Source organism: Sphingomonas sp. 28-62-20 (genome assembly GCF_002281505.1).
This window is the reverse complement of record NZ_NCGH01000007.1, coordinates 225,999-283,293: the sequence shown is the minus strand read 5'-3', so window position 1 is coordinate 283,293 and position 57,295 is coordinate 225,999. Positions and strand designations below refer to the sequence as shown.

General features: G+C 62.8%; 50 protein-coding genes and 1 tRNA gene. 25 read left to right on the top strand and 26 right to left on the bottom strand.

Going from position 1 to position 57,295, the window contains the following annotated elements:
* On the top strand, positions 1 to 905 hold a 905-nt coding region (locus tag B7Y43_RS07940), incomplete at its 5' end, for a cold-shock protein (RefSeq protein WP_374131086.1).
* 232 nt (positions 906 to 1,137) lie between these two features.
* Here the strand turns inward: B7Y43_RS07940 and B7Y43_RS07935 are convergent.
* Positions 1,138 to 2,154: a YeiH family protein gene (locus B7Y43_RS07935; RefSeq protein ID WP_374131085.1), complete on the bottom strand. Its 1,017-nt coding sequence runs from the start codon at positions 2,152 to 2,154 to the stop codon at positions 1,138 to 1,140.
* Positions 2,155 to 2,300: 146 nt separating this feature from the next.
* Between B7Y43_RS07935 and B7Y43_RS07930 the strand changes: the two genes are divergently transcribed.
* The 3 genes from B7Y43_RS07930 to B7Y43_RS07920 all read left to right on the top strand — a co-directional run bounded on the left by B7Y43_RS07930 (position 2,301) and on the right by B7Y43_RS07920 (position 5,285).
* Complete coding sequence (locus B7Y43_RS07930; protein ID WP_374131100.1) at positions 2,301 to 3,542, top strand: MFS transporter; 1,242 nt, start codon at positions 2,301 to 2,303, stop codon at positions 3,540 to 3,542.
* 75 nt (positions 3,543 to 3,617) lie between these two features.
* On the top strand, positions 3,618 to 4,199 hold the full coding sequence (locus B7Y43_RS07925) for a TetR/AcrR family transcriptional regulator (RefSeq protein WP_374131084.1): 582 nt from the start codon (positions 3,618 to 3,620) through the stop codon (positions 4,197 to 4,199).
* Positions 4,200 to 4,202: 3 nt separating this feature from the next.
* Complete coding sequence (locus B7Y43_RS07920) at positions 4,203 to 5,285, top strand: NAD(P)H-binding protein (RefSeq protein ID WP_374131083.1); 1,083 nt, start codon at positions 4,203 to 4,205, stop codon at positions 5,283 to 5,285.
* A gap of 50 nt (positions 5,286 to 5,335) precedes the next feature.
* On the opposite strand, the gene B7Y43_RS07915 is transcribed toward B7Y43_RS07920, so the two are convergent.
* Together B7Y43_RS07915 and B7Y43_RS07910 are read right to left on the bottom strand one after the other, a co-directional pair.
* The gene (locus B7Y43_RS07915) at positions 5,336 to 7,723 is read right to left on the bottom strand and encodes a TonB-dependent receptor (RefSeq protein ID WP_374131082.1); all 2,388 of its coding nucleotides are present in this window, start codon (positions 7,721 to 7,723) and stop codon (positions 5,336 to 5,338) included.
* A 109-nt stretch (positions 7,724 to 7,832) separates the two neighbouring features.
* Positions 7,833 to 8,921 (bottom strand): Gfo/Idh/MocA family protein, encoded by a 1,089-nt coding sequence (locus tag B7Y43_RS07910; protein ID WP_374131081.1) that lies wholly within the window; start codon positions 8,919 to 8,921, stop codon positions 7,833 to 7,835.
* 26 nt (positions 8,922 to 8,947) lie between these two features.
* Between B7Y43_RS07910 and B7Y43_RS07905 the strand changes: the two genes are divergently transcribed.
* From B7Y43_RS07905 to B7Y43_RS07885, 5 genes are read left to right on the top strand one after another with little or no spacing between them, the layout of a single operon-like run.
* Positions 8,948 to 9,856, top strand: a complete 909-nt coding sequence (locus tag B7Y43_RS07905) for an aldo/keto reductase family oxidoreductase (RefSeq protein ID WP_374131080.1) — start codon at positions 8,948 to 8,950, stop codon at positions 9,854 to 9,856.
* Positions 9,853 to 10,917 (top strand): LLM class flavin-dependent oxidoreductase, encoded by a 1,065-nt coding sequence (locus B7Y43_RS07900; RefSeq protein ID WP_374131079.1) that lies wholly within the window; start codon positions 9,853 to 9,855, stop codon positions 10,915 to 10,917. The genes B7Y43_RS07905 and B7Y43_RS07900 overlap by 4 nt, the downstream gene beginning before the upstream one ends.
* Before the next feature lie 13 nt (positions 10,918 to 10,930).
* Positions 10,931 to 11,524, top strand: coding sequence for an NADPH-dependent FMN reductase (locus tag B7Y43_RS07895; RefSeq protein WP_374131078.1), 594 nt, complete (start codon positions 10,931 to 10,933; stop codon positions 11,522 to 11,524).
* Positions 11,517 to 12,689, top strand: coding sequence for a molybdopterin-dependent oxidoreductase (locus B7Y43_RS07890; RefSeq protein ID WP_374131077.1), 1,173 nt, complete (start codon positions 11,517 to 11,519; stop codon positions 12,687 to 12,689). The genes B7Y43_RS07895 and B7Y43_RS07890 overlap by 8 nt, the downstream gene beginning before the upstream one ends.
* Positions 12,686 to 13,027, top strand: coding sequence for a cytochrome C nitrite reductase (locus tag B7Y43_RS07885; protein WP_374131076.1), 342 nt, complete (start codon positions 12,686 to 12,688; stop codon positions 13,025 to 13,027). Before B7Y43_RS07890 ends, B7Y43_RS07885 begins: the two co-directional genes overlap by 4 nt.
* 41 nt (positions 13,028 to 13,068) lie before the next feature.
* Here the strand turns inward: B7Y43_RS07885 and B7Y43_RS07880 are convergent.
* Positions 13,069 to 13,142, bottom strand: a tRNA-Gln gene (locus B7Y43_RS07880).
* Between the two features lie 146 nt (positions 13,143 to 13,288).
* On the opposite strand from B7Y43_RS07880, the gene B7Y43_RS07875 reads away from it, so the two are divergent.
* A complete protein-coding gene (locus B7Y43_RS07875; RefSeq protein WP_374131075.1) occupies positions 13,289 to 14,332 on the top strand; it encodes a Ppx/GppA phosphatase family protein in 1,044 nt (347 codons plus the stop codon).
* Positions 14,329 to 15,009, top strand: a complete 681-nt coding sequence (locus B7Y43_RS07870; RefSeq protein ID WP_374131074.1) for an RlmE family RNA methyltransferase — start codon at positions 14,329 to 14,331, stop codon at positions 15,007 to 15,009. Before B7Y43_RS07875 ends, B7Y43_RS07870 begins: the two co-directional genes overlap by 4 nt.
* 74 nt (positions 15,010 to 15,083) lie before the next feature.
* On the opposite strand, the gene rpoZ is transcribed toward B7Y43_RS07870, so the two are convergent.
* Positions 15,084 to 15,428 (bottom strand): DNA-directed RNA polymerase subunit omega, encoded by a 345-nt coding sequence (rpoZ, locus tag B7Y43_RS07865; protein WP_374131073.1) that lies wholly within the window; start codon positions 15,426 to 15,428, stop codon positions 15,084 to 15,086.
* Positions 15,429 to 15,538: 110 nt separating this feature from the next.
* Between rpoZ and B7Y43_RS07860 the strand changes: the two genes are divergently transcribed.
* The 4 genes from B7Y43_RS07860 to B7Y43_RS07845 all read left to right on the top strand — a co-directional run bounded on the left by B7Y43_RS07860 (position 15,539) and on the right by B7Y43_RS07845 (position 19,520).
* Positions 15,539 to 16,717, top strand: coding sequence for a phosphatidylserine/phosphatidylglycerophosphate/cardiolipin synthase family protein (locus B7Y43_RS07860; protein WP_374131072.1), 1,179 nt, complete (start codon positions 15,539 to 15,541; stop codon positions 16,715 to 16,717).
* Positions 16,718 to 16,763: 46 nt separating this feature from the next.
* Positions 16,764 to 17,084, top strand: coding sequence for an antibiotic biosynthesis monooxygenase (locus tag B7Y43_RS07855; RefSeq protein WP_374131071.1), 321 nt, complete (start codon positions 16,764 to 16,766; stop codon positions 17,082 to 17,084).
* An 8-nt stretch (positions 17,085 to 17,092) separates the two neighbouring features.
* Entirely contained in the window at positions 17,093 to 18,391 is a 1,299-nt protein-coding gene (locus B7Y43_RS07850; protein ID WP_374131070.1) for an MFS transporter, read from the top strand.
* Positions 18,392 to 18,629: 238 nt separating this feature from the next.
* A complete protein-coding gene (locus tag B7Y43_RS07845) occupies positions 18,630 to 19,520 on the top strand; it encodes a LysR substrate-binding domain-containing protein (RefSeq protein ID WP_374131069.1) in 891 nt (296 codons plus the stop codon).
* Positions 19,521 to 19,557: 37 nt separating this feature from the next.
* Here B7Y43_RS07845 and B7Y43_RS07840 read toward each other — a convergent pair whose 3' ends face one another.
* Positions 19,558 to 20,013 (bottom strand): peptidylprolyl isomerase, encoded by a 456-nt coding sequence (locus tag B7Y43_RS07840; protein WP_374131068.1) that lies wholly within the window; start codon positions 20,011 to 20,013, stop codon positions 19,558 to 19,560.
* A 137-nt stretch (positions 20,014 to 20,150) separates the two neighbouring features.
* On the opposite strand from B7Y43_RS07840, the gene mgtE reads away from it, so the two are divergent.
* Positions 20,151 to 21,551 (top strand): magnesium transporter, encoded by a 1,401-nt coding sequence (mgtE, locus tag B7Y43_RS07835; protein WP_374131067.1) that lies wholly within the window; start codon positions 20,151 to 20,153, stop codon positions 21,549 to 21,551.
* Positions 21,552 to 21,590: 39 nt separating this feature from the next.
* A complete protein-coding gene (locus B7Y43_RS07830; protein WP_374131066.1) occupies positions 21,591 to 22,007 on the top strand; it encodes a DUF1489 family protein in 417 nt (138 codons plus the stop codon).
* Here the strand turns inward: B7Y43_RS07830 and B7Y43_RS07825 are convergent.
* The 6 genes from B7Y43_RS07825 to B7Y43_RS07800 form a co-directional block, all read right to left on the bottom strand.
* Positions 21,999 to 22,694, bottom strand: coding sequence for a head GIN domain-containing protein (locus B7Y43_RS07825; protein ID WP_374131065.1), 696 nt, complete (start codon positions 22,692 to 22,694; stop codon positions 21,999 to 22,001). The two genes, B7Y43_RS07830 and B7Y43_RS07825, sit on opposite strands and share 9 nt — an antisense overlap.
* A 50-nt stretch (positions 22,695 to 22,744) precedes the next feature.
* Positions 22,745 to 23,485: a head GIN domain-containing protein gene (locus B7Y43_RS07820; protein ID WP_374131064.1), complete on the bottom strand. Its 741-nt coding sequence runs from the start codon at positions 23,483 to 23,485 to the stop codon at positions 22,745 to 22,747.
* 122 nt (positions 23,486 to 23,607) lie between these two features.
* Positions 23,608 to 24,141 carry a CarD family transcriptional regulator gene (locus B7Y43_RS07815; protein WP_374127233.1) on the bottom strand — a complete coding sequence of 178 codons (534 nt, stop codon included), beginning with the start codon at positions 24,139 to 24,141 and terminating at the stop codon, positions 23,608 to 23,610.
* 367 nt (positions 24,142 to 24,508) lie between these two features.
* The gene (gene fdxA / locus B7Y43_RS07810) at positions 24,509 to 24,847 is read right to left on the bottom strand and encodes a ferredoxin family protein (RefSeq protein ID WP_374131063.1); all 339 of its coding nucleotides are present in this window, start codon (positions 24,845 to 24,847) and stop codon (positions 24,509 to 24,511) included.
* 68 nt (positions 24,848 to 24,915) lie between these two features.
* A complete protein-coding gene (locus B7Y43_RS07805) occupies positions 24,916 to 25,221 on the bottom strand; it encodes a S4 domain-containing protein (RefSeq protein ID WP_374131062.1) in 306 nt (101 codons plus the stop codon).
* A gap of 6 nt (positions 25,222 to 25,227) precedes the next feature.
* Complete coding sequence (locus B7Y43_RS07800; RefSeq protein WP_374131061.1) at positions 25,228 to 27,732, bottom strand: helicase-related protein; 2,505 nt, start codon at positions 27,730 to 27,732, stop codon at positions 25,228 to 25,230.
* Positions 27,733 to 27,979: 247 nt separating this feature from the next.
* Between B7Y43_RS07800 and B7Y43_RS07795 the strand changes: the two genes are divergently transcribed.
* Complete coding sequence (locus B7Y43_RS07795) at positions 27,980 to 29,470, top strand: M23 family metallopeptidase (RefSeq protein WP_374131060.1); 1,491 nt, start codon at positions 27,980 to 27,982, stop codon at positions 29,468 to 29,470.
* A gap of 54 nt (positions 29,471 to 29,524) precedes the next feature.
* On the opposite strand, the gene B7Y43_RS07790 is transcribed toward B7Y43_RS07795, so the two are convergent.
* The 5 genes from B7Y43_RS07790 to B7Y43_RS07770 all read right to left on the bottom strand — a co-directional run bounded on the left by B7Y43_RS07790 (position 29,525) and on the right by B7Y43_RS07770 (position 35,478).
* Positions 29,525 to 31,198, bottom strand: a complete 1,674-nt coding sequence (locus tag B7Y43_RS07790; RefSeq protein WP_374131059.1) for an ATP-binding protein — start codon at positions 31,196 to 31,198, stop codon at positions 29,525 to 29,527.
* Positions 31,199 to 31,290: 92 nt separating this feature from the next.
* Positions 31,291 to 32,046, bottom strand: a complete 756-nt coding sequence (locus B7Y43_RS07785) for a TIGR02186 family protein (protein WP_374131058.1) — start codon at positions 32,044 to 32,046, stop codon at positions 31,291 to 31,293.
* Positions 32,043 to 32,957 (bottom strand): sulfite exporter TauE/SafE family protein, encoded by a 915-nt coding sequence (locus B7Y43_RS07780; protein ID WP_374131057.1) that lies wholly within the window; start codon positions 32,955 to 32,957, stop codon positions 32,043 to 32,045. The genes B7Y43_RS07785 and B7Y43_RS07780 overlap by 4 nt, the downstream gene beginning before the upstream one ends.
* Positions 32,958 to 33,013: 56 nt before the next feature.
* Positions 33,014 to 34,081, bottom strand: a complete 1,068-nt coding sequence (locus B7Y43_RS07775; protein WP_374131056.1) for a hypothetical protein — start codon at positions 34,079 to 34,081, stop codon at positions 33,014 to 33,016.
* A complete protein-coding gene (locus tag B7Y43_RS07770) occupies positions 34,078 to 35,478 on the bottom strand; it encodes a glycosyl transferase family protein (RefSeq protein ID WP_374131099.1) in 1,401 nt (466 codons plus the stop codon). Before B7Y43_RS07770 ends, B7Y43_RS07775 begins: the two co-directional genes overlap by 4 nt.
* A 148-nt stretch (positions 35,479 to 35,626) precedes the next feature.
* Between B7Y43_RS07770 and B7Y43_RS07765 the strand changes: the two genes are divergently transcribed.
* On the top strand, positions 35,627 to 41,380 hold the full coding sequence (locus B7Y43_RS07765) for an alpha-2-macroglobulin (RefSeq protein WP_374131055.1): 5,754 nt from the start codon (positions 35,627 to 35,629) through the stop codon (positions 41,378 to 41,380).
* A gap of 44 nt (positions 41,381 to 41,424) precedes the next feature.
* Positions 41,425 to 43,590 carry a penicillin-binding protein 1C gene (pbpC, locus tag B7Y43_RS07760; protein WP_374131098.1) on the top strand — a complete coding sequence of 722 codons (2,166 nt, stop codon included), beginning with the start codon at positions 41,425 to 41,427 and terminating at the stop codon, positions 43,588 to 43,590.
* A gap of 78 nt (positions 43,591 to 43,668) precedes the next feature.
* Here pbpC and B7Y43_RS07755 read toward each other — a convergent pair whose 3' ends face one another.
* Together B7Y43_RS07755 and B7Y43_RS07750 are read right to left on the bottom strand one after the other, a co-directional pair.
* Positions 43,669 to 44,121, bottom strand: a complete 453-nt coding sequence (locus tag B7Y43_RS07755) for an RcnB family protein (RefSeq protein ID WP_374131054.1) — start codon at positions 44,119 to 44,121, stop codon at positions 43,669 to 43,671.
* 152 nt (positions 44,122 to 44,273) lie between these two features.
* A complete protein-coding gene (locus B7Y43_RS07750) occupies positions 44,274 to 44,783 on the bottom strand; it encodes an outer membrane protein assembly factor BamE (RefSeq protein WP_374131053.1) in 510 nt (169 codons plus the stop codon).
* A 64-nt stretch (positions 44,784 to 44,847) separates the two neighbouring features.
* Between B7Y43_RS07750 and B7Y43_RS07745 the strand changes: the two genes are divergently transcribed.
* Positions 44,848 to 45,405 carry a ubiquinol-cytochrome C chaperone family protein gene (locus B7Y43_RS07745; protein ID WP_374131052.1) on the top strand — a complete coding sequence of 186 codons (558 nt, stop codon included), beginning with the start codon at positions 44,848 to 44,850 and terminating at the stop codon, positions 45,403 to 45,405.
* Positions 45,402 to 45,953, top strand: a complete 552-nt coding sequence (locus tag B7Y43_RS07740; protein ID WP_374131051.1) for a DUF177 domain-containing protein — start codon at positions 45,402 to 45,404, stop codon at positions 45,951 to 45,953. Before B7Y43_RS07745 ends, B7Y43_RS07740 begins: the two co-directional genes overlap by 4 nt.
* Here B7Y43_RS07740 and B7Y43_RS07735 read toward each other — a convergent pair.
* The 4 genes from B7Y43_RS07735 to B7Y43_RS07720 all read right to left on the bottom strand — a co-directional run bounded on the left by B7Y43_RS07735 (position 45,950) and on the right by B7Y43_RS07720 (position 50,084).
* Positions 45,950 to 46,495: a histidine phosphatase family protein gene (locus B7Y43_RS07735; RefSeq protein ID WP_374131050.1), complete on the bottom strand. Its 546-nt coding sequence runs from the start codon at positions 46,493 to 46,495 to the stop codon at positions 45,950 to 45,952. The two genes, B7Y43_RS07740 and B7Y43_RS07735, sit on opposite strands and share 4 nt — an antisense overlap.
* Before the next feature lie 12 nt (positions 46,496 to 46,507).
* Positions 46,508 to 49,207 (bottom strand): ATP-dependent DNA helicase, encoded by a 2,700-nt coding sequence (locus tag B7Y43_RS07730; RefSeq protein ID WP_374131097.1) that lies wholly within the window; start codon positions 49,205 to 49,207, stop codon positions 46,508 to 46,510.
* A gap of 62 nt (positions 49,208 to 49,269) precedes the next feature.
* Positions 49,270 to 49,758 (bottom strand): SRPBCC domain-containing protein, encoded by a 489-nt coding sequence (locus B7Y43_RS07725; RefSeq protein ID WP_374131049.1) that lies wholly within the window; start codon positions 49,756 to 49,758, stop codon positions 49,270 to 49,272.
* Positions 49,759 to 49,763: 5 nt separating this feature from the next.
* Positions 49,764 to 50,084: a helix-turn-helix transcriptional regulator gene (locus B7Y43_RS07720; protein ID WP_374131048.1), complete on the bottom strand. Its 321-nt coding sequence runs from the start codon at positions 50,082 to 50,084 to the stop codon at positions 49,764 to 49,766.
* A gap of 197 nt (positions 50,085 to 50,281) precedes the next feature.
* Between B7Y43_RS07720 and B7Y43_RS07715 the strand changes: the two genes are divergently transcribed.
* Together B7Y43_RS07715 and B7Y43_RS07710 are read left to right on the top strand one after the other, a co-directional pair.
* Positions 50,282 to 50,749: a GNAT family N-acetyltransferase gene (locus tag B7Y43_RS07715; protein ID WP_374131047.1), complete on the top strand. Its 468-nt coding sequence runs from the start codon at positions 50,282 to 50,284 to the stop codon at positions 50,747 to 50,749.
* Positions 50,750 to 51,017: 268 nt separating this feature from the next.
* Positions 51,018 to 52,589 carry a lysine--tRNA ligase gene (locus B7Y43_RS07710; RefSeq protein WP_374131046.1) on the top strand — a complete coding sequence of 524 codons (1,572 nt, stop codon included), beginning with the start codon at positions 51,018 to 51,020 and terminating at the stop codon, positions 52,587 to 52,589.
* On the opposite strand, the gene B7Y43_RS07705 is transcribed toward B7Y43_RS07710, so the two are convergent.
* Positions 52,590 to 53,885, bottom strand: coding sequence for a sodium:proton antiporter (locus B7Y43_RS07705; protein WP_374131045.1), 1,296 nt, complete (start codon positions 53,883 to 53,885; stop codon positions 52,590 to 52,592).
* A gap of 171 nt (positions 53,886 to 54,056) precedes the next feature.
* On the opposite strand from B7Y43_RS07705, the gene B7Y43_RS07700 reads away from it, so the two are divergent.
* Positions 54,057 to 55,061, top strand: a complete 1,005-nt coding sequence (locus B7Y43_RS07700) for a histone deacetylase family protein (RefSeq protein ID WP_374131044.1) — start codon at positions 54,057 to 54,059, stop codon at positions 55,059 to 55,061.
* An 8-nt stretch (positions 55,062 to 55,069) separates the two neighbouring features.
* Here the strand turns inward: B7Y43_RS07700 and B7Y43_RS07695 are convergent, their stop codons facing one another.
* Both B7Y43_RS07695 and B7Y43_RS07690 read right to left on the bottom strand, forming a co-directional pair.
* Positions 55,070 to 56,314, bottom strand: a complete 1,245-nt coding sequence (locus B7Y43_RS07695; protein ID WP_374131043.1) for a dipeptidase — start codon at positions 56,312 to 56,314, stop codon at positions 55,070 to 55,072.
* 1 nt (position 56,315) lies between these two features.
* Positions 56,316 to 57,269, bottom strand: coding sequence for a carbon-nitrogen hydrolase family protein (locus B7Y43_RS07690; RefSeq protein WP_374131042.1), 954 nt, complete (start codon positions 57,267 to 57,269; stop codon positions 56,316 to 56,318).
* Positions 57,270 to 57,295 lie beyond the last annotated feature (26 nt).

Below are 57,295 nucleotides of genomic sequence, written 5' to 3'. Positions count from 1 at the left end.
TACTTTCGGTTCAACAAGATGAAGCGGTGACTCTCGGAAGAGCATGGGATTATTATTTTCCATTTGAAGCCTCTTCTCATAGCTCTAGTGAAGAACTGTCTTCCTTTATTACAGTATTGAGATATACGTTCCATAGACCTAGAGATGTGTTATCAGTATTGGATACGCTGGAGTCACTGTATCTAAAAACAGGCGATGTTGTGAATTATTTTACTGACAAACATTTAACATCATCTGAGTTTAGGAGGGCATATGGCGAATACATGCTCGGTGAAATCAAGGACAGCTTATCTTTCTATTATGATGAATCAGAATATCAGCTATTTTTGAAGTTTTTTGAGTATTTGGACGGGGCGCATAAATTTGATTTCTCAAAATTCATCGGGGCTTATGCCGATTTCATGAAATTTGTAGCCACTCGAGAAGTAAAAATACCAGATTTTATGGGTTCAGCGGAAGAATTGCTACAGTTCTTATACGACCAGAATGTTCTGAGCTACATCGAGGGTACGAGCGATAAGCCATTTATCCGCTGGTGTTTTATAGAGCGTAGTACGTCCAATATTTCACCAAAAGTTAAAACACATTCCAATTATGAAATACATTATAGTTTGGCAAGTGCTCTAAATACGGGAAAAAAAATTCAGCCCCGTCGCAAAACGGCGACTGCAGTTGTTGCTCCTACTAAGGCTGGATTCTTTGAGGGTAATATAAAATTTTATCAAAGTAAGCAAAATTATGGATTTATTGTACAAGATGGTATGCCCTTGGACATGTTTTTTCACGGCAGTCGTGCGTTAGGTAACGCTAATCTATCCAAAGGATCGAGAGTGAGGTTTCGCCTTGAGAAGGACGAAAATGGACGACTGATGGCCGTCGACATAATGAACGTAAAGGGAGATTAAATTTATTTGATTGATATAAACTGTCATACTTTTATGATGGTGGGGCTTCTAGAAAAGATTTTAAATTGGGACGGGCTGCAGCAGAATATAACTAATAATAACTAATCCGATACAACTTTACTTTTTTGAGTGATTAGATAACAATAATCAGGATATTTAATTTGGCCAGTCAGCTGGAACGTTTAAATTTCATGTTCCCAAGAATCAGACAGTGTAGAAGTTCTTCGCAACTCTACCCAATCACAAGCACCGCCACCGACCCCGACAGCACCAGCGCCGCCAGCGTCGCCACCCCGATCACCAACAGCGGTTTCGGCCCCGCCTCCAGCAATTGGCGCATCGGCGATCGGATCGCCGTCGCCGTCACGGCGGCGGCGAGGGCGGCGGTGGCGAGTTTTTCGGCCCCGGTTGCCACAATCGGCGGGATAACGCCGAGCGAGTGGATGCCCGCTACCACGAAAAAACCGACAACGAACCAGGGGATGCCGGGGCCCTTGGTCTTGCTGCCTTCTTTGGGAAAATAGAGCGCGACCACCGCGAGTGCGGGAGCAAGCAGCGCGACGCGGGTAAGCTTGACGATCGCAGCGATGTCGCCTGCGCCCGGCGAATAAGCATAGCCCGCGCCCAATGTCTGCGCGACATCATGGATCGAGGCCCCGAGCATGAAGCCGGCCTTCAGATCGGTCAGCATCATTGCGTGCGCCAGGATGGGATAGGTCACCATCGCCGCCGCACTCATCGCCGAAATCCCGACGAGCACGATCGTGAGCTGCGCCTGGCTCGCGCGCTTCTCGCCAAGCGTGGTTGCCAGCGCGAGCGCCGCCGAGGCACCGCAAATCGCCACCGCGCCGCCCGCCAGCACCCCGAACGCGCTATCGAAGCCGAAGCGCCGCGCCGCCAGCACACCGCTGCCGATCACCAACGCCACAATCGCCACCACGGCAATCAGCGCGACGGGCCCAAGCGCCATAATCTGCCCGAAGGTAACGCGCACGCCGACCAGCACGATTCCCCAGCGCAACAATGATCGCGAAGCAAAGGTCAGCCCGTCATGCAACCGTGCGTCAGCGCTCAAAAAATTGAGCGCGAGGCCGATCAGCAGTGCCATCAGGGTGAGCGGCGCACCATAATGATCGGAAATAAACCCCGCCGACAGCGTTCCGGCGGCGACCACCGCCAGCCCGGGCAGCAGCCCCCGCCAGGTGGATGCCGGGCTCGGCTCGATATCGCCATACAGGTCCGCTGCCATGGGCAGTGGCCGTTTTGTCGGTTTGGTTCGCGTGTTTGCCATACCCCGCCCTGAAACATCCCTTATGTATCGCTATTGCTGCAAAGGGCTAGCCGAAGCGTCGCGGGTATGACAACGTTATCTGAAAAGCCATGGGGAGAGCGATGATGTCAGGCAAGAGCGGGGCCACCCGGTGGGTGATCGTGGCGATGGTGTTCTTCGCGATCATGCTGAATTATGTCGATCGGCAGATACTGGCGCTGCTGAAGCCGACATTGGAGGCGGAGTATCACTGGTCCGACCAGGATTACGCCAACATGGTTTCAGCCTTTCAATTCTCCGCAGCGGTCGCATTTCTGGGCACCGGCTGGTTCATCGATCGGGTGGGGTTGCGCCTGGGCTTTGCGATAGGCGTCGCGGTGTGGAGCATCGCCGGCATGGCGCATGCCTTTGCGACCGGGGTGATCGGCTTCGTCGCGGCGCGGGTCGTGCTGGGGGCAGCGGAATCGATTGGAACGCCGGCAGCGGTGAAATCGGCGGCGACCTATTTCAGCCAGAAGGAGCGCTCGATCGCGCTGGGTATTGGCAATACGGCGCCCAATATCGGTGCAATCGTGACGCCATTGGCGATCCCGGCGCTGGCGGTGGCGTTTGGCTGGCGCGCGGCATTCCTGATCGCTGGCGGACTTGGGCTGGTATGGGTCGCGGTCTGGTTTGCAATCCGCGTTCAGCCGGTTGCGGCCGATGGTGAACAGCCGACACCGATCGCCTGGACGGACTTGCTCAAGGATCGCAAGATCATCGCGCTCGCGGTGGCCAAAGTGCTTTCGGATCAAGTGTGGTTCTTCATGCTGAGCTGGCTGCCTGATCTGTTCCACCGGCTGTTCGGCCTGCCACAAGGGACAGTGGGGCTGCCGGTCGCCTTGGTCTATGTCTTTGCCGCATTGGGCGCGCTGACCGGCGGCTGGCTGCCAACGCGAATGATGGCGCATGGATGGAGCGTCAACCGCGCCCGCAAGACGACATTGCTGATCTATGCCGTGCTGATCCTGCCGGTGTCGCTGGTGTTACTGGTATCCAGCCCGTGGAGCGCGGCGCTGCTGCTGGGGCTCGGTTTGTTTGCGCATCAGGGTTTTTCGACCAATTTGTTCGGCTTTGCGACCGATGTGTTTCCGGCGCGGATTGTCGGCTCGGCAGTCGGGATGGCGGCGTTTTGCGGCAATATGTGGTCAATCGGGCTGATCCAGCTCGCTGCCTATTCGCTCTCACAGGGCTGGGGCTATGGCCCATTGCTGGCGATTTGTTCTGGCAGCTATTTGCTGGCGTTGCTGTGCATCCAGCTGCTGGTGCCCGTGATTGTGCCCGTTGATGAAAGCGAGCGCGGCGAGGGATTGGCGATGGCGCACTAAGCAGCATTTTCAGCCAATAGTGGATCGGTCTTTGGGGGATTGACGGTTAAGTTAGCATTTGCTAACACGCTGATCATGACGACGCCTTTCCATCTGTCGAGCGAGCTCGATCCACCCGCCAAGCGCGCAATTGTTGCGACCGCGCTTGAGCTGTTTTCGATGCACGGGGTCGATGGCGTCAATATTCGCGACATCGCGGCTGGCGCTGGGTTCACCAACCCGGCCATCTTCCGCCATTTCGCCAGCAAAGAAGCTCTGGCGCAAGCGTTGTTTGATCGCTGCTACGCCGCGCTAGCGCATAGCCTGACGGCTGAACCAGCGATGGCATTGCAAGACCGGCTGATCGCCTGTGTGGCGCTGATCAAGGCAGCGCCGCAGGCGGTGCATTTCGTTCTGGAGAATCTTCGGCGCTACTGGCCGACCTTGCCCGAAGCGCAACGCGCGCTGCCGCTACCCGCCCGGATGCGCTTGCTGGTTGAGGCCGAACAGGCCGCCGGACGGATAAGCGCCAGTGCCGATCCCGGCTTGGCCTCCATCCTGCTGCTTGGCGCGCTTGGGCAAGTGGCGCGGCTCGCGCTGTTTGATGAGCTGCCTGACCCGGCGGAGCATTTTGCCCAATCCCTATGGACCTTGTTGTTTCGTGGACTGGAGAATTGAGTCATGTCTGATGTGTTAGCAAATGCTCACTCTATCCCAGATGGCCTGCCATGGGCGTTAATCGGTCCCACCGGCGTGACGGGACGGATGATTTTGGACCGTGCGCTGGCGCTGGGGTATCGACCGCGCTTGATCGGTCGCGATCCCGCCAAGCTGGCAGCACTCGCAGCGCCTTCCCAGCTCGACTGGGTTGCCGTTGATCTGCGGGACCGCACGGCGCTGCAACAGGCCCTGGCTGGCCAACGGCTGGTGCTGAATGCGGCCGGGCCGTTCGCGACTACTGCGCCGTTAGTGATCGCTGCCGCGCTTGGTGCGGGAATCGACTATCTGGACTTGAACGGGGAGCTATCGGCATTGGAGGCCATGTTCGAGCAAGACGCGGCTGCCCGATCGGCAGGCGTCGCCCTGGTCGGCGGCGTCGGCTTTGGCATCGCCGCCAGCGACGGGTTGGCCATGCAGGTCAGCGCGCGATTGGGCGGGGCTGAATGGATGCGAATTGCCGTCGCCGCAGATTCAGGTTTTGGCTCTCCAGCCGTGGCGGAAAGCACCGTGACCGTGATTGCAGGCGGCGGTCGCGAAGTACGCGCTGGGGCGATCACTCGGCGAAAATTAGCGCGGGGACGCTGGCGCGAAACGGACCCCGATGGAATCCGGCATGCTTTCGCCAGCGCACCACTTGCGGATCTCGCGGCAGCCCGACGAGCGACTGGGACGCGACGGATCATCGCTGGCGTCCCGATGGCGCATAGTCAGGCGCGTCTTCTCTCATTCATCGCACCGCTGTTGCCGATGTTGCTCAAATTGCCCCCGGTTCGGCGCGCGATGGCGCAGGCGGGGGGGCATGGCGGGGCGGCAAAAGCGGCCTTCCGGTCGCATGTATGGATCATGGCCGGACGGGGGAAGGCAACCGAGACTGCCAGGCTCGATGCGGGAGAGGGCTTTGCCACCACGGTCGATATCGCGATGGCAGCGATCGCGTGGACCCTTGCGCACCGACCGGCCGCTGGCGCCCATAGCCCGGCAACCGCGTTTGGCGCTGACTTCGTCAGCGCGATTCCGGGTATCTCTATCCGCTTTGGGCAATAAAAGGCCCGGCCGGCATGCGCCGACCGGGCCCCAATATTTCTGCGATCAGATCAGAAATTTACCCGACCCGTCACGCCGAAATAGCGATCGGCGTCACGCGGGATCTGAAAGAGATAAGCGTTGCCCGGACCGCCATTGGCGATCGTTGCGGCAAAGCTCTGGTCGAACAGATTACGGACCTGGAAGGTCAGACGATATTTGTCGTCGTTGGTGGCAATCGCCGCCGAGAGGTTGGCCAGGCCGTAAGCACCGATCGTCCCCAGCCGCCGTTGTACGGCATCCGCCGCGAACAACGAGAGCTGCGAGCTCTGGTACGATCCTTGCGCCCCCAGATAGACATCCACCTGTCCGCCGGTGCGGATGCGGTAATCGACGCTCACATTGCCCTTCCACTTCGGCGCAAAGCCAAGCGGCGTGCCCGCCGGGATAACCGCTGCGCCGAGCGGTGCGCGGAACGCATCGACCTTTGCATCGGTATAGGCAATGCCGCCGCTGAAGTTCAGGTCCGGGATCGGCCGGAAGCTGGCATCGATTTCCACGCCGCGCGTCGATACCTTGCCCGCGTTGGTGAAGCGCGTGACGACCACGCCCGCCACCAGATCAGGATTATTCGCCTGGAAGTTATCATAGACGGCATAGAAACCGGCGATGTTCAGGATCAACCGGCCATCGAGGAAGGTGTTTTTCAAGCCGACTTCATAGGCATTCGACGTTTCCGGCGCGATCACGTTGGTGCCGTTCTTCGACAGGTTGAAGAACACGTTGAACGCCGGGCCCTTATACCCGCGCGAATAGGTGAAATAGGCGATGTTGTTTTCAGTCAAATCGGCCTGGATACCGGCCTTGCCCGAAAAATTGGTCGAATTGGTCCGCGCCGTGAAGGGAATGCCATTGGTGGCGGTAACTACCCCGTTCACGCCGGGCGAATTGAAGACGCCCTGATCGAAATTGGGATTGATACCCCCGGTGCCGACCGGCACCCCGCCGGCCACGTCCAGATTGCGGCTGACGCGCGAATGGAACACGTCGAGGTGATCCGAGGTATAGCGAACGCCACCGATCAGTCGCACCCAGCTGGCTATGTTAAGCGTACCCTGGCCGAAGAGCGAGAAGTTGTCGAAGGTCGAACCAAAGACCGCCGTCCCACTCGGGAAGGTCGATGGTGCCGCCAGCGGGCTCGTGCACGGGATCAGGCTGCCTGCCGGAATGACCGCGCCAACCGCTGCGCTGCAGCGCGTGACGTCGCGCGTAAATGTCCGTTCGGACACCGCACTCGAATAAAAGCCGCCGATGACATAGTCGAAAAACTGCTTGCCGGGTGAGGTAAGGCGGATTTCCTGGGTAACGGTGTGCCCGGTTTGCGGGCCAAAATCGTGCAACTGGTTGAACCCGATATAGGCCATTGGCAGCCAGTCACCGTCGCGAATTTCGGTGTTGGCCCAGTTGCGATATGACGTGATCGACGTCACCGTATGGTTCGCCACTGCATAATCGGCCTGCAGCGAGAAGCCATAGCCGGTCTCCCGCGTCGCGGTGACAAGGTTCTGGGCGATCGTCCGCGTCCGGTCGCCGAGCGGTGTCGGCAGCACCTGCGTCGACGCGTTGGTGGTGGTGGCACCGGTTGCGTTCACGATGGGCAGCGTGCCAACGACGGGCGCGCAGCAATCATCGTTGTTGCGGTGATAATCGGCAATGAACATCAGCGTCAGGTCAGGCGTCGGCTCGGCTTCAACCTGCAGGCGGAAACCGTAATGCTCCCAGCCGTTCACGATCCTGTTGACCGCCGTGTTGCGGATGTTGCCATCGTAATTGCTATAATAGCCGCTCAAGCGCGAACGAACATTTTCACCCAGCGGCACGTTGATCGCAGCGCGGGCGCGATATTCAGAATCGGTGAAAAAGCCGAGTTCGACATAGCCACCCAGTTCCTTCGACGGCCGCTTCGAGACGATGTTGATCACGCCAGCGCTGGCGTTCTTGCCGAACAGCGTGCCCTGGGGGCCCCGCAACACCTCAATCCGCTCAATGTCGAGCAGGTCGCTAAACGCTTCGCCAGCGCGGCTGAACACAACGCCGTCAAGCACGGTCGACACTGACGGTTCGCCAGCGATCGAGAAGGTCGCAGTGCCGACACCGCGCAGGAACAATGATTGGTTGAGCGTGGTGCCCGATTTGAGAAAGTTGAGCGACGGCACAAGATATTGCGCGCCCTCCAGGCTCACCTTGCCGGTCGCGGCCAGCGTATCGCCGCTCACAACGGTGACCGCCAGCGGCACGTCCTGCAGGCGCTCGCTGCGCTTTTGCGCGGTGACAATGATTTCGCCCGAATCGCTCGCCGCATCGGCTGCCGGCGCAGAATCGGTAGCTTGCGCAAAGGCTGGTGCGCTCAGCAACAGTGCCAATGATGCGGCACCTGCCATCAGAATTGATCGTTTCATGGTTATCCCTCCCTAAGTCCTACTATTTTGATAGGTTATTCTATCTTGGCGGCAAACGCCGCGTTCTTGGCTGGCTTGAAGAAAATCTTGCCCGCGCAATCTCCATTGCTCAGAATCCCAACTCCGTCATCGTCACCACGCGCTTCTCCCGCGCACTTAGCTCGGCAGCCGTGCCGACCGCGACCGCCATCAACCCGTCATGGGCAGTGACCTCGACCGGCCCCTCACCGCGCACAGCGGCGATGAATTTCTGATGTTCGTAGAAGGTTGACCCGTGGTGGCTGCCAGCGTTCAGCGCTGCGGCATCAACCTCAACCACGCGCCGCGTGGCTGCTTTGGGATTGCGGAACCCGACGCGCGGCGAAAAGACGATCGCGCCTTCAGGGATCAACACCTCCAGCCTTGCCTTTTCGCCGACGGCCGCAATCTCTTCCTGATTTTCAGCCCCATCGGCAAACATCGACAGATCAAGCATCGCGCGGACACCGTTGCTGAAATCGACGGTCGTGTAGCTGTTGTCGATAATATCGGGGCGCTCGCCCTGATAGCTTTCGTCGAGATGGTTCACGTCCATCGCGCCCGAACAATAAACGCGGACCGGATCGGCCTGCACGATCAGGCGCATCAAATCGAAGAAATGGCAGCATTTCTCCACCATCGTGCCGCCGGTGTTGCGGTTGAAGCGGTTCCAGTCGCCAACTTTGGGCAGGAAGGGGAAGCGATGCTCGCGGATCGACAGCATTTTCAGCGTGCCGATGCGGCCACCGTGAATCTCAGCGATGAATTCGGCCGCCGGGGGCATGTAGCGATATTCCATCGCCGTCCAGAACACCCGGTCAGTCTGCGCCGCGCGGTCGACGATCCAGCGGGCATCGGCAATCGTGGTCGCGACGGGCTTCTCGCACAGGATGTGGAGACCGGCATCGAACAGGGGCACAAGAACATCGCGGTGGGTATAATTGGGGCTGGCGACGATCACGGCATCGCACAGGCCACTGGCGGCGAGTGCCGCTGCACTGTCAAACGCCTGCACGCCCTCTGCCCGTGACCCAAGCGCGTTCTTTGCCCAGCCGAGCGATGCCTCGGTAGGGTCGGCAAGCGCCGTGACCACCGCGCCGGGGGTGATGGCAAGGTTGGTCAAATGCTCGACCCCCATCATCCCCGTGCCGATCAGGCCATATCGTACTTGCTCTCCCAAGCGTCTCGCCTCTATGTATGACAACGATGTCTGAAAGCACCTATACACCCGAATCGCGGCCCTTGGGCAAGAGCGGAATTTTAGTCTCCCCGATTGCTTGGGGCATGTGGCGCTTTGGCCACGCTGGCGTATCGGGGGGGCGCGCGCTGATCGAAGCGGCGTTTGCGGCCGGCGTTACGCTGTTCGATACCGCCGATATTTATGGCTTTGATGGCGCTGGCGGCTTCGGCGATGCTGAGAGCCTGTTGGGGCAGATATTGACCGAAGCGCCGCAGCTGCGCGGCCAGATGGTGCTGGCGACCAAGGGGGGCATTACCCCGCCGGTACCCTATGATTCTGGCAGGGATTATCTGACGGCAGCGCTTGATGCGTCGCTGCGGCGGATGGCCGTTGACTCGGTCGATCTCTACCAGATCCATCGACCCGACATTTTGGCGCACCCGCAGGAGGTGGCGCGGACGTTGGAGGACATGGTCAGCGCGGGCAAGGTTCGCGCGGTTGGCGTGTCGAACTATACGCTGGCGCAGCACCGGGCGCTGGCGGCGTTCCTGAATATCCCGCTTGCCTCGACTCAGCCCGAATTTTCGCCGCTTGAACTGGGGCCGATCGAAAATGGCCTGCTCGATCTGGCGATGGAAACCGATCTCGCCGTGCTCGCCTGGTCACCCCTTGGCGGCGGCCGCATCGGCGATCCGCAGGATGCGCGGGCAACCGCCGTCGCGGCCGCGCTTGATGTGGTCGCGGCCGAAGCCGGCGTCTCGCGCGCGGCGGCGGCCTATGGCTGGATCATGGCGCATCCGGCTCGGGTGATCCCGATCGTCGGCACGCAGAATCTGGACCGCATCGCTGAAATCCCCGATGCCTTTAAATGCCACTGGAGCCGCCAGCGTTGGTATGATGTGCTGGTCGCGTCGCGCGGAGAAAAGCTGCCATGAGCGCAAGCCCTTGCGAAATTAGCTGGTTTTCCGCGCTCTGCGATGACGACTATGAATTTCTCGGCGCGCCTGATCCGATGCTCAAATCAAGCTGGGAGCATTGCCGCGACATCGTGATGCAGGCCGAAACTGGCGGGTTCGACAATATCCTGCTGCCATCAGGCTATGCGCTCGGCATCGATACCACGGCGTTTGCCGCCGCGATTGCGCCGATGCTCAAGCGGATGGCGTTGCTGATGGCGGTGCGCGTCGGCGAAAGCTGGCCACCACAGCTCGCGCGCCAGATCGCGACGATCGACCGAATGCTTGGGGGCCGATTGAAGGTCAATATCATCTCCTCCGAAATGCCCGGCGAGACGCTTGGTTCTGCCCCGCGTTATGCGCGGACGGTCGAGGCGATGCATATTTTGAAGACATTGCTGAACGGCGAACCGCTCAATCATCAGGGCGAATTCTGGCAATTGAAGCTCGATCCACCACGGATCGGCACGCTCAGCGGCAAGGCGCCGCAGCTCTATTTCGGGGGGCTGTCGCCTGATGCACGCGAAGCAGCGGCCAAGGGCTGCGACGTCTATCTGATGTGGCCTGACAAGCGCGAGGCGGTCGCCGCGATCATCGCCGATATGCAGGCCCGCGCTGCCGCGCATGGCCGCACGCTGCGCTTTGGCTACCGCGCGCATGTCATTGTGCGGGATACCGAGGCCGAGGCCCGGACGGCAGCCGATCGGCTGCTGTCCAAGCTGGACGATGCGCAAGGCGCGGCGATCCGTGCCAAGTCGCTCGATTCGCAATCTGCTGGCGTCGCGGCGCAAGCGGCGCTGCGCGACAATGCCGGCGATGACGGCTATGCCGAGGCGAATTTGTGGACCGGCGTTGGCCGGGCGCGCTCCGGCTGCGGCGCGGCGATTGTCGGCGATCCCGATCAAGTGCTCGCCAAGCTCAACGATTACCGCGCGATGGGCATTGAGGCCTTTATCCTCTCGGGCTATCCCCATGCAGCCGAGGCGGATCTGTTCGCGCGCCACGTGCTGCCGAACATCGATCACGCGCTACTGACCTAAAAGGAATGCCCTAATGGCCGATACTGCCCCCACCGATCTGCCCCTTGTCGTGGGGATCGGCGGTACGATCGGCGGGGTCTCCTCCACCGAGCGCGCCTTGATGATCGCGCTCGACAGTGTGGGGCGGGAGGGATTTCGTACGCGCATGTTCGGCGGGGCCGATATGGCGCGGCTGCCGCTTTATGATCCCAAGGCGACGAGCCGGACCGATGCCGAACTGGAATTTGTCGAAACGGTGCGACAGGCATCCGCGCTGATCATCGCCAGTCCAGGCTATCATGGCAGCATTTCGGGCGTGGTGAAAAATGCGCTCGATTTGCTTGAGGAAACGGCGGGGGATGCGCGGCCTTATCTCGCCGACATGCCGGTGGGGCTGATTGCCACCGCTTATGGCTGGCAGGCGACGGGAAGCACGATTGCGGCGCTGCGCTCGATCGTCCATGCGCTGCGCGGGTGGCCGACACCTTTTGCTGCGGCGATCAACACGCAACTGACCAAATTCGACGATGCGGGCGGCGCGAGCGAGCCCGCCGTGCTTGATCAGCTGGTAATGGTCGGCCAGCAAGTTGCCCGCTTCGCACCGCTGGCGGCTGCCACCAATGGCTGATTGGGGCCGCCGCGATGCGCTCGCGGCGCTGGGGGTCGCGGGCGCTGGGCTGGCGCTGCCTGGCTGGACGCAAGCGCGCCCGCTGCCGCTGGTGCGCAATTTCCCGCAAAAGGGCGCAATGCTGCTCCAGCGCAGCCGCGCGCCGCTGCTGGAGACGCCGTTCGAGCTATTCGATCAGGGCATCATCACCCCCAACGACCGCTTCTTCGTGCGTTGGCATTATGACGATATCCCGCTGTCGGTCGATACCAATGCCTTCCGCCTCAAGGTCGATGGCGCGGTAAGCGGTCGCCTTGCCTTCTCGATCGCCGATCTGCTCAAGCTGCCGCGCGTGGAGTTGACCGCGATCAACCAATGTTCGGGCAACTCGCGGGCGTATTTTTCGCCGCGCGTACCGGGTGCGCAATGGGGGCACGGCGCGATGGGCAATGCGCGGTGGACCGGGGTGCGGCTGAAGGACGTGCTCGACCGGGCGGGGGTGAAGGCGGGGGCGAGCGCGGTGCGCTTTTCGGGACTCGACCGACCGCCGGGCGAGGCGCCGTGGTTTGCCAAATCGCTCAGCGTCGACCATGCGCGCGACGGCGAGGTCATGATCGCCTTCGCCATGAACGGGCAGGCGCTGCCGATGCTCAACGGATTCCCGATCCGGCTGGTGGTGCCGGGCTGGTATTCAACCTATTGGATCAAGGCGCTCGACCATATCGAGGTCCTCGACGCGCCAGACGATAATTTCTGGATGGCCAAGGCCTATCAAATCCCCGCGACGCCGCGCGCGAGCGTTGCGCCGGGGACCAAGGATTTTCCCAAGCTGCCCATCAACAAGATGCTGCCGCGCAGCTTCATCACTAGTCGCGGCAGCGGTCCGATCAAGGCAGGCGCTCCGCTGCATTTGCGCGGCATTGCCATGGGTGGGGCAAGCGGCGTTGCTGCAGTCAACCTGTCAGTCGATGGCGGGGCCTGGCAAAAGACGGTTTTGGGAAAAGATCACGGCAAATACAGCTTTCGCGGCTGGGAGATGACGGTCACCCAGCTCGCACCGGGCCCGCACCGGATCGCGGTGCGCGCCACCAACACCAGCGGCGACACGCAGTTGCCCGATCCCATCTGGAACCCCGGCGGCTATATGCTCAACACCATTGAGGCGATCACGGTGCACGCCGCATGAAGCGCGCTGGCGTGATCGTCGCGCTGGCGCTGCTGGCCGGATGCGGGACGAAACCGGCAACCGAGGGCGCCCTGCCCGCAGATTTTGTGCTCAACAGCACGACGATCGCGCTACCAGACGAGCCCGTCACTTTGCCGGCCAGTGCCGAAGCGGTGTCGCTCAACTGTACTGCCTGCCATTCGGGCGAAATGATCCTGGCGCAGCCGCCGCTCAATGCGGAGAAATGGCAGGCCGAGATCGACAAGATGCGCAGCGTGTTCAAAGCGAGCATCGATCCAGCGCAGGACCCAAAACTAATCGCCGAGCTGATCGCGCTGCAAACCGCCGCCCCGCGCTGAAGGGGTCCCAGCGCTGCAGAATGGCATCTAGCCGGAAAGGCTGGATGCCCCGTGAGGATTCGAACCTCAATTAACGGAGTCAGAGTCCGTGGTCTTACCATTAGACGACAGGGCAGTGCCGGGGCGCGAGATAGGCGGGGCGTGATCGGCTGTCAACGTGCGGGCTCGCTTGCCGCCGCCGCTATGCTCGGCTAGGCTTGGCCCCAAGCACGGTGGGGACGGCACGTCCCGGACCGCAGAACATAAATGTGAGCAACGGCCATGGGTGATCAATCCGCCCGCGTGCCGCACCGGCAGGGCGCAGGCCCGGCCCGTTCGGCCCCTTCCAAAACAGCGCGTGCCCGCTGGCCCGAAGCGCGCCACTATGCCGCGCTTGATCTGGGCACCAATAATTGCCGGCTGCTGATCGCGCGCCCCGCCGCCAATGGCTTTACCGTGATCGATGCCTTTTCGCGGATTGTTAGGCTGGGGGAAGGACTGGCGGCAACCGGGCGATTGAGCGATGCCGCGATTGACCGGACACTAGCAGCACTGTCCATTTGTGCCGACAAGCTGCGGCGGCGCAATGTCACCATGGCGCGATCTGTCGCGACCGAAGCCTGTCGCCGGGCGAGCAATGGCCCTGCATTCATCGAGCGCGCCTATCGTGAGACCGGGATAGCGCTGGATATCATCACCGCCGAGGAAGAAGCGCGGCTGGCGGTGCTTGGCTGCCATGTCCTGATCGAGCCGGGGGATGATCCCGCACTAGTGTTTGATATTGGCGGCGGGTCAACCGAATTGGTGCTGGTCGATACGACCACCACCGTGCCCACGGTGATCGATTGGCATAGCGCCCCTTGGGGGGTGGTATCGCTGACCGAGAGCACGGGCGGTGGCGATGGGCCAGGCGGGCGCGCGGCTGCCTATGCCCGGATGCGCGCCGTTGTGACGGACAGTTTTGCCGATTTTGCGCGGCGCTTGCCGAGCGGGATCGAGCGCCCCCGCTTGCTTGGCACCAGCGGCACGGTCACCACGCTGGCCAGCGTGCATCTGGGGCTTGAGCGCTATGATCGCAGCGCCGTTGACGGGCTGATCGTCCCTGCGCCGGCCATGCGCCAGATCAGCGCTGATTTGGCGGCGAAATCGATTGAGGATCGCGCGCTGTTGCCGTGTATCGGCAATGAACGCGCCGATCTGGTCGTGGCGGGCTGCGCGATCCTTGAATCGATCATGGACATCTGGCCGGCAGAGCGGCTCGGCGTGGCTGATCGGGGCATTCGCGAGGGTATCTTGCGGCGACTGATGAATGGGCGTGACCGATGAGCAGAGGTGGATCAGGCGGCCGGGTGCGGGTGCGCACCTCACGCGGGCGAACGCCGCAATCGAACCGCTGGCTCGAACGCCAGCTCAACGATCCCTATGTCCGCAAGGCCAAGGCAGAGGGCTATCGCAGCCGCGCTGCCTATAAGCTGATCGAACTCGACGAGCGTTTTGCGCTGTTAAAGGGCGTAAAGCGCGTGATCGATCTGGGCATCGCGCCGGGCGGCTGGAGCCAGGTGGTGCGCAAGATGACGCCGGGCGCCGCGATTGTCGGGATTGATCTGCTGCCGGTCGATCCTATCGATGGGGTGATCATCCTGCAAATGGACTTCACCGATGATCGCGCGCCCGAAAAGCTGATGGAGGAACTGGGCGGCGCGCCCGATCTGGTGCTGTCGGATATGGCCGCCAACACGGTAGGCCATCCGCAGACGGATCATTTGCGCACCATGGGGCTGGTCGAAACCGCTGCAGCCTTTGCCTATGATGTCCTGAGCCCCGGCGGGGCGTTCGTCGCCAAAGTGCTGGCGGGCGGTGCTGATAGTGCGCTGGTGAGCGAACTCAAGCGCAATTTCACGGCTGTAAAGCACGCCAAACCCCCGGCGAGCCGCAAGGATTCGTCAGAATGGTATGTGATCGCCCAGGGGTTCAAAGGGCGGCCCAGAATTAGCGAGAGCTAATACTGGCACCCGCCGCCCACGCGGCCGACAATCGGCTTATCCTTGGCTGACGCTGCCAGCCTTGGACCGCATACTCAGCCTTCGTAATCGCTACCCAGATTCTGATTGCGCGGCGGGGCAGCGGCCGTGAGGCGAAGCGCCTCTGCCGATGCAGCCAGCGAGCCGACTTCATCGGGCGCATCATCATCATCAACCTGAACGCGCTGAAGACCCTGCACCACGGCTTCCTGAAGATGCTTGGGCTTTACCGTTTCTTCGGCGATCTCGCGCAGCGCAACGACCGGGTTCTTATCGCGGTCGCGATCGACGGTGAGGTCTGCACCACCCGAAATCTGGCGCGCGCGCTGGGCCGCGAACAGCACGAGATCGAAACGGTTTGGAATTTTGTCGACGCAATCCTCGACGGTAACGCGCGCCATACGAACGCTTCCTTCACTGTAACGGAAAGGCGGCGACCTAGGGTAAGGCTAGCGTCGAGTCAAGAATTCTGCCTTGCACCCCCGCGGGACACCCCGCATGGATCAAGGCAATGGCCGATCCCGCCCCCCAGCCGTGCTTTACCGTCACCGGCAATCAGCTGACCCTCCTCGACAATGGACCGGTCCGGCTTGAAACGCTGATCGCCCTGATTGACGGGGCCAGGGAAACGTTGCGGATCATCTATTACATCTATGTCGATGATCGCGCCGGCAGCCAGGTGCGCGCGGCGCTGATCGCGGCGGCAGGACGCGGGGTCCGGGTATCGTTGATCGTCGATGGACTGGGCAGCGAAGCGGCAAACCAGAATCATTTCTTTGATCCGATGCGGGCAGCCGGTATTGTCGTTTGCCGGTTTGAGCCGCGATGGGGACGTCGCTATCTGCTCCGCAATCATCAAAAGCTGGCGCTGGCCGATGGCGATGGCGCCGCTCCTCGCGCCATCATTGGCGGATTCAATGTCGAGGATTCCTATTTCGGCACCCCCGCCGATCAAGCCTGGCGTGATCTTGGGCTGTTGATCGAAGGACCGGCGGCGATGCGGATCACGGGCTATTTCGATGCGCTTGCCCGCTGGACCAGGCGACCGCGCGCACCGCTGCGGGTGCTCAGGCGATCACTGGGCAGCTGGAGCGAACCGGCCGGGCCAGTACGCTGGGTGTTTGGCGGCCCGACCCGGCGGCTTTCCCCCTGGGCGCGCGCGATCAAGAACGATATTGAGAAGGCCAAGCGGCTTGACCTGATTAGCGCTTATTTCGCGCCAAGCCCCGGGATGCTGCGTCGGCTGGGTGCTGCCGGGATGCGCGGCCGGGCACGGATCGTGCTGGCATCGAAGAACGACCATGGCGCGGCAATCTGGGCATCGCGCTTCACTTATGCCGGGCTGCTGAGAAAGCGCGTTGAACTCTATGAATATCAACCAACCAAGCTGCATACCAAGCTCTTCCTGATCGACGACATCGTCTATATCGGCTCGGCCAATTATGATGTGCGCAGCCTGTTTCTCAATCTGGAAATGATGCTGCGGATTGAGGACCAGGTTTTTGCCGCGCAGGTGCGCCGCTATATCGATGGCGAAATCGCGCAATCGGAGCGGATCACCTCCGCGCTCTACAAGGCGCGCACCAGCTGGTGGATGCGCTGCAAACAGGCCGTGGCCTTCTTTGCGATGACCGTCTTGGACTATAATGTAACCAAGGGGCTTAATTTCGGGCCCGACAAGCGACGCTAACCCCGTTCAGGGTTGCACCCGCGCCCCAACCGCCTAATCGGGCGACATGACCGAACGATTGGGCCAGATTGCCGTAATCTTCCTATCCGTGCGCACTGAGGCGCATGATGACGATTATCAGGCAGCCGCAGCGGCCATGGATGCCCTTGCCGCCGCCCAACCCGGCTATTGCGGCATGGAAAGCGCCCGCGGGGCCGATCGGCTCGGCATCACTGTCAGCTATTGGGCGGACGAAGTGCAGGCCAAGGCCTGGCGAGACCATCCCGACCACAAAAGGATCCGCGATCTGGGACGGTCGCATTGGTATCACCGCTATGAGGTCATCGTGGCGGAGGTCACCCGCGATTATGCTTGGTCTGCCCCATGAACCGCCCGATGAGCCGCCCCGGGCCTGATCGCGATTTCATACTGCTGTTTATGGTGATGCTGACGATCGCTGCCGGCAATACTGCGCTGCAATCCGTCCTGCCCGCGCTCGGCCGATCCTTGCAGGTGCCTGACAGCGGCGTCGCTGCGGCGTTTTCGGTATCGGCCTTGCTTTGGGTGCTCGCTGCCCCGTTTTGGGCGCGGCGATCGGACCGGCATGGCCGGCGAGCCATGATCGTGCTGGGCATGGCGGGCTTTGCGGTGTCTTTGGGGTTGTGCGGGGTCTTTCTGATGGCCGGCATCAATGGCTGGATCAGTGGTAGCCTGGCGTTTTTGCTCTTTATTGGCGGCAGGCTGATTTACGGCACGTTTGGGGCAGCCGCACCGCCAGCGGTGCAGGCACTTGTCGCGGGTCGCACCAGCCGCGAAGAGCGGACCAAGGCACTCACGCTGCTCGCCTCGGCATTCGGGCTGGGCACGATCCTGGGACCAGCGATTGCCCCTTATCTGATTCTCGGCTCACTGGGCTCGGTGCAAATCGGCCTGGCAGGGCCTGCCTTTATCTTTTCGGCCTTTGGGGTCGCGATGGTGGTGACGATCTATCGCATGCTGCCCGATGATCGCGGGGTGGCGATCGGCCATCACGCCGCCGTTAGCGCCTATCCGTCGATTGGCGGCCAGAGCAGCGGGGCGAGCATCACGGCGGCAACCGCGCCGACGACCGAGCATATCGGCTATTTCGACCCCCGGATTCGCGGCTGGATGATCGCCGGGCTAGTCATGGGCCATGCTCAGGCAATGACTGGCCAGGCGATTGGCTTTCTCGTCATCGATCGGCTGCACCTCGCTCCGGCGCTGGCGTTGCAGCCAACCGGCCTGGTGCTGATCATCGGCGCGGGCGCTGCGCTGCTCGCGCAATGGGGAATCATCCCCAATCTCAACCTCGATCCGCGCCGCCTTGTGCTGATAGGGCTCGTGTTCGCCGCGATCGGCACCGCGCTGACGGGGATTGCGACCTCGCTTTATGGGATCGCGCTTGCCTATGGCCTGGCCTCACTCGGCTTTGGCTTTACCCGGCCCGGCTTTACGGCTGGCGCTTCATTGGCGGTCGGCGCCGAAGGTCAGGGATCGGTGGCGGGCAAGGTCACCTCCATCAACGGGGCGGCTTTTGTCCTCGGCCCGTCGATTGGCGTGGGTTTGTATGAACTCTACAAGCCGCTGCCCTATCTGATCGCGTCGGTTGCCTTGCTGGCGATGCTGGTGTTCGCCTGGGAACAGCTGCGCGACTCGCCCGCCGTTCCCGATTGATCCTGCGCTGCAGCGATACCAAAACTAAAAAAAGGGCCGACCCCGTGAGGGATCGGCCGTGAAAGTTTTAGGAGAGGATGCCTGAAAGGCCTGCTCTATGTGCAGTGCAGCAGATTATTGTGCAAGTGCGAAAAGAAAAACCGCGAATGCAAAAATTGCATTTCACTATGGCGCGAAACGCAGCCTGGCTGTTATGATCAGGTGAGGGAAATGACAGGTCGCAAGTGGGAGGGGACCGTTGCGCAGATTACCGCCACTGACCGCCATCGAAGCGTTTGTGCAGGTCGCGCGCCTTGGCTCGGTCAAGACAGCGGCCGAAGAACTCGCGCTGTCAGCGCCAGCACTGAGCCGTCGAATCCAGGCGATGGAACGCTTTATCGGCAGACCTTTATTCGATCGCCGCCATCAGGCGATGCAGCTTAACGGTGATGGGGAACGGCTGCTGGCGCAAATGGCACCAGCGCTCGACAGCCTGACGGACGCGGTCGAATCGATCACCAGCGCCACCGATGTCATGCGGCTGCGGCTCGGCGTGCTGCCGCTTTTTGCAACGCAGCGCTTGTTCCCCAGACTGCCCGCCCTGCGCGCGCTATATCCCGAACTGCATTTGGACATTGATACGGCTGGCCATGGCACCAGTCGGCTTGGCGAGGGGCTGGACGCTGCAATCGTGCTGCAGCGCGATGTCGATCCCGCGCTTTATGCCCGGCGACTCGATCGCAACACCATCTATGTGATCGGCCAGCGCGACATGACGCTGGACGATGCGCCAATCACTGATCCGCGCCAGCTGGCCATGCTGACCGCGCTGGTCCATCGCGACATCCCGGATACCTTTGCCACCTGGCGCAATGCCGCCGGGCTAGGCGATCTTGAACCGCGCGCCATTGATCATTTCGATTCGGGTGCCCTGATGCTGGAGGCAGTGGCACAGGGGCTTGGCGTCGCCTTCATGCACGCCAATCATTTTGAGGATGCGCATGATCCCCGCCTGGTCCGCCTGTTCGATATCGCTGTGGAAAGCCCGTACAGCTATTGGTTCGTCTGCCGCCCCCGCGCGCTGCAACAACGCCCGGTCAAACTCTTCCATGATTGGCTGATCGCGGCACTGGGGCTGCCGGACGATTGATCCGCCAGCCCCGAGTCGCCACCCCGACTATTCCGCGTCAGGCGGCGCGCATGCTGACAATCTTGCCCGGTGCGCGCGGCGGCTCGCCCTTGGGCAGCGCGTCGATATGCTCCATGCCCTCAGTCACCTGGCCCCAAACCGTATATTGGCCATCAAGGAAGCGGGCGTCGTCGAAGCAGACGAAAAACTGGCTGTTGGCGCTATTCGGCTGGGATGAGCGCGCCATCGAACAGACACCGCGGACATGCGGCTCCTTGCTGAATTCTGCCTTGAGATCGGGATTTTCCGATCCGCCCATGCCGGTGCCGGTCGGATCGCCGCCCTGCGCCATGAAGCCAGGGATAACCCGGTGGAAAATCACGCCATCATAAAAACCTTCATTGGCCAAGGTCCCGATCCGCGCGACATGGCCGGGGGCCAAATCAGGGCGGAGCTTGATGATCACATCGCCGCTTTCAAGCGTCATGGTCAGCGTTTCGAATTGGTCGGCCATTGGGCATCCTTGCATGTGGAAAACATGACGCGGCCCTAGCGAGGCTGGCGCGCGCTTGCAAATAGGACGCGATTGGCTTTGTCGACAGAGGCGGCTAGAGCCCGGAGGAGCAGCCGCCAGCGACGGGAGGTCAAACCATGAGCGAGACCGAACTCGATCAACACGAAGCTGAGGCTAATCAGCTCGATGAAGACGATCGACTGAAGCCGGCTTTTGTGTCGGCAGTGCTGGCAGCGGTCGATGCCGATGATGCCGAGGGTGCGCGCGCACTGGTTGAGCCGCTCCACCCCGCCGACATCGCCGATCTGTTTGAGCTGGTGCCGGCGGATCAGCGCGCCCGGCTCGCCACCGCCATCGCCGATCTGCTCGACGGCGAGGTGTTCGCCGAGATGAACGATTATGTGCGCGAGGCGCTGATCGATGCGCTGGAGCCGCATCAGGTCGCGACGATCGCCGCCGAACTCGATACCGACGACGCCGTCGCGATCATCGAGGATATGGAGGAGAGCGATCAGCGCGCGGTGCTGCGCGCGCTTGATCCTGATGATCGCGCCGCGATTGAGGAGGCGCTGTCGTACCCTGAGGAGTCCGCCGGTCGCCTGATGCAGCGCGAACTGATCGCGGTGCCGGAGCATTGGACGGTCGGCGATGTGCTCGATTATCTGCGCGGCAATGACGATCTGACCACCGATTTCTGGGAAATCTTCGTCGTCGATCCCGCGCACAAGCCGCTGGGCACGTGCCAGCTTTCCTGGATCATGCGCACGCCGCGCATCGTCTCCATGGCCGATGTCATGAAGCGTGAACAGACGCTGATCCCGGTCGAGATGGACCAGGAAGAGGTCGCCCTTCGCTTCCAGAAATATGCGCTGATCTCCGCCGCCGTCGTCGATCCGGCCGGACGGCTGGTCGGCATGATCACCGTTGACGATATCGTCCATATCATCAGCCAGGAGGCCGGCGAGGATATTCTGCGGCTGTCGGGCGCGGGTGAAGGCGACATCAACGAGCCGGTGGTCGAAAGCTATAAGACGCGTGTGCGCTGGCTGATCGCCAATCTGTTCACGGCGCTGCTTGCCTCATCAATCATCGCGCTGTTTGAAGGCACGATCGCCCGGATGGTTGCACTTGCCACGCTAATGCCAATCGTCGCTGGTGTTGGCGGCAATGCCGGGACGCAGACAATGGCAGTGACGGTGCGCGCAATCGCCACTAACCAGCTTACCGATTCAAACACCTGGCGGACGATCCGGCGCGAGATCCGCGTCGCGCTGCTCAACGGCGCGACGATTGCCGTGATCATCGGCATCGGCGTCACGTTGGTGTTCCGCAATCCGCAACTCGGCGCGGTGATTGCTGCGGCGATGATGACGAACATCCTTGTCGCGGGGCTTGCAGGCGTGCTGGTGCCGGTCACGCTTGATCGGATGCGCACCGACCCGGCGGTTTCCTCGTCGATCTTCGTGACGATGACGACCGATTCTATGGGCTTTTTCGCGTTTTTGGGGCTGGCGGCGCTCACCGGGCTGACGGGGTGACTTGACGATCTGCCCCGGCGGTCGCACGCGATCACGATAATGCCGCTTCATCTTACCAAGGTCGCGTTCGGCGCGACCAGTATCGATCATCTTGCCGAGCGGCTGCGTGCGCGCGCGGCCGAGGGGCCGCTGTTTCTGACCACGCGCTACCTGCCCAAGCGACATGAAGAAATTGCCGGCCCGCAAGCAGCAGGGGGATCCTTGTTCTGGATCCTCAAGCATCAGCTGGTCGCTCGATCACTAATCACCGGCTTTGGCGAAGCGGAAGCGGGAAAGGTGGCAATCCTGCTCGATCCGCACCTCGTGCTGGTCAGGGCTGTGCCGAAACGCGCGCATCAGGGCTGGCGCTATCTGGAACAGGGCGATGCCCCCACCGATCTGATCGGGGATGCAAGCGACAATGATCAGATGCCCGCTGCCTTGATGAGCAAGCTGGCCGCGATGGCGTTACTTTGAGTTGCACAGGATCGGCCCGCCACCGATCGATTGGACCTTGCAAGCCGGGTTGCCGGCAACGCTAATTGCACCCAGCCCGGTTGAGGACACATCAGCGGTATAGCGCGCGGCCAGTCGCATCTCCCCCGTGCCTTCTGATCGCGCAATCAGATCATTGACGATCAGCGCTGAGGCAGTGACGGTACCTGGACCGGAAAGCTGCACCCGCGCACGGCCGCTGCGCCCGGCCAAGGTCATCGTGCCCGCACCAATCACTGTGGCGGTGAGCTGATCAGCGTCGATTCCCGCTATGGTCAGCCCGCCCGCGCCATTGACTGACAAATCGAGTCGTTGGCCGACCATCCGTATAATCTTCAGCCGACCGCCGCCATTGACGGCCGCCCCGCGCAAACCGGGCGTCGCCAGCGTGATCACCAGCGGAATTTTGGGCGGCGGTGGTGGCTCGCCGACCGCGAGCGGGCGGGACCGGACGATTAAGGTTTGCCCTTCAACGCTGATCGTCAGCGTATCGAGCACGCGGTCTTCGCCAATCGCCCGCCCGCCCGGGGTTTTGCCGGTGGTCAGCGTGACCTCATAGGGTCCCTCGATCCGGATTCGATCAAAGCTGGCAAAGGTATAGCTTCGCTCGGCGGCGACTGTCGGCGTCGCCGTCATGATCAGCAGGGGCAACAACAATGCTCGATACATCCCGGCTGCATCGCACCGATTCACCCCCACCGACAAGCCCGGCGGCAATGTTACTTGCCGCAGGTGACCGTGCCTGATCCCATTTTGCTGGTGGTGCAGGTCGCGTTCTTGCCCATATCGACATCACCCGATCCCATGATCGATACCGTTGCCGACCCGTCGACATCAGCGCTGATGCTGCCTGAACCGGCAATTGAGGCATCCGCCTGGCTGGCCTTGACGCCCGCGGCATTGATATCGCCCGACCCGGCAATCGCCATTTTCAGCGTGCCAGCGCTGCCTTTGGCGGTGATCTCGCCCGAACCGGCGATGTTGAACTCGGCCGATTTCACCTTGAGCGCGGCGATGGTGATGCTGCCCGAGCCTGCATTTGACGCCTCGAAATCATCGCCCTCAGCCGCTGCTACCGTCATGTCGCCCGAACCGGCGACATTCGCGGCAACGAGCCGAGGCAGCGTGACGAAAATCTTGGCGCCCTTAGACGATCCCCAGTTGAAACTGGGATCGGATTTACGGCCAATCTTGAGCATCGTCCCGTCACGCTCGATCTTGAGCCGGTCGAGCACTTCGCTTGGGCCCTCAGCACGAACACTGAAACTATCGGCGAGCTTGATGTCGACATCGTCCGATCCACGCAGCGCCACGCCGGTAAAATCGGCGACCGGAAAGGTGCGCGACGTTCCCGTGCCCGTGGCCGGCACGGCATCACCCTTGTCGAAAATGCCCGCGCCCGAACAGGCGGCCAGGGGTATCATCGCCGTCATCATGGCCAGCACGGTGGTCTTACGCATCGCTCATCCCTTCATTGTGTATTGGTGAAATAACACACTGTGATATGGATCGCAATCGCCAAACAAAAAAGGGGTGACCGTTGCCGGCCACCCCTTGATGGATCATTGGAAAACCGCCTTGATCAGGCGGGTTCCTTGTCCTTGTTGTGGATAGCTGCAGCCTTGCGCAGGATTTCCAGGATTTTTTCCTGGGCAGTCGGCTCGTCAACCTGCTCCATCGCCGCCAGTTCGCGCGCGAGGCGGCTGGTGGCGGCTTCGAAGATCTGGCGTTCGGAATAGCTTTGTTCGGGCTGATCATCGGCCCGGAACAAATCACGGACCACTTCGGCAATCGATACGAGATCGCCCGAGTTGATCTTGGCTTCATATTCCTGGGCACGACGCGACCACATCGTCCGCTTCACGCGCGGTTTGCCGGTCAGCGTATCAAGCGCCTCACGCAGCGTCTTGTCCGAAGACAATTTGCGCATGCCGACGCTTTCGGCCTTGTTGGTGGGTACACGCAGCGTCATGCGTTCTTTTTCGAACCGCAAGACATAGAGTTCCAGCTGCATGCCGGCGATCTCCTGTCGCTGCAGTTCGATAACACGGCCAACGCCGTGCTTGGGGTAAACAACATAGTCACCGACGTCGAAGGACAGCGCCTTGGCAGCCATTCTGTTGAGCCTTTCCGTGATCATAGCCCCAGGGGGAGCGCGCTTGCGGCCTTGGCGGTCGGCGCGGTTGGGGCGGTGTGCGTGTGAGTCTCCGTAGCGACGGCACCGATCGGAACCGCCGTCAAAGCCTCTTTAACATAGTCGTCACAAAAATACCAGTCGTCGCCGCGCCGACGCACGAACAGCGGCGGGCCCGGCACTTGCCGACCCGCGCACCGGACCGTGGTTGCCGGTCCTTACCCAACTGGGCAGGCCAGTCGAAACGCCGGGAGCTGGCTGCCCGTCCCGTGCGATAAATCTTGACACTAGCCGATACTGGCGGCCCGCTGCTGGCGCGCCAGGCTCCCGTCTTTAGACGGCTTTGGCGTCAATCGCCCTCGCCGGGCTCTGGCGAGAAGAGTTCCTCATATTTGCCCTCGCGGCCCTTGAACTCATCGGCATCAGCCGGGCTCTCGCGCTTGCGGGTAATATTGGGCCATTCGGCCGAAAATTTGGTATTGAGTTCGAGCCATTTTTCCAGCCCGCTTTCGGTATCGGGCAAAATCGCCTCAGCCGGGCATTCGGGCTCGCAAACGCCGCAATCGATGCATTCGCTGGGATTGATCACCAGCATATTTTCGCCTTCATAGAAGCAATCGACCGGGCAGACCTCGACACAGTCCATATATTTGCAACGGATGCAGGCGTCGGTAACGACGTAGGTCATGCTCGGCTAACTCCCAATGAATTTCTGGGTGGATATCTGGCTTCTGCTATGCGCGCACCTGTTGCCCGTCAACAGGGCTTTGCTGCATCGGCGAATAGCGTAGCGGCCTCGCTGGCCGGTCCCCGTCGGCTAGGCAGCGCCAGCACCCGAAGCACACGCACCTCATCGCCCTGCACAAAGGCGATCACCGATCCAACCCGCACGGGCGTATGTGCCCGGTCGACCCGGCGCCCATCGAGCCGGATCGCCCCTGCTTCCGCCAGCGCTTGCGCGGCGCTGCGCGACCGGGCGAGCCGCGCAAACCAAAGGAATTTATCAATCCTGAGGGTCGGTGCGGAGTCTGGCGCTTGTGAGCGCCCGACTAGGCCCGGCATTGCGGCTCAGCCATGGCGACCGGTGATCTGCGCGAGCACGGCAAAGGCATTATCGCGAGGCGCTGTCACCGCCTTCACCCGTGGCGGCCGCCCGCGCCACACCCAGCGGGGCACGCCTTGTTCTGGTGGCGCCGCACGAAAACCAAGCTGCCCCATCAACCGGTCAACGGTCGCCGGCGCAATGCCGATCGATGTTGCCAGCGTCGAATCGGGGGTGAAGGGTGCTTTGCCGGCGCGCGCGTCATGCGCGGCGCGCGCCAGCCGCTCGACCAGATCGATCCGCACGGCCTGCGCCCCAATGGCGCGAAAACCCATTACCGCGCTAGCGCCGGGCGCGCCGCGCGCCAGCACCGTGGCGCCGGGCGGCGGCAGCGTCGCCAGCGCCTTGCCCGATTGCGCTGCCAGCAGAGCGACGCGCCAGCGCATGGCCACGGGTTTCAGCAGGCGCGGATCGAACAGATCTAGCGCGCCGATGACGATCCCGGCCTTGCGCAGCCGCTGGCGATCCATCCCAACCAGCGCCTCGATCGCCTCGCCAAGCGGCAACCGCGCCGCCAGCCCTGCGCCTGTGCCCAGCGCCGCCGCAATCACGCGCAACGCGGCAGTCGCGGCGGGATCACGCGCCATTGCCTCAACCGCAGCAATCGCCGCCGCATGGCGGGCGACTTGTGCCGCCACCCAGCCCTCCAGCCGCGCTTTGATACGGTCACGATCGGCCTTGTCGAGGCAATCGAGCGCGCGCACGAGCTCGATCCGCGGCCGGGTCAGCGCTGGCCCCGGTCGCAAATACGCAACCGGATGGCCAGCCCAGCAAATCTCAGGGCGCTCGCCCGTGCCAAGCGCCAGTGCACCATCCGGCGCCGTCGCCAGCGCCGCCGCCCGCCGCGCCCGTTCAGCGCCCAATCGGGTCTCCGCTGCCGCCAGCAACAGCCTTTTATCGCTCGCCCGCGCGTCGGCCGCGACGACGAAATGAAACCCCTCCAGTCGGCCGATCGACTGATCCTCCACCGATACCGCGCCGTCTTCGGCCACCGTTACCGCCAGCGCGCCGGCATCACCGCCAAGCTGGCGCATCAACACCGTGGTCCGCCGATCCACAAAGCGCTGGGTCAGCCGATCGTGCAGCGCATCCGACAATCGTTCTTCCAGCGCACTGGTCCGCGCCGCCCAAAGCTGCGGCTCGGCCATCCAGTCGGCCCGGTTGGCGATATAGGCCCAGCTTCTGGCCCCAGCGATCCGCCCGGCAATCGTTTCGACATCGCCGTTCACATTGTCGAGCCTTGCGATCTCGGCGGCGAACCAATCATGCGGGACATGGCCGGTGCCCGTCGACAGATAGCCATGAACCCGCGCGATAAAGCGGGTATGGGGATCAACGCCCAATTTGCGGAAATCAGGCAAGCCACACGCCGCCCAAAGTCGCTTGACCATGGCTGCGCCCCGCGTCCGATCGCGGACACCGTCTTCCTCGGCCAGCCGCTTCAGCACCGCCAGATCAACGGCTTCAGGGGCCGCCCGCAGCACCGGGGACAAGGGGCGTTGTTCAAGATCGGCGATCAGATCGTCAATGCTCGCCACGCTCGGTTCGCCTTCACGCCAATGAAGGTGCTCAAGCCGGGGAAAGCGATGCTCTTCAATCGCCAATATTTCCTCCGGCGTGAAGGCACCTGACCCGGTTTCGCTTAGCGCGCCAAAGGTGCCGTCGCGCTGATGTCGGCCGGCACGGCCCGCAATCTGCGCCATTTCCGCGACCGTCAGCCGACGCTGGCGGTGCCCGTCAAACTTGCGCAACGACGCAAAGGCGACATGGGCCACATCCATGTTGAGCCCCATGCCGATCGCATCGGTCGCGACCAGATAATCGACCTCGCCAGACTGGAACATCGCCACCTGGGCGTTTCGGGTGCGGGGCGACAGCGCGCCCATCACCACCGCCGCCCCGCCGCGCAGTCGCCTGAGCATTTCGGCGACCGCATAGACCTCCTCCGCCGAAAAGGCGACGATCACTGATCGCCGCGGCAACCGCGAAATCTTGCGCGCACCGGCATAGCTGAGCGTCGAAAAACGCGGGCGATTGACGATCTCGGCATCGGGAATCAGCGCCCTGATCATTGGCCGCAGCGCTTCTGATCCCAGGATCATCGTCTCCTCACGCCCGCGCGCGCGCAGCAGTCGATCGGTGAAAACATGGCCGCGCTCTGGATCAGCCCCCAATTGCGCCTCATCGATACCGACAAAGGCAAGATCGCGATCAAGCGGCATGCTTTCGGCGGTGCACAGGAACCAGCGCGCGTCGCGCGGCAGAATCTTTTCCTCACCCGTGATCAGCGCAACCTGGGCCGGGCCTTTGATCTTAACCACCCGGTCATAGACTTCGCGCGCCAGCAACCGCAGCGGAAAGCCGATCATGCCACTCGAATGGCCGCACATCCGCTCAATCGCGAGGTGCGTCTTGCCGGTATTGGTCGGCCCCAAAACAGCCGTGACCGGGCGGGTGGCAGGTCCAGTCATTATGCCCCCAAGATCGCGTGGCAGACCCCGCAACGCAACCAGCCGTTGTACAAAAAATCTTCATTAACCAATTCTGTTGGTTAGCCCCAGAAAACTGCCATTTCTGTTGGTCCCCTGAGTCACACCGTTCGTCGCAATTGGGACAATTGGCACACCGGGTTAATTTGACTTTAGGAGTCTGTGGCCACAGTCATTTTTCCTAGGGAGCGCAAAAGCGGGTTGCGCGTTCATTTTTGTGGGGGCGGCTGTGTTTGTACGCAGCGATCATGGCTTGGGCGAGGGAGGCGGTGCTGCCGCGCTATCCTTTGGGCGAAGCCTGGCACCGCTTAGCCCCACCACCCGATTCGAAACACTACGGGCCCGCATTGCTGATATTGAATGGGCGCCCGATCTTGGCGCGCAAATTGGCTCGGCCACCTGGTGGCGCGGCGCGTTAACCTGCACTGCGCTCATCACGGCAACCTGCTGGCTCTCGCCGGGTTTCAACAACCCGCTCATCGGGGCGACCCCGCCGCCGCTTGAAGGATCGGCCTGGGAAGAAGCCCGGGCGCAGGCAATTGCGCCACTGGGCTGGGGGGCCAATTCGGGCCGACGCATCGCCGCCAATGATCTTGTCGCGCCGCTCGCCGAAACGCCCGAGCGGCCAATGATCGAGCTGGCAGCGACGCTGGGCAGCGGCGATAATTTTTCGCGCGTGCTGACGCGCGCCGGGGTCGCCCGCGACGAGGCGAGCAGCGTCGCCGATATGGTCTCGCGCGCGGTGGCGTTATCGACGATCAAGCCCGGTACGCAGCTTGAGATCACGCTGGGGCGGCGACCGAGCCGCGATGTGCCGCGACCACTCGACAATCTGAAATTCCGCGCGCGATTTGATCTGAACGTTGCCGTGGCGCGCACCGGTGGCCATCTGGTGATGGCCCCGCAACCGATCGCCATCGACAATACGCCGCTCAGAATTCGTGGGCTGGTCGGGCAAAGTCTATATCGCTCGGCGCGTGCCGCTGGTGCGCCAGCCAAAGCCGTCGAAGCCTATATCCGCGCCTTGGCGAGCCGCATTTCGATTGGGCGTGATGTCCAAGCCGACAATATCTTCGATATCGTCGTTCGCCAGGCACGCGCGGCGACGGGTGAGGTCCAATTGGGCGAACTTCTCTATGCCGGGCTCGATCGCGACGGGAAGAAGATCCAGCTGCTGCGCTGGGGCGGCGATACCGATAGCAGCAAGGGTGGCCAGTGGTTCGAAGCCAATGGCGTTGGTGAGCGCCGCGGTGTCATGTCGATGCCCGTCGCGGGGCATCTCACCTCTAGCTATGGCATGCGTTTCCACCCGATCATGCGGATGATGCGCATGCACAAGGGCATGGATTTTGGCGCCCCCTATGGCGCACCGATCCGCGCCGCCATGGACGGCATTGTCACCTTGGCTGGGCGGACCAGCGGCTATGGCAATTTCGTCAAGTTGACGCATGGTGGTGGCCTGGCCACCGGCTATGGCCATATGAGCCGGATCGCGGTGCGGTCGGGCACCCGTGTCGCGCAGGGCCAGATTATTGGCTATGTCGGCTCAACCGGCATGTCGACCGGCCCGCATCTCCATTATGAAGTGTGGCGTAACGGCGTGTCGATCAATCCGCGCAATCTGTCCTTCACCCAGGTCGCTCAGCTATCCGGCAATGCGCTGCGGGCGTTCAAGGCGAAACTGGCGAGCTTGCTCTCGGTTAAGCCCGCCGGTCGATAGACCGCACTGGCGCGACGAACCGGCCTCAGCGTGCCGGAGTGATCACATCCGCGATTAATGCCCTTGCGACCGCCAGCGTTTGATCGTCCGGGCGATAATCTGATCTTCCTGACCAACTTCACGCCACAGGCGCGAAAACAGCGGGTCATCAGATGCCGGCCGTCTTTCCTCTTCGAGCGAATCAAAGGCAACGCGGATCGGCACCGCCACGCCTTCCCCGCAAACGATACATTCACGGTTGCGCAGCGCCGGGATGACATCAAGAAAACCGCGCGCGCCTTCCGGCATCGCTGCCCGAACAAAGGCCTGATCGCGATCGTTATTAAGCCGCATCGCGATGATCGTGCCGCATTGTGACAGCACGCCCTCAGCAAGATCGGACGGACGCTGGGTGATCAGCCCCAAAGAAACGCCATATTTGCGGCCCTCTTTCGCAATCCGGCTCAGGATTCGCCCGACCGAGGACATGGATTCATTCGCCGGAATGTAGCGATGCGCCTCTTCGCAGACGAGCAGGATAGGCCGTTGCGGTTCGTTGCGGGACCAGATCGCGAAATCGAACACCATCCGCGCCAGCACCGCCACCACCACCGACGTAATTTCAGACGGCACGCCCGATACATCGATGATCGAAATCGGCTTGCCATCACCGGGCAAGCGAAACACCCGCTCGATAAAGCTCGCCATCGTATCGGCGACCAGCATGCCAGAGAACATAAAGCCAAAGCGGGGGTCCGCCTTGACCTCGTCAATCTTGGTCTTGAGCCGCAAATAGGGCGCCGTATCGCCAGCGCGATCCATCTTGCCCATTTCCAGGCTGATCAAATTGGTCAGATCGCTGAGCAGATAGGGGATCGGCGCATCGACCGTCAGTTTCGAAATTTCCTGGCCCAACCGGCCCTTGCTGCGGGCCATCAACAGGCATTTGGCGAGGATATCGGCGTCAACCTGGCGTTCCGAACCATGGCTGGTGACGAACACTTCGCAATGTTCTTCAAAATTCATCAGCCAATAGGGCATTTGCAGGTTCGACACGTCATAGGTCGCGCCATTGCCCTTGAACGCTGCGGCATATTCGCCGTGCGGATCGACCATGACGATATGGCCCTGCGGCGCGAGATCACAGATACGGTGCAGAATCAGCGCCGCAGCGGTCGATTTGCCGGTGCCGGTCGATCCAAGCAACGCGAAATGCTTGCCGAGCAGTGCATCGACATACAGCGCGGCGCGAATATCGCGCGTGGGGTAAACCGTACCAATGTCGATATTGGCGCGATCATCGGCGGCATAGATTTGCTGCAAATCAGCGGTCGATACCGGAAAGACGGGGCAGCCGGGCATCGGGTAGCGGGTAACGCCGCGCCGGAATTTATAGAGCTTGCCGGTCAGCCGTTCCTCATCGCCTTCGCCGAGAAAATCGATGGCGGCAACGATCTGGCCGCTGCGACCATCGGCAAGTTTCAGGGACCGGATATTGGCAATCAGCCAGGTGCTGCCAACGCGCATCTTGACCTGGCTGCCGACTTGGCCGGCCGCGACGATGACCGGATCAGCGCTGTTGCTAAGGCGGTCAATCGCGAGGGCATCGAGCAGAATCTGGCTGCTCGACCCGTGGATTTCGAACACAAGGCCAATTTCTGCACCCTGGGCGTCGATGGGGTGACTGGGGGCGGGCGCATCCCCGCGAAGATCGGCGTCAAAGGCACGACCCTGGGCGCTGTCCATCATTTCCATCGCTCCCCCGGCCGCTATTGACAGCCCGTTTTGCATGGCAGGCGTAAAGATAGCGTTGCCATATCCTGGTGCGGGTTGGCGGCAGCCTAAAAGCGGCGAGCGATCCAGCCGGCACCCCAGCCGAACATCACCGACAACGCCACGGCGGTGAGCCCATAGAAAAAGGAATCGCGCTCCGCCGCGCGCGCGACAAAGCGTTCAAACCCCGATTTGCGGATATCAATATCCCGCACCGCTGCCGCCAACACCCGGCCATCGCGAATCAAAAAGGTTTCCGCAGTGAACCGACCCACCGGCACCCGCGCCGGTATCCGCACCCGAGCGCGGTACAGCACGCCATCGGTAATTTCGACCGCACGCGGCGCTTCATAATAGAGCGCATTTCGGCGTTTCAGCTCGACCAGCCCTTTAGCGAAACGACTTTGGTCGTTGGTTGGCGTGTTACTGGCCGGCGACAGCTGAAGACTGTCGAGACCAAGTTCATAGATCGCGCGGGTGCGGCCGTCGACGAGCTGATCGATCGGTTTTGACGAGGCGATCGCGTAAAAGGATGGCGCCGACAGATAGCGCATCCGCGCTGCATTCACCCAAATACCGGCAATTTTCTGTTTTTCGCGCACCAGAATTGGCTGGGCCGGGCCTTTGACGACCACGACAATTTCGGCATCGCGCTCGCTCGGCACCCGCCCGCCGGGATAGAGGATTGCACCGAACAGCAGCAGTTCGGCGCCGGTAAAGCTATAGGCAATCTCGATATCGCGCTGCGACACATCGGGTACCAGCACGGGCTTGGCCTGGCCCATCAGCAGCGGTGCGGCCAGCAACAGCCATCGGCGCTTCATGACAGCTCGACCGAATAGAGCTCATCGGGGCGGAACCCCAGCCCGATCGCCACCCGAAACGCCACCAGCAACACGATCGCGGCCAGCGCAAGCCGCAGATATTCCGGCTTGACCCGGCTCGCCAGCCGCGCGCCGACCTGCGCACCAACCACCGAACCGAGCAGCAGCAAGGCGGCAAGCACGATATCGACTGCCTTGGTGGTCGTCGCATGCACCATGGTGGCAATAGCCGTGACGAACAGCGTCTGGAACAGCGACGTGCCGACGACGACCTGGGTGGTCATGCCAAGCAAATAAAGCATTGCCGGCACCAGAATGAACCCACCGCCAATACCGAGCAAAATCGTCAAAATGCCGACGAAAAAGCCGAGCAGCAGCGGCGCAAGCGGCGAAATATACAGCCCAGACCGATAAAAGCGCGTTCGAAGCGGAAGGGCAGCGACCAGCGGATGATGGCGGCGCTTGCGTGCGCGCAAGGGAATACCCGTCTTGATCGACTTGATGCTTTGGAGCGATTCGCGCGCCATCATCGACCCGATTGAGCCGAGCAGCAGCACATAGATGATCGCGATAACGGTATCGATCTGGCCGCTTGCCTGGAGCAGCTGGAATATCCACGCCCCGGCGAACGAGCCAAGGATGCCCCCGCTCACCAGCACGCCGCCCATCTTCACATCAACGCCTTTGCGCCGGAAATGGGCAAAGACCCCCGATACGCTGGCCCCCGTGACCTGGCTGGCGGCCGAAGCGGCGGCGACCGTGGGCGAAATGCCGTAAACGATCAGCAGCGGCGTCGTCAGAAACCCGCCGCCAACCCCAAACATGCCCGACAATAAGCCAACGCCCCCGCCAAGCAGGATGATGACGAACGCGTTCACGCTCAAATTGGCGATGGGCAGATAGACGTCCATGAGTATGCAGGCGATATCCTGTTCGGGCGCAGCGCGGAAGCCCGACCGGCTTGGCGTCAGAAATCGGTGCCGATCGAAACGGCTGGCCCCGATCCGGGACGAGCATCGCCCGCCACGCGCTGACGCCAGTCAATCGTCAGCCGTACCTGCTTGCCCCTAACTGGCAGTCGCGCGGCGATGGTAGGGCCGATATCGAGCCGAGCGGCACCGGGTTGGATCGCCCCCCAGCCGCCCACCGCCAGATCAAGCCGACTTTGGCCAATGACCGCGACCTCGCGGCCAATGCGCACACTCCCATCGGCATAGCCAATCCCGCCGTCACGCCCGATGATCCCCGCCTGCCCATAGCCCTCCGCGACCAAGCCAGCCGCAATCGGCAGCGGACCGGCGCCCCCGACAATCCCAATCGCCGGGCCACCCCGCACTCCATTAATCCCGATGCGCTGCTCTGCCAGCAGCCGAACCGGGAAACGCGTCGGTCGCCACTCCAGCCCGATCGCCGCTTCCTGACCGGGACCGGACAGTGGCGATGCAACCCGGGCCACGATTGCCACCCGGCGGGCATCACCAAGCGCATAAGCCAGTCGAACCCCGGTTTGGCTGCCGCCGATCTGGCTACCGACAAGGCTGGCACCGATGCCCCGCCCATCGCGCGCAATCAGCCAGAAGCTGCCTGACCAGCGTGCCGACGGAGGCGTATCGGGCAAACTGCCCCGTCGGAAATCCGGACGGATGGGAGCAGGTGCAGTCGTCGCCTGTAATGGCAGCAGTATCGACGGCATCTTCCTTTCAGGGAGATCTAGCTTGGCGATCGATGGAGGTGACGCAACGGCAGGCAGCGGTTCAATCAGCGCCGCGCGTGTCGCCCGCAGGCGGTGGCGTTCGGCGCGCAGCCATTTGGGCGCAAACCGCACAGAGCCACCCTTTTCCAAAACGGGCCCCAAAACGGGCAAGGACCGCGCGATCGAGCGCGGGGCAGGATCGACCGGACCGACAAAAGCATCGCGCATCAATGGTTTAGGGCGCGGGAGCACATGGGCTGGCCACAACATTACAATACGTGCCGCCGCCCAGAGTCCCAGCACCAGCGCCAGAAAGCGCAGCGGGCTACCGCGACCCGTCACGCCGCAGCATAATGTTCGGGATTCGGGAAGGCATGGGTCGTTTTGTCCCAGCGCAACGCTGCGCCGCGCAGCATGGCGACATAGCGCAGGATCGCCCGGCGGGCAGCGAGCAGGGCGATGACATTGCCGACCAAAGCACGCGGAATCGACCAAAGCGCTTCGCGAGCGCCATAAGCGCGCCCGGTAAAGACGGCGCGCATCACCAATCGCCAGGCAAGCAATAGGCTACAAGCGAGCAAGATCAGGGGCGGAATCGCACCGGGTGCCGAGGGTGTTGCGACCAGCCAATGACCCAACCAGGACAGGGCTGTGGCCACTAGCGCCAGATAGGCGGCCGCCAAGACAAGCACGGCAATCGGCTGGCGGCGGTCACGCATCCGCATCCAATGATCGCCAAGATCAAGTCGCCGACCCCAACCGATGCGATCCCATCCGGCCAGCGCAATGCCGATCATCCAACGCGCTTTTTGCCGCACGGCATCTTCAACTTTGGCCGGAAAATACGCACGAACGGCGACCATTGGCCCGCCAGGATATTCGCGAATGCGCGCAAAGCTGATCTGCCCGCCAAGCGCCGAAAGGTGCAGGCCAAGCTCATAATCCTCGGTTAGGCTATCGGCATCAAATGGATCGCCACCGCGCGCCGCCGCCAATTGAACCAGCGCCGTCCGGGCAATCGCGCAGCCAACCCCGGCCAGCGGCATGCCCACGCCCAGCGCCTGCCGCACGATCAGCTGCTTGCCGTGTGCCTCAGCAAATTCATCGCAATAATGGCCCGATACCAACCGCGAACCCGGCTGCACTAAGGGCCGCACCGGTAACTGGACCGCGACATGGCGACCAATCAATCGATCAAAGACTCTGAGCTCCTGAGCGTGAACCACATCCTCCGCATCATGCAGGACAATCGCACGAGCACGGATACCATCTGTTGCCTCAAACCGTGCCAGCGCGTGCCATAAGCTGTTGAGATTGGCTGCCTTTGTTGTCGGGCCAGGTGTGGTACCGATCACGATCCGCACCCGATCATCACGCGCCGCAACCCCGGCAACGGCGGCAATGGTCGCGGGATCATTGGGATAGGTGCCGACATAAATATGATAATCGGGATGATCGAGCCGGGCGAGCGCACTAGAGAGCATCGCCCCGATCACTGCCGCTTCATCCCAGGCCGCCACGAAAATTGCGAGTCGCCCCTGCGGCTCAGGGGCGGCGAAATCCGCCAGGCTCGGCGCAGTCCGGCGCGATCGGATCAGCTGCCGCCAAGCGGCACGCCCCAGAAACAACAAATCAACCGCAAGGTCGTCAACCCCGCCCAGGACGAAGCCCATTGCCGCAAACAGCATCGCTTCGCGCGCGACAATATCGACCAGTGCGACACCCGCTTCCCAGCCGATCAATGATGAATTCCCCTCGATTCGCGCCTCGCCTGTTGTTCCTTACTCGGCCTTTCCGCGCAAGCCATTGCATTAACGCGCGATTCATTACTGGACCGGCACCCCGCCGACCGGTAGCCTGCGGCCTCATTTGAGCGAGGAAGCGACAATGAAGCTGGTAACCCGTCTGGCGTTTCTGGCCCTTGTGGTCGCACCTATCAGTGCTTCCGGCGACAACACCCCGCAGGTGATTGTTGCAACGCCGGGTATCGGCAACGGCGCAATCGAGCGCTTCACCGTCCGGTTCAGCCAACCGATCGTCGCGCTGGGTGACCCGCGCGCCGCTGCCCCGTTCAAGGTCGATTGTGCCATCGCCGGCGAAGGCCGCTGGGTCGATCAACAAACCTTTGTCCATGAATTCAAAACGCCGCTCCCCGGCGGCACGGCGTGCAGCTTCGATCTGATCGATGGGCTGAAAACGGTGTCGGGCTATGCCGTTGGCGGTCAGCGCAGCTTCAAGGTTGATGCCGGCGGGCCGGTCGCCCGCGCGATCCTGCCCGGCCAATATGGCGGCGAGATTGAAGAAGATCAGGTGTTCTTGATCGCCGCCAATATGCCAGCGACCCCGGCGTCGGTCGCTGCCAATGCCTATTGCGCAGTTGACGGGATTGGCGAAAAAATCCCGGTTGACGTGCTCGGTGCCGATGTCGCCCCCAAGCTGCTCGCTGATCTTGGTACCGATCGCTACGAGGTGAGCAATTTCCTTGAAACCGCGGGCCTGCCAGCCGCCATTCCGGCGGCCCAAGCTGATCGCCAGGCGATGACAGCGGGGATAACGGCGCTGAAATGTCGTCGGCCGCTGCCGCCCGGACGGGACATGGCGATCATCTGGTCGGGCAAGATTGCCGGCGCTGGCGGCAAGCTCGCCGGGGCCGATCAACGCTTTGATTACACCGTTCGCAAGCCCTTTGCCGCGCGCTTCGAATGCGGCCGAGTCAATCCGCAGGCCGGGTGCAGCCCCGTCGAAAAGGCATGGGTTCGCTTTTCAGCACCGATCGCCAAGTCGCTCGCCGAGCAGATCCGCATCCAGACCGCCGATGGCCGCTCGCTCACTCCATCCTTTGATAATGAAGCAAAAAAGAGTGCGACCGTCAGTGATATCAGCTTTGCGACGCCGCTGCCCTTTGCAACCACCGCAAAGCTGATCCTGCCTGCGGCCATCACAGATGAGAGCGGCCGGGCGCTTTCCAATGCCGAGCGTTTCCCGCTCGATATCCGCTTTGACGAAGCGCCCCCCTTGGTGAAGTTCGCCGCGCCCTTCGGCATCTTGGAGGCGCGCGAAGGCGGCATCTTGCCGGTGACAGTCCGCAATATCGAACCCGCGCTGCAGGGCCGCAATCTCAGCGTCGCTGGCCAGACGCTGAAGATTGACGCCACAGATGGCGATGTCGCGCGCTGGCTGCGCACGGTTGATGATGCCGATGATTATGCCAGCCATGAGGAACAGCGCGGCAAAGAAAAGGTGACGATCAACGACACGGGATCGCGCGCCATTCTTACCGCCAATCAGGGCGCGGCGATCAACATCGGGTTGCCCGGCAAAGGCAAGGATTTCGAAGTCGTCGGGATTCCGCTGACCAAACCGGGCTTTTACGTGGTCGAGCTGGCCAGCCCCAAACTCGGCCAGGCGCTGCTGGGTCGTGCCGCGCCGCGTTATGTCGCCAGCGCCGCCCTCGTCACCAACATGGCGGTGCATTTCAAATGGGGTCGGGATCGCAGCCTCGCCTGGGTCACCGCGCTTGATAGCGGCAAGCCCGTCGGCAATGCCGAAGTCCGCGTGACCGATAGCTGCACTGGCAAGGTGCTGGCGCGCGGCGTGACCGATAAGAGCGGCGGGTTGTTCTTCCCATCGGGTCTACCGACGCCCGAAACCTATAGCGATTGCGACGGCGAAGGATCGTCTCATGCGCTGATGGTATCGGCCCGCAAGGACGATGATTTCAGCTTCACGCTTACCGATTGGGGCGACGGCATCCGCCCCTATGATTTCGATCTGCCCTATGGCTATTCGGCGCAGGACGACATTGTCCACACCGTGTTTGATCGCGCGCTGGTCCGCCAGGGCGAGACGATCAACATGAAGCATATCGTCCGCAAGCCGGTAACGGGTGGCTTTGCGGCCGGCCCTGCCTTCACGGGCACGCTGCGGCTGTCGCACCGCGGGTCCGACACGCAATTTGATTTGCCGCTGACGATCGACGCCAATGGGGTTGGCGAATCGAGCTGGAAAGCACCGCAAGGCGCACCGATGGGCGATTATGATCTGCAGATCATCGCCAAGACCACGGACGGCGACAAGACGATCTATACCAACCAGTCGTTCAAGGTTGACGAATACCGGCTGCCGACGATGCGGGCCAGCGTCAGCGGCCCCAAAGAAGCGGCAATCCGGCCAAAGACACTGCCGGTTGATCTGTTTGTCGGCTATCTTTCGGGCGGCGGCGCATCGCGGCTCCCGGTCGAAGTACGCGTTGGCTGGTTCGGCAGCATTGGCACTCCCAAAAACTATGAAGCCTATAGTTTTGGCGGCAAAGCGGTGACTGAGGGCGTCAAGCCGATGAACGGCGATGGCGAGGAAGAACAGACTCCCTTGCCGCCAACCCAGACCCTGCCCGTCACCCTGGGGGCGGATGGCACAGCGCGCACCGGGATCGAGATACCGCAATCGCTTGATGGGCCCGCCAATATGCTGGTCGAAATGGATTATCAGGATGCCAATGGCGAAGTGCTCACTGCTTCGCGCAGCATCCCGATTTATGATGCGGGCGTGCGGATCGGCATCAAGACCGATGGCTGGTTGATGAAGCAGGACGATTTGCGCCTGCGCCTGGTCGCAGTCGATACCGGCGGCAAGCCGATCGCCAACCAGAAGATCACTGTCGCGCTGTATAATCGGGAGATTTTGACGGCGCGGCGCCGGTTGATCGGCGGCTTCTATGCCTATGACAATCAAATGAAGACCACCAAGCTCAGCACCAGCTGCACCGTGACCACCGATGCACAGGGACTGGCACTGTGCGCGATCAATCCCGGCGTATCGGGTGAAGTCTATGCCGTGGCGACCACCACTGATGCCGCCGGCAATCTGGCGCGCAGCACCCAATCGGCGTGGCTGGTTGGCGATGATGATTGGTGGTTTGGCGGCGATAATGGCGACCGGATGGATCTGATCCCCGAACAGCCTGAATATAAAGCCGGCGAAACCGCCAAATTCCAGGTCCGCATGCCCTTCCGCGAAGCAACCGCGCTGGTCACGGTTGAGCGGGAAGGCGTGCTGTCCAGCTTCGTTACGCAGTTGAGCGGCAAGGACCCGGTGATTGAGGTCGCGATGCCGGGCAGCTACGCCCCCGACGTCTTCGTCTCGGTGATGGCGGTGCGCGGTCGCATTCAGCCCGGATTTTGGGACTGGCTCAGCGATATCGGCGCGATGATGGGCATCATCGCCAAGCATGAACCCACGCCCGAGCCGACGGCCCTGGTCGATCTCAGCAAGCCCGCTTACCGAATCGGCATTGCCAAAGTGAAAGTCGGCTGGGACGCCTATCGCCTCGGCGTGACCGTCAAAGCCGATCGTGAACGCTATGCCGCGCGCGACGTGGCCCAAGTCGATGTCGATGTGAAAATGCCCGATGGCAAGCCCGCAGCGAGCGCTGATGTCGCCTTTGTAGCGGTTGATCAAGCGCTGCTCCAGCTCGCCCCCAATGACAGCTGGGACGTGCTGAGTGCGATGATGGGCGAGCGCTCGCTCTCGGTCCTCACCTCGACCGCGCAGACCCAGGTCGTTGGCAAGCGCCATTATGGCAAGAAGGCGGTCGAAGCGGGCGGTGGCGGCGGTGGCGATCTCTCCGGGCTCAATCGCGAGAATTTCCAGCCGGTGCTGCTGTGGAAGGGTCGTGTCGCGCTTGATGCCAATGGCCATGCCCGCGTGCCCGTCGCGCTCAATGACGCGCTCACCTCTTTCAAGCTGGTGGCGATTGCCACCAAGGGTGCGCAACTCTTCGGCACGGGCGAGGCCGATATCCGCGCGGCGCAGGACCTGAGCATCTTTGCGGGGATTCCGCCATTGGTGCGCACCGGTGACCAGTTCGGCGCGGTGTTCACGCTGCGCAATGCGTCCGACAAGCCGTTGACGGTCACCGCGACGGTCGATCTGATGCCGCGCGTCGCCACCGGCAAGCCGCTCACGGTGACGATCCCGGCCGGTGGAGCCGCCCCCGTCGCCTGGAACCTGACCGCGCGCGAAGGCCTGAACAGTCTGCGCTGGCAGGTGTCCGCCAAAAGCGCAGACGGCAAGGCGGTCGATCGGATCACGGTCGACCAGCAGATTGTACCGGCAATACCGGTCGAAGTCTGGGCGGCGACGCTCGCTCGCGTCGAAGCGGGGACATCGATTCCGATCACGGCCCCGGTGGGAGCGCTGCCGGGGCGTGGCAGCGTTGATATCCGGCTGGCTGATACGCTTGCACCGCCGCTCGCCGGGGTCCGCAGTTACATGACTGCTTATCCCTATAATTGCTTCGAACAGCGGCTGTCGCGGATCGTTGCGCTTGGCGATGTCGCAGGCTGGACCGCGCTGGCGGGCGATATCCCCACCTATCAGGCACAAGATGGCCTGCTGCGCTATTGGCCCTCGGACAGCCTGGAAGGGTCCGAAGCCCTGACGGCTTATGTCCTCTCGATTTCGTCTGAAGCAGGCCTGCCAATCCCCGAAGGACCGCGGGCACGGATGATCGAGGGGCTGAAGGCAGTGGTCGATGGCCGGGTCCGGCATGAGGATTATGGCGATGTCCGGTTGCAACGCATCGCCGCCTTTGCCGCGCTCGCCCGCGCCGGTGCCGCCACCCCGGCGATGCTCGGCCAGATCGGCTTGGCCACCAATGAAATGCCGACCGCTCAATTGGCCGATTATTTGGTGGCGCTGGACAAGCTTCAGGGTCTTGCCAATGCCCCGGCGCTGAAAACCGCCGCCCAGGCCGAATTGCGCAAGCGGCTGGTTTATGAAGGCACCCGGCTTGATCTGAGCGATCAGTCAAGCGCCGCCTGGTGGCTGATGTCATCGGGCGACGAGGCCGCGATCAAGGCTTTGGTGTCCGTGCTTGGCCGGCCCGGTTGGCAGGATGATGCACCGCGGATGATGGTCGGCGTGGCACTTCGCCAGTCGCGCGGCCATTGGGATACCACCACTGCCAATGCTTGGGGAGCGATCGCCGCCCGGAAATTTGCGGGCGTCTATCCGGCTGAAGCGGTTGCCGGGGTGACCACGGCGTCGATCGGGAGCGCGACGCTCACTCGCGCCTGGCCGCTTGCCGAACCATCACGCTTCGTCAGCCTGCCGCTGCCGAGCACGCCAGCGCCGCTCAAACTGACGCAGAGCGGCGGGGCGGGGCCATGGGCGATGGTATCGGTATCGGCGGCAGTGCCGCTCACCAAGCCGCTCAACGCCGGCTATAAAATGACCAAGTCGGTCGCGGTGGTGCAGGCGCGCAAAGCGGGCTTGCTGACTCGCGGCGATGTACTGAAGGTGACGATTACCGTCGACGCCTCAGCCGAGCGCAATTGGGTGGTGGTGAGCGATCCGGTGCCAGCGGGGGCAACAATCATTGGCGATCAGGGTGGGCAATCCTCACTGCTGGCGCAGGTCACCGGCAATGCCGGTGTATCCCCCAGCTATGTCGAGCGCGGTGGCGCGACTTGGCGCGGCTATTTTGCCTGGGTGCCGCGCGGCGCCTTCACGGTGAGCTACACCGTCAGGCTCAACGGATCGGGCCGCTTCAACTTGCCACCCACCCAGGTTGAGGCGATGTATTCGCCCGCGATCCGCGCCGCTCTGCCCAATGCGCCGGTGACAGTGCTGCCGAATTGACATGAACTGGCACTGAAATGGAGTGGCGGGGTCGATTGCGAGCGATGCTGGCTGATCAGCCCGATCGGCTTTGGGCGGGAACCATTGCCTGGATAAAGGCGCGGCGGCGGACCGATTATGCGCTGGGCGGGCTGGTACTGGTCGTTCTCGCGGGGGTCGCGCTTGATTATGCCACCCAGCCGCCACCATTGCCGGGCTATGCGCAGGTGCGCCGCGCCTGGCAGCCCTCCGAAGCCTGGCTTTATGCGCGCGACGGCACGTTGATTGACAGTGCACGCGTCAATTTCGCGGCGCGACGGCTGGCCTGGACGCCGCTTGACCGCGTGTCGCCGGCCACCCGCGACACGCTGCTCGCCGCCGAGGACAAGCGATTCTACAGCCATGGTGGGGTTGATTTTCTGGCCTTGGCCGGGGCGGTCCGCGATCGGGTGCAGAACAAGCATGGACGCGGGGCAAGCACGCTGTCGATGCAAGTTGCGGGCTATTTGAGCAACGATCTTGCCGCGCCCGGCGCGCGCGGCTGGCGGGACAAGCTGCGCCAGATGCGCGCGGCCTGGGCGCTCGAACGCGGCTGGCGCAAGGATCAGATTTTTGAGGCCTATATCAACCTGGCAGGGTTTCGTGGCGAGGCGCAGGGGATTGGCGCGGCAGCGCTTGGCCTGTTCGGCAAGACCCCCGATGCGCTGTCGCGCGATGATTCGCTGTTGCTGGCGGCATTATTGCCTGATCCCCAGGCCCGTCCCGATCAAGTCGCCCGACGCGCGTGTGCCTTAGCCCATGCCCCCGACTGCACTCGGTTTGACGGTGCCGCCTGGTCGATGCTCGGCCCGGCGCGCAGCCTGGCGCTTGATCCGGGGCTTGCTCCGCATCTCGCGAACCGTTTGCTGACCAAGGCTGGTCTCAAGGTCACCACGACGATTGACGCCCAGACCCAGCGGATCGGGATTGCAGCCCTTGTCCGCCAGTTGCGCGGGCTGGGCGGCGCCCGCGCCCGTGACGGCGCGGTGGTGGTGGTTGATAATGAAAGCGGCGATGTGCTCGCTTATGTCGGCGGGGTTGGCGGTGCCTCAACCGCTGCCGCCGTCGATGGCGCGGCGAGCTATCGCCAGGCCGGGTCGACCCTCAAGCCGTTCCTTTATGCCGATGCGATTGAGAAAGGCTATCTGACTGCGGCGTCAATCCTCGACGATTCACCTGTTCAGCTCGACACTGCTTCGGGCCTTTATGTGCCGCAAAACTATGATCGCGATTTCAAGGGACCGGTCTCGGCCCGCAGCGCGCTGGCGGGGTCGCTCAATGTGCCAGCGGTCCGCACCCTGCTCCTCATCGGCGTCGAGCCGTTTCGCGACCGGCTATGGGATACCGGCTATCGTGGCCTGACCGAGGATGGCCAATATTATGGTTTTTCGCTGGCGCTTGGATCGGCGGAAGTGACCCTGCTTGAGCAGGTTGCCGCCTTTCGGTCGCTCGCGCTTGGTGGGCGCTGGTCAGCGCTGCGGCTGACGGCCGCCGACAAACCCGCCACCCCGCGCGCCATCACCACACCGGCCGCTGCCTGGATCGTCAGCGATATGCTCGCTGATCCCAATGCCCGGGCCGGCACCTTTGGCCTTGATAGCGCCCTGCGCCTGCCCTTTTGGGCAGCGGTGAAAACGGGCACATCAAAGGGCCTGCGCGACAATTGGTGCATCGGCTTTTCAAAGCGCTTCACCGTAGGGGTCTGGGTCGGCAATCTGGAGGGCGATCCGATGCGGGCTGTATCGGGCACCAGCGGTGCCGCCCCGGTCTGGCGCGATATCATGCTGGCAATCAACGCGCGCGGCAGCGCGGCGCCCGCAATGCCCCCCGGCATCGAGGCGCGCCAGATCAGCTTTGGCGGTGCTATCGAACAGCCCAGGCGCGAATATTTCCTGGTCGGCACCGGCCAGACCCGGATTGCCGGCGCGCCCGATACCGCACGGCGCCCCCGAATCACCAATCCCGTTGCGGGCAGCGTCTATGCGCTTGATCCCGATATCCCGATTGGCCGCCAAAAACTGGCGATTGGCGTGTCGGGGGCGACAGCGGCACATCGGTTAGAGCTAGACACCAAGGATCTGGGTGCGGCTGACGGGCATCCCTTGCTACTGGCGGGGCCGGGGCGGCACCGGCTGCGGCTGATCGATCTGAGCGGGCGCGTGGTCGATCAGGTGATTTTCACGATGCGCTGAAGTCGGCGTCGCAAGCATGAAAAGGCCAGCGCGGCTTTCACACCACGCTGGCCTTTTCGGTAAAGTGCGATCGCGCCTTTAGAAGAAGAAACCGCGATACACGTCGACCACGACGCCCCGGCGCGTGTCGATCAACAACACGTCGTTATAGTGGCGCACCCAGCGATTAAAGCCACGCGCTGGCGGCAGACGATAGCGCCACGGATCGGCAATGAAGTAACGCGAACCGTAAAACCCAGGCGCGATCCGAACGCCGGCGCGGAAGTTGTTGTACCGGAACGGGGCGTTCCAGTTACCGCGACCGTACAGGTCACGATGGGTATTGCGATAGCCGCGCCAGTCGTTGCGACCCCAGGCGCGGTCGCGATCGAACCGGTCTTCGCGCAATTCCTGCCGGGCTTCGCGAACATCGCGTTGTTCGCGGCGGATATCGCGCTGGTCGCCATAACGATAGGCGCGGTCAAGATCACGCTGCTCCGCCACTGGCAGCATAGTTGCGGCCATCAAACCCATGATGATCAATTTACGCATGATGCTTCTCCATTCTTCGTACCAGACATAACGCCCAAGGGGGATATGGGTGCCGTCTGAGAATGAAGTTGCCCGAGTCGCGCTGAACGATTCTCGAACGCGTCAGTCATCCTGGAGAAAGGATTGGTACGCTGATCCAACGCCCGCAGCGTTTAAGGTGTGTCGCGCCCGCCACCGCCCTGGTTGGCCCCTGGTGGCAAGCCGGAACCGACGGTGCCGATATTGCCGAACAGATCCTCAAAGAAGGTGCGATGGCGCCCCAGCGTTGGGGTTGTCTTGCCATAGGGATTGATCGAGGCAACCTGTTCAATGCCGGTGCGATCGACCGCTGTTACCACGCCCTTGTCGTCAAACCGCACCCGCAACACCGTCTGCACCCGCGGACGTGGACTGTTATACGCATAAAAGCGTGTATCGCGGGATATGTAATAATATTCGCGCGCTTCCCCTGATGCGTCCGAATCAAACTGGCCGGTCAAGGTTGGTTTGCCAAGCACCTGGACAACCGAGGCGCGATTATCGACCCCCGGCTGGACCGAGTTGACCAGATCGACATCGACGACATAGCCTTGGTGGCCGTTGAGCCGGGTGCAGCCCGACAGCGCGCCACCGGCCGCGCCGATCATCAGCAAAATCCCGATACGAGTGGATAAACGGCGCATTAGACTCTCCCAGGCGGGCACGCGGACAAAGGCACGCATTGCATCATGCCGAACGAGCCTCAATATGCCGGAGATCGCCGCCAGACAAGGCGGGGCGCTGATTGGAGTTGTGATGGGGTTGATCGACAAGCTGTTCGGGGCGCCACGGCCATCGCCGACGGCGCCACTCTATGCGGCGATTATCGCCAATGGCCGCCAGCCGCACTGGTATCTGGACGGCGCGGTGCCTGACACGATTGACGGCCGGTTTGATATGATCGCGGCAATCCTGGCGCTGGTGCTGCTGCGCCTGGAGGATGATCCGTCAAGCGCTGGCCGGGTTGCCCAGCTGACCGAGCAGTTTATCGACGATATGGACGGCCAGCTGCGCGAAAGCGGGATTGGCGATGTCGGCATCGGCAAAAATGTCGGCCAGATGATGAGCATGTTGGGCGGCCGGCTTGGCGCTTATCGCGAGGCACTGGCCAGCGATGATCTGGCGCCGGCGCTGCGACGCAACCTGTATCGCGGTAATGACCCTGGTGAGGACGCGGTTGCCCATGTCAGCGCGCAGTTGCTTGGGTTGCGCGAGCGGCTGGCCGGACAAGAGTCAGCCGCAATATTGGCGGGGCAGATCGGATGACGCCCCCCGACGCGACTCGCCCCGAATTTCACCGGCCCGAAAGGGTTGAGACGATCGGGGAAGGCAAACGCAGCATTGCGGTTGCAGCCAATGCCGCCGAACGCGCAGCGCTGGCGACGCGGTTCGGCCTGATCGAGATCGTCCGGCTCAACGGCGATTATTTGGTGGCGCGGACACCGGCTGGTATTGTTGCCGAGGGCCGCGTTACGGCTGACGTGATTCAGGCTTGTGTCGCCACGGGCGAGCCGCTCTCTGCGCGAATCGATGAGCAGGTCGCCTTGTGCTTCGTCGCTGACACGCCAGCTGACCCTCCTGCGGAAGAGATCGAGCTAAGCCTCGACGCCCTCGACATCATTCCGTTTGACGGCGGTGCCATTGATTTGGGTGAGGCCACTGCTGAAACGATGGCGCTGGCGCTGGAGCCCTTTCCGCGTAGCCCCAATGCCGATGCGATTCTGCGCAAAGCCGGCGTATTGGCGGAAGAGGAAGCCGGGCCGTTCGGCGCCCTGGCCGGACTTAAAGCTAAGCTTGAAGAAAAAAAGGCTTAATCCTCGCTGTCCGGGCCAAGGCTTGGATCGAGATCACGCGGACGGACAAAGCGCGTCAGGGTGGCAGCATGGGCCGGGACATCGGCCCAACGGTCACAGGTAAAGACAAGTTCGGCCAGCGTTGCCGTTGGGAACTTAATCTCGACCTCGTCACGCAAATCCGGTTCTTCGCCTTCGGGCACCAGCATCAGCACCAGATCCTCAAGCCCCGGATTATGCCCGACCAGCAGCACCCGCTCGACACCGTCCGGTAGGACACTCACCAGATCAAGCAGGGTTGCCGCAGAGGCAAGATAGATCCGCCGCTCCCAATCAGGCGCTAGCGGCTGGCCATAGCCGGTGGCGAGATGATCAAGCGTTTCGACCACGCGCACAGCGGGGGAGGCGATGACATGATCAAAACTGATCGCCTGCGCCTGCAAATAGCGACCAATTTGCGCAGCGGCGCGTTTGCCGCGCGGGTTCAGCGCCCGATCAAAATCGCGCGCAGCCGGGTCGTCCCAGCCGGATTTGGCATGTCTGAGCAGTGTCAGCGTCTTCATGCCCACTCCGATTCAGGCCCCACTCCTTGCCTCATGCCCCAGCAGCGTGACGGATGAAAGACGCCTCGTAACACGAATCACCGCTTCATCGAGGGTGACGCGAACAATTGGCACACCGGGCGGGAAGGCACTCAGCAGGCGCGAGGGCATCGCAGCGGAGAGCAGCACGAAGGCGCCGCGATCATCCGCGCGCCGGATCAGCCGCCCAAACGCCTGCGCCAACCGGGCGCGGACGAAGCGATCGTCATAGGCCGCCCCGCCCCCGGCCAGTCGCCTGGCGCTGTGCAATACGGTCGGCTTCGCCCAGGGCACGCCCTCCATCACCACCAGCCGCAGCGATCGGCCGGGCACATCGACTCCGTCGCGCAACGCATCGGTGCCGAGCAGCGAGGCGCGCATGTCATCGCGGAAAATGTCGACCAGCGTCCCGGTATCGATCGGGTCAACATGCTGGGCATGCAGCGCTAGCCCCTCGCGCGCCAGGCGATCGGCGATCCGCGCATGGACCGCGCGAAGCCGCCGGATCGCCGTGAACAGCCCCAGCGTGCCGCCCCCCGCCGCAACGATCAGCCGGGCGTAAGCATTGGCGAGCGCGCCGGTGTCGCCGCGCTTCACGTCAGTAACGATCAGCACTTCGGCGGCATTGGCATAATCGAACGGGCTCGGCGCATCGAAATGCGCCGCCGCATGCGCGAGATGATGCGCGCCGGTACGGGCGTCCGCCACCGACCAGTCGCCCCCGCCCTTCAGCGTTGCCGAGGTGATCAGCACGCCCTGTGCCGGTTTCAGCACAATTTCGGCAAAGGGCCGCGTCGGATCGAGCCAGCGGCGGTGGATGCCGATGTCATATTCGCGGCCCTCGACGCGTTCGACCGCCAGCCAATCGACGAAGTCAGGATCGGCCGGGCCGCCGACGCGCGACAGCAGCGCTAGCCAGGCCGCAACGGTATCGGCGCGCCAGGCGAGTGAGGCGATTGCCCCTTCGATCCGCGCGCGCGCTGGGCCGTCCAACCAATCGGGGCCATCGGTCAGCACCGCTTCAAGCCGCCGCCCGAGCGCGACCAACGGGCGATAGAGCGAATCGAGCGCTTGGCCAGCCTGCCCCGCCGCGTCGATCAACGCAGCATCGGGCTCGGCGAGTTCGGTTTCCAGGCCATAGCCCGCATCTTCCTTGCTATCGTCGCGCGCATAGACGAGCCCGCGCACCGCCGCGAGCAATGCCTCGATTGCCCCAAAGGGCTGCCCCTCGCCGATTCGGCCGAGCCAGCCATCCGTCGGCAACGCCCGCACCGCCTCCGCCGCCTCGCCAATCGCCCGGGCGCCTTCCGCATCATAGCTCGCGACATCCGACAGGCGCGCCGCCAGCCCGCGCCGCCGGCCACGCCCGCCCGATTCGGGGCCAGTCACCCAGCGGCGCAATTCGATCGTTTCCTGCCCGGTCAGCGCGGTCGCGAACATCGAATCGGCGGCGTCGAACAGATGATGCCCCTCGTCGAACACATAGCGGCTGGGGCGGGTGGCCGTTTCGCGCCCTCGTGCCGCGTTGACCATCACCAACGCATGATTGGCGATGACGATATCGGCGTCCGCACTCGCGCGGGCCGCCTTTTCAATGAAGCATTTGCGGTAATGCGGGCAGCCGGCATAGACGCACTCACCGCGCCGGTCGGTCAGCGCGGTCGGGCCGTTGCGGCGGAACAGCGTCGGCAGCCAGCCGGGCAGATCGCCGCCAACCATATCGCCATCCGCGCTATAGGCTGCCCAGCGCGCGACCAGCTGCGCGAGCACCGCTGCCCGCCCCTGGAATCCGCCCTGCAACGCATCTTCCAGATTGAGCAGGCAGGCGTAATTCTCGCGTCCCTTCCGGGTGACGACCTTGGCGCGGCGCATGGCGGCATCGGGGAAGAGGCGCGCGCTTTCATGCCCCAATTGCCGCTGCAGCGTTTTGGTGAAGGTGGAGACCCACACCGCCCCGCCCGCCTGCTCGGCCCAGAGCGAGGCAGGCGCGAGATAGCCGAGCGTCTTGCCGATCCCAGTGCCCGCCTCGGCCAGCACCAGATTGGGCGAATCGCGCATCATGCGGGGGGCGAAGGCGGCGGTCGCCGCCTCGGCAAAGGCGCGCTGGCCGGGGCGCTGCTCTGCTGCACTGCCGGTTAGCGTCGCGAGGCGGACCTGCGTTTCCGCTGGGTCGATCGTTACAGTGCGCGGCGCCGGACGAGGCGCGCCCTCGCTCCATTCGGGCAGTTTAGCGAACAACCAGCGCTCCGCCGTTTCGGGCTTGGCGATCCGGTCGACCAAGGCAGGCACCCACGGCCAGCGTAGCCGGGCCAGCGCCTGCAACGACGTCCACGCCCCTTCGCGCTCTGGCCAATTGCCCTTGGTCTGCGCAATCAGGGCGGCGGCGGCGGCACGCAGGAACGGCGCGATCAGGTCGTCGCGAAGCGGCTCGTCAATCCCCGTCGCGCGCGCCAGGCCGCGCGGCGTCGGCACCATGAACTGCGCCGAGCGCAGAAACGCGAACAATTCCAGCAGATCAAGCCCCGACAGCTCGGCATAGCCCAGCCGCTGGCCGACCAGCGCGGCATTGAGCATGATCATCGGCGTATCGGCGGCAAGCCTGATCGCCTCGCCGCGCCCGACCTGCCGCGTTTCGCCCTCATGCGCGATCCAGATGCCGCCATGGCTTGCGTGGAGCGCGGGGTAGGGGAGCAGAGTCACACCCGCTTGTCGCCGTCATTGAACAGAATGGCAACATCTAGCCGTCGCCGCTTCGCTTATTCGGCGAACAGGGCATCCAGCTGGTCGAAGCTGCCGGACCAGCCGCCAGTCATCGATGCCATCATCTCGGCGAAGGAGGCGCATTCCTCGGGCGTGGCGTCGATCGGTTCCCAGCTAAGGTCAATCCGGGTGCCACCCTCCGCTTCACTGAACAACACCGTCGTCAACATCTCCAGCGGGAAAAGCGGCGCGAACGCTGCGCGAGCGCGGTTGCCCTCGGCATCCGCGAATCCATGAACCCAGACCAGCCGGGTTGGCGGCTCGACCACTTGAAACACAAATTTGCTGAACATCTCGGCCCCATCGGGCGCCTCCATCCGGCCACGCCATTCGCCGCCGGGGCGCAGGTCGAACGCCAGCATGCTGCCCGCCGAGCCCTTCGGCCCGAACCAGGCGGCGAGCTGCTCCGGTTCGGTCCACGCCGCCCAAACACGGGCGAGCGGCGCAGCAAATGTCCGCGTTATCGTGAAGCGCGCCGTCGCCATGTCATCTAGTCCTTGTCCTGCTGCAGAAACTGATCGAGCTGGTCGAAACTGTCGGTCCAGAGGCTGCGCAAACCGTCGATCCAGAGCCGCGCCCCGTCCAGGCTGCTGGCCTTGAGCCGTCGCGGACGCGACTGGGCCATCTTGCCAGCCTCGATCAACCCAGCCGCTTCGAGCACCTTCAGATGGCGGGAAATGGCGGGTTGCGTGATCCCGAAGGGGCGCGCCAGCTCGGCCACGGTCGCTTCGCCCGATGCGAGGCGCGCGAGAATCGCCCGCCGCGTCGGGTCTGCCAAGGCTGCGAACTGACGGTCCAACGCGCTTTCCATAACATACTGCTTATATAACGATTCAGTTATTGACAAGCGGCAACGTTGTGCTCGTCTTCAGCAAGCGGTAATGGTCAACCTATGTCCGCCTAACAGCCTCCCGCCGTGCATGATGCACGGCCCAGACCTCGGCCCCCAAACTGGGCCGATCGTATCAACCGCGCCCTCGTCAGGCGCGTGTGAAGGTGGCTATTCTCATGACCTATCTTATCAACGTGCGCCCCCTGCTGCGGACCGACCTGCCCGCCATTGCCCCGGTACTGGAGGCGACCGGGCTGTTCCCCTCGGCTATGCTCGCCGATATGGCAGCACCCTTTCTCGACGGTACCGCGCCGCATATCTGGCTCGTCGCCACGATCGGTGGGCGGCTCTGCGGCTTTGCCTATTGCGAGCCCGAGCGCGCGACCCAAGGCACGTTTAACCTGCTCGCCATCGCCGTCGCACCCGGCGATCAAGGGCAGGGCGTGGGCAGCACGCTTGTCGCCACGCTTGAGGCACGGCTGCGCACCGATGCCGCCCGCGTGCTGATCGTCGAGACGTCGGCGCTTGACGCCTATGCCGATAGCCGCGCTTTCTATCTGGTGCGGGGCTTTAGCGAGGAAGCCCGCATCCGCGACTTCTACGACGAGGGCGAGCATAAGGTCATCTTCTGGAAGCATCTCTAACCATCGCTGCCGGGGAGCGGCACCGGCCAGGTGTCGCTCCCCCGGCCATGTTGGCGGCACGCGATTCGCCTGCGCTGTCCTACAAAGGGCTGAAGCTGACAGATTGTTCGCCTGTCGACCACGCTTGATCCCAGCCGATTGCCGCGCCGCAGCGCCATGGGCGTCGGTTGCAGAAAGGCATTGGCAGCCCGCAACTTCCGCAACTTTGCCCCCGCCTGACCGGAAACGAATTTGCGATTTCACACCGAACGCGGCACATGCTGGGGCTATGACTGATACCGATCTTCGCACCGCCGCACTCGCTTCCAAGGCCTGGCCCTATGAAGAGGCGCGCAAGCTGCTGAAACGCTATCCCGACGGCAAGCCTGCTGACGCGGCGATCATCTTCGAAACCGGTTATGGCCCCTCCGGGCTCCCGCATATCGGCACCTTCAACGAGGTGCTGCGGACGACGATGGTGCGCCACGCCTTCCAGGCGATGTCTGACGCGCCGACCCGGCTGATCGAGTTTTCTGACGACATGGACGGGCTGCGCAAAGTGCCGGACAATGTGCCCAACCAAGCGATGCTGACCGAAAATCTCGGCAAGCCCTTGAGCCGCATTCCCGATCCGTTTGAGAAGTTCGAGAGTTTCGCCGCGCACAACAACGCGATGCTCCGCGATTTCCTCGATCGCTTCGGCTTTGAGTATGAGTTCATCTCCTCCGCCTCGCAGTACGAGGCGGGGGTGTTCGACGACGCGCTCAAGGGCGTGCTGCGCCATTATCAGGCGATCATGGGGGTGATGCTGCCGACTTTGCGCAAGGAGCGCGCCGCCACCTATTCGCCCGTGCTGCCGATCAGTCCGAAGACGGGCGTGGTGCTGCAAGTACCGGTTGAAGTGGTTGATGCGGAAGCCGGCACGATCCGCTTCACTGACAGCGACGGCGAGGTGCTGGTGCAAAGCGTGCTCGGCGGCCAAGCCAAGCTGCAATGGAAGGTCGATTGGGCGATGCGCTGGGTCGCATTGGGCGTTGATTACGAAATGTACGGCAAGGACCTGATCGACAGCGGCATCCAGTCCGGCAAGATCGCGCGCGTGCTCGGCGGCCGCCCGCCCGAGGGGCTGATCTATGAGATGTTCCTCGACGAAAAGGGCGAGAAGATCTCCAAGTCCAAGGGCAATGGCCTGACGCTCGAGCAATGGCTCGATTATGGCACGCAGGAGAGCCTCGCCTTCTTCGCCTATCGCGAGCCGAAAAAGGCCAAGCAGCTCCACATCGGCGTCATCCCGCGCGCGGTGGACGACTATTTCCAGTTCCGCGGCAATTATGCAGGCCAGCCTGTCGAGCAGCGGCTCGGCAATCCGGCGCACCATATCCATGACGGTGCCGTGCCCGATACCAACCCGCCGGTGACCTTCGGGCTGCTGCTGAATCTGGTCGGCGTTCTGGGCGCAGGGGCAACGGCAGAGCAGGTGCGCGGGTATCTCAGCAATTATGTCGAGGGGGATATCAGCCCCGAGCTCGACGCCCTGATCGGTCACGCGCTCGCCTATAACCGCGATTTCGTCGCGCCGACGCTTGTACGGCGCAAGCCCGCAGGCGGAGAAATTGCTGCCCTCGAGCGCCTCGAGCGCGAACTGGCACCGCTCCCCGCCGACACCTCGGCGGTCGATCTGCAGAATATCGTCTATGCGATCGGCAACGAAGGCGGCTTCGACAATTTGCGCGACTGGTTCGGCGCCCTGTACGAAACCTTGCTTGGCTCATCGCAAGGCCCGCGCATGGGCAGCTTCATCGCGCTTTACGGGATCGAGAACAGCCGCAAGCTGATCGCCGAGGCGCTCGCCCAGACCTGATCAGTGCGTCGCCTCCGGATTGACCTTGGCGCTGCCATAGCCCGTGCGCAGGGCCAGCGCCTCCATCGTCATGCTCTGGATCACGATCGAGAAGATGACGACCCCAAGCGAGGCGGCGAAAATGGCCTCGCGCTCAGGGATGTCGGGCAACGATAACACCAGCGCGACTGACAACCCGCCCCGCACCCCCGCCCAGGTGAGGACATTATAGAGTTTGATCGGAAATCGCTGGCCAAAGGGAATCATGATGACGCCAAGCGATGCGATTGCAATCCAGCGCGCTATCAGCACCATGGCAGCACCGGCAGCCATCAGCGCCAGCGCCATCGGGGTGAAATCAAGCGCGAATGCCTTGATGCCGACGAGGAAGAACAGCACGGCATTCATCCCTTCATCGATGACATGCCATAGCGGGCGCAGATATTCCTTCGCATGGGGGGCCAGCGAAGCATCCGCCCAATTTGTCGCCAGAACCAACCCAGCCGCCACAACACCCAGCGGCCCCGACAGACCAAAATGCAGGGCAACGGCATAAACCACCGTCGCTGTGGCAACGGTGATCAATGTTTCCGTGATCCAGTCATTGACGGCGTACAAAATCACCACGGCGATGACGGCAACAGCAAGCCCCAGCGCGATGCCGCCAAAAGCTTCGATTCCCGCGTGTTGGGCCAGCACCACCAAATCGGTATGTGCTGCCTCGCCACCACCGGTCTGGCCAATGGCATAGGCCAGCAATGCCTTGAACAACACCACCGCCACGCCGTCATTGAACAGCGCCTCGCCTTCCAGCTGGGCCTGGAGACGCGGCTCCAGATCGGTCCGCTTGGTCATGGCCAGCACGGCGATCGGGTCGGTCGGGCTGATCAGCGCGCCGAACACCAATGCCCAGCTGACCGGCATGGCGATCCCGGCAAGAGCGCATACACCCCAAAAGGCCGCCGCGATCAGGCCAGTGGTGATCACGGTGCCAAAGACAGCCAGCGCCGCAACCGCCCACCCCCGCTGGATGAGTGCCGCGATGTTAACGTTCATCGCACCCGCAAACAGCAGATAGGCCAGCATGAAATTGAGCACGAGCTTGGGATAATCAATCTGCTGCTCGACTGATTTGAACATGGCGCCAACCGCCCAGTCGGGCTTCGCCAGGTCAGCCAGCGCGACCACGCCGCTAAACGCCAGGCCAACGATCAACAATCCCACCGCAACCGGCAGTTTCAAGGTCTTGGCGTTGATCCAGCAGGCAATGGTGGTGACCGACAGGATCACCGCCGTCAGTTCAAACAGATCAAGCATCGACTTTCCCCCGCGCAGCCAGCTGTGCCGGCCTTCCCCAGTTACCCTTGTTACGCTAGCGACAATCTGGACAGCAATTCACGGACTGGGCCGGAATCGTTCGGATTCTGGTATCTGGATAGCAGGTTCCGTGACTTTGTGCACCGCAAGACGCGCAGGCTAGGAGAATTCATGCGGCAATTTTTCTCTCCTCGACAATTGGCCCATGCCCCAGCGCAGGAGCTGCACAATGGCGGCTTCACGGCCTATGCTGAAAGCCCCGCGCGCGCCGAGCAAATGGTGGCGGCACTGGCTGGCCTCGAAATGCCCTCCGATCATGGCGAGGCAGCAATCCGCGCAGTCCATACGCCCGATTATCTCGATTTCTTGCAAACGGCGCCGGCGAAATGGGCCGAGGCGGGGCGGCCGGGTGACGTGATCGGCTATGTCTGGCCGGTGGTAGGACGGCGTCCACTCACGCTGAATCGAATCGATGCGCTGGTCGGCCAGCACAGCTTTGACGCCAGCACACCGCTTGCCGCAGAAACCTATGAGGCTGCCTATTGGAGCACGCAAAGCGCGCTGTCTGCGCTCGCGGCTGTGCAGGGCGGTGACCCTGCAGCATTCGCGCTGTGTCGCCCGCCCGGGCACCATGCCGGGGCGGATTATCTGGGCGGCTATTGCTATCTCAACACCGCTGCGATCACCGCACAGGCAGCGCTTGATGCGGGCGCCGGGCGGGTCGCGATCCTCGATATCGATTATCACCACGGCAATGGCACCCAGGACATTTTCTACGATCGCGGCGACATATTCTACGCCTCGCTCCATGCCGACCCCGCGACCGATTATCCCTTTTACTGGGGCCATGCCGATGAGCGCGGCGCGGGCGAGGGTCTTGGCGCCAATCTCAATCTACCGCTGCCACAAGGCACGACGCTTGAGGGTTTCCGCGCCGCACAGACCGTGGCGCTTGATGCGATCGCTCACTTCGCGCCCGATCTGCTCGTCGTCAGCTTCGGGGCGGACACCTGGGAGGGCGACCCGATCAGCCACCTCAAACTCACGACCGCCGATTACCCCGTGCTCGCCGCCGACATCGCCGCGCGCGGCTGGCCGACGGTGATCCTGATGGAGGGCGGCTATGCGGTGGGGGCGCTGGGGGGGAATGTCGCGGGGTTTCTGGGCGGGTTTTAGGGCGGGTTTTAGGGCCGGTCCGTTGCGTCCACCGGCGGCATCCCCGCCATCGATTTCGCCACCGCCTCCACCTTTTCCATCACCCGCAGGATATTGCCGCGCGCCAGGCCCGCCAGGTCAGCGTCGCTCCACCCGCGCCGCGCCAATTCGGCGAACAGCGCCGGATAGCCATCGACGCCGGTCATATCGCGCGGGGCGGTGCCGTTGATGCCGTCATAATCGCTGCCCAGGCCAATATGCGCGTGGCCCGCAACCTTGGCGATATGCTCGACATGGTCCGCAATCGTCGCGGAAGTGACGACCGGTTCGGGGTGGCTTGCCTCCCATGCCAGCACCGGCGCAGCGGCGTTGGGGCCATAGACTTCCGCTGAAGCACCCACCGATTTGGCATAGTCGGTCCGCGCCTTGTCCCAGTCGCGCCACGCCTGCGAGACGAAGCTGGGGTAGAAATTAACCATCACCACCCCGCCATTCGCACCGATCTTCGCCAGCAGATCGTCGGGAATGTTGCGCGGCGCATTATCCAGCGCGCGCGCTGAGGAGTGCGAGGCCATCACCGGCGCCTTGGTGACGCTGAGCACCGCGGCCATCGTCGCATCCGAGACATGGCTGATATCGACGATCATGCCGATGCGGTTCATCTCCGCCACCACCTGTTTGCCAAACGGACTTAGCCCGCCGCTCCGGGGTTCATCGGTCGAGGCATCGGCCCAGGGCAGGCTCGATGTATGGGTGAGCGTCATATAACGGACGCCGAGATCATAGTAGCGGCGCAACACCGACAACCGCCCATCAATCTGATGGCCGCCTTCGACCCCCATCAGCGACGCGATCTTGCCCGATTTTTCGATCCGCCGGATGTCGGCAGCGGACCCCGCCATTTCGAACGCGCCCGGATTGGCGGCGACGAAGCGCTTGACGATGTCGATCTCCTCCAGCGTCATCTCCACCGCGCGGGGGCCGAGATTGTCCGCCGTGATCCAGACTGACCAGAATTGCGCGCCGACATGGCCTTTGCGTAAGCGCGGAATGTCCGTCTGGAGCGGGATCGGCAGTTTGGACGTGTCCTTGGTCAGGTCGAGCGCCTCGACCTTTGCGTCATGATTCTTGCGAATTTCCCAGGGCAGGTCGTTATGGCCATCGATCACCGGACTGGCGCTGAGCAATTTCTCGACCCGCTGGGCGGTGGCGGGATCGGCAGGCGCCGGGGCGGGAGCGGCCTGGGCAAGGATCAGCAGCAATGGCGTCAGCATGTCATTTGTCCCCTTGGTCGTTTGTGGTCGTCGTCACTGGCTGGCGAGCGCGCGTATCGACCGTCAGCGTAAAAACATCCGGCCGGGCGTAATGGCCGCTGACGTCGAGATCATAGCGCCCGCGCATGATATCGATCGGATCGATATCGGCGACCAGCACCGCCTCCTGCCCATAAATCGGCCCGGCGAGCACATCCCCCATCGGGCTGACGATCACACTGCCGCCGCGGATCAGCACGGTTGCGGGGTCATTGCCCTGGATGCAGTCATAGTCGGGCGGGGCATCAGCGCGCGTCATATATTGGCACGCGCTCAGCACGAAGCAGCGGCCTTCATAGGCGATATGGCGCATCGTCGTTTGCCAAATGTCGCGATCGTCGACCGTCGGCGCGCAATAGAACTCGACCCCTTGCGCATAATAATGCTGGCGGAGCGCTGGCATGTAGTTTTCCCAGCAGATCGCGGCGGCGACTTTGCCGATGGGGGTCTCGGCCACGTTGAGAGTCGAGCCATCGCCCTGCCCCCAGATGAGCCGTTCGCTGGCGGTCGGCATCAGCTTGCGGTGGCGGGCGAGCAGCGCGCCATCCGGACCAAAGGTGAGCGCAGTGCAATATAGCGTGCCGCTCCCCCGCTCGATAACACCGACCACGAGGGTGGCGCTGGCGCTTGCCGCCATCTCGCCCATGCGCTGGACTTCGGGGCCGGGTACGGTGATTGCCGACTGCCAATAGCGCGCGAAATCATCGCGGCCCGCGGGCGTGCGCGAGCCGACGCGCGCGCCGAAATCGAGCCCCTTGGGATAGCCACCAACATAGGCCTCCGGGAACACGGCGAGCTCGACTTGTTGCGCCCGCAGGCTTTCGACATGCGCCGCCATGCGGTCGAGCGTGGTGGGGGTGTCGAACAGGGTGGAGCCGGCTTGGACGACGGCGATGCGGCGGGTGGGAGTGGTCATATCATCGGGCCGTTTCGCTGCGGTGG

Coding starts and splice junctions, on each gene's coding strand:
- B7Y43_RS07935 (WP_374131085.1), bottom strand. CDS start 2,154: ATGGCAGCGGACCTGTATGGCGATATCGAGCCGAGCCCGGCATCCACC.
- B7Y43_RS07930 (WP_374131100.1), top strand. CDS start 2,301: ATGTCAGGCAAGAGCGGGGCCACCCGGTGGGTGATCGTGGCGATGGTG.
- B7Y43_RS07925 (WP_374131084.1), top strand. CDS start 3,618: ATGACGACGCCTTTCCATCTGTCGAGCGAGCTCGATCCACCCGCCAAG.
- B7Y43_RS07920 (WP_374131083.1), top strand. CDS start 4,203: ATGTCTGATGTGTTAGCAAATGCTCACTCTATCCCAGATGGCCTGCCA.
- B7Y43_RS07915 (WP_374131082.1), bottom strand. CDS start 7,723: ATGAAACGATCAATTCTGATGGCAGGTGCCGCATCATTGGCACTGTTG.
- B7Y43_RS07905 (WP_374131080.1), top strand. CDS start 8,948: ATGTCTGAAAGCACCTATACACCCGAATCGCGGCCCTTGGGCAAGAGC.
- B7Y43_RS07900 (WP_374131079.1), top strand. CDS start 9,853: ATGAGCGCAAGCCCTTGCGAAATTAGCTGGTTTTCCGCGCTCTGCGAT.
- B7Y43_RS07895 (WP_374131078.1), top strand. CDS start 10,931: ATGGCCGATACTGCCCCCACCGATCTGCCCCTTGTCGTGGGGATCGGC.
- B7Y43_RS07890 (WP_374131077.1), top strand. CDS start 11,517: ATGGCTGATTGGGGCCGCCGCGATGCGCTCGCGGCGCTGGGGGTCGCG.
- B7Y43_RS07885 (WP_374131076.1), top strand. CDS start 12,686: ATGAAGCGCGCTGGCGTGATCGTCGCGCTGGCGCTGCTGGCCGGATGC.
- B7Y43_RS07875 (WP_374131075.1), top strand. CDS start 13,289: ATGGGTGATCAATCCGCCCGCGTGCCGCACCGGCAGGGCGCAGGCCCG.
- B7Y43_RS07870 (WP_374131074.1), top strand. CDS start 14,329: ATGAGCAGAGGTGGATCAGGCGGCCGGGTGCGGGTGCGCACCTCACGC.
- rpoZ (WP_374131073.1), bottom strand. CDS start 15,428: ATGGCGCGCGTTACCGTCGAGGATTGCGTCGACAAAATTCCAAACCGT.
- B7Y43_RS07860 (WP_374131072.1), top strand. CDS start 15,539: ATGGCCGATCCCGCCCCCCAGCCGTGCTTTACCGTCACCGGCAATCAG.
- B7Y43_RS07855 (WP_374131071.1), top strand. CDS start 16,764: ATGACCGAACGATTGGGCCAGATTGCCGTAATCTTCCTATCCGTGCGC.
- B7Y43_RS07850 (WP_374131070.1), top strand. CDS start 17,093: ATGAGCCGCCCCGGGCCTGATCGCGATTTCATACTGCTGTTTATGGTG.
- B7Y43_RS07840 (WP_374131068.1), bottom strand. CDS start 20,013: ATGGCCGACCAATTCGAAACGCTGACCATGACGCTTGAAAGCGGCGAT.
- mgtE (WP_374131067.1), top strand. CDS start 20,151: ATGAGCGAGACCGAACTCGATCAACACGAAGCTGAGGCTAATCAGCTC.
- B7Y43_RS07830 (WP_374131066.1), top strand. CDS start 21,591: ATGCCGCTTCATCTTACCAAGGTCGCGTTCGGCGCGACCAGTATCGAT.
- B7Y43_RS07825 (WP_374131065.1), bottom strand. CDS start 22,694: ATGTATCGAGCATTGTTGTTGCCCCTGCTGATCATGACGGCGACGCCG.
- B7Y43_RS07820 (WP_374131064.1), bottom strand. CDS start 23,485: ATGCGTAAGACCACCGTGCTGGCCATGATGACGGCGATGATACCCCTG.
- B7Y43_RS07815 (WP_374127233.1), bottom strand. CDS start 24,141: ATGGCTGCCAAGGCGCTGTCCTTCGACGTCGGTGACTATGTTGTTTAC.
- fdxA (WP_374131063.1), bottom strand. CDS start 24,847: ATGACCTACGTCGTTACCGACGCCTGCATCCGTTGCAAATATATGGAC.
- B7Y43_RS07805 (WP_374131062.1), bottom strand. CDS start 25,221: ATGCCGGGCCTAGTCGGGCGCTCACAAGCGCCAGACTCCGCACCGACC.
- B7Y43_RS07800 (WP_374131061.1), bottom strand. CDS start 27,732: ATGACTGGACCTGCCACCCGCCCGGTCACGGCTGTTTTGGGGCCGACC.
- B7Y43_RS07790 (WP_374131059.1), bottom strand. CDS start 31,198: ATGATGGACAGCGCCCAGGGTCGTGCCTTTGACGCCGATCTTCGCGGG.
- B7Y43_RS07785 (WP_374131058.1), bottom strand. CDS start 32,046: ATGAAGCGCCGATGGCTGTTGCTGGCCGCACCGCTGCTGATGGGCCAG.
- B7Y43_RS07780 (WP_374131057.1), bottom strand. CDS start 32,957: ATGGACGTCTATCTGCCCATCGCCAATTTGAGCGTGAACGCGTTCGTC.
- B7Y43_RS07765 (WP_374131055.1), top strand. CDS start 35,627: ATGAAGCTGGTAACCCGTCTGGCGTTTCTGGCCCTTGTGGTCGCACCT.
- pbpC (WP_374131098.1), top strand. CDS start 41,425: ATGCTGGCTGATCAGCCCGATCGGCTTTGGGCGGGAACCATTGCCTGG.
- B7Y43_RS07755 (WP_374131054.1), bottom strand. CDS start 44,121: ATGCGTAAATTGATCATCATGGGTTTGATGGCCGCAACTATGCTGCCA.
- B7Y43_RS07750 (WP_374131053.1), bottom strand. CDS start 44,783: ATGCGCCGTTTATCCACTCGTATCGGGATTTTGCTGATGATCGGCGCG.
- B7Y43_RS07745 (WP_374131052.1), top strand. CDS start 44,848: ATGCCGGAGATCGCCGCCAGACAAGGCGGGGCGCTGATTGGAGTTGTG.
- B7Y43_RS07740 (WP_374131051.1), top strand. CDS start 45,402: ATGACGCCCCCCGACGCGACTCGCCCCGAATTTCACCGGCCCGAAAGG.
- B7Y43_RS07735 (WP_374131050.1), bottom strand. CDS start 46,495: ATGAAGACGCTGACACTGCTCAGACATGCCAAATCCGGCTGGGACGAC.
- B7Y43_RS07725 (WP_374131049.1), bottom strand. CDS start 49,758: ATGGCGACGGCGCGCTTCACGATAACGCGGACATTTGCTGCGCCGCTC.
- B7Y43_RS07720 (WP_374131048.1), bottom strand. CDS start 50,084: ATGGAAAGCGCGTTGGACCGTCAGTTCGCAGCCTTGGCAGACCCGACG.
- B7Y43_RS07715 (WP_374131047.1), top strand. CDS start 50,282: ATGACCTATCTTATCAACGTGCGCCCCCTGCTGCGGACCGACCTGCCC.
- B7Y43_RS07710 (WP_374131046.1), top strand. CDS start 51,018: ATGACTGATACCGATCTTCGCACCGCCGCACTCGCTTCCAAGGCCTGG.
- B7Y43_RS07705 (WP_374131045.1), bottom strand. CDS start 53,885: ATGCTTGATCTGTTTGAACTGACGGCGGTGATCCTGTCGGTCACCACC.
- B7Y43_RS07700 (WP_374131044.1), top strand. CDS start 54,057: ATGCGGCAATTTTTCTCTCCTCGACAATTGGCCCATGCCCCAGCGCAG.
- B7Y43_RS07695 (WP_374131043.1), bottom strand. CDS start 56,314: ATGCTGACGCCATTGCTGCTGATCCTTGCCCAGGCCGCTCCCGCCCCG.
- B7Y43_RS07690 (WP_374131042.1), bottom strand. CDS start 57,269: ATGACCACTCCCACCCGCCGCATCGCCGTCGTCCAAGCCGGCTCCACC.